60 protein-coding genes (1 of these 60 only partly in view) are annotated in these 54,717 nt (G+C 67.3%); 34 read left to right on the top strand and 26 right to left on the bottom strand.

The window, feature by feature from the left end; genetic code table 11:
- Both fumC and VF631_RS11620 read right to left on the bottom strand, forming a co-directional pair.
- On the bottom strand, positions 1–891 hold the 5' portion of the coding sequence (gene fumC / locus VF631_RS11625) for a class II fumarate hydratase (RefSeq protein ID WP_431850474.1). It extends 504 nt beyond the left edge of the window; only the first 891 of its 1,395 coding nucleotides appear in the window; its start codon is at positions 889–891; the stop codon falls past the left edge of the window.
- Between the two features lie 51 nt (positions 892–942).
- Positions 943–1,425, bottom strand: a complete 483-nt coding sequence (locus VF631_RS11620) for an SspB family protein (RefSeq protein ID WP_431850473.1) — start codon at positions 1,423–1,425, stop codon at positions 943–945.
- A gap of 89 nt (positions 1,426–1,514) precedes the next feature.
- Here VF631_RS11620 and VF631_RS11615 point away from each other — a divergent pair, with 89 nt between their 5' ends.
- The 3 genes from VF631_RS11615 to VF631_RS11605 all read left to right on the top strand — a co-directional run bounded on the left by VF631_RS11615 (position 1,515) and on the right by VF631_RS11605 (position 4,637).
- Positions 1,515–1,895, top strand: a complete 381-nt coding sequence (locus VF631_RS11615; RefSeq protein ID WP_431850472.1) for a histidine triad nucleotide-binding protein — start codon at positions 1,515–1,517, stop codon at positions 1,893–1,895.
- Between the two features lie 3 nt (positions 1,896–1,898).
- Positions 1,899–2,933 (top strand): alpha/beta hydrolase, encoded by a 1,035-nt coding sequence (locus VF631_RS11610; protein ID WP_431850471.1) that lies wholly within the window; start codon positions 1,899–1,901, stop codon positions 2,931–2,933.
- Between the two features lie 105 nt (positions 2,934–3,038).
- The gene (locus VF631_RS11605; protein WP_431850470.1) at positions 3,039–4,637 is read left to right on the top strand and encodes an amino acid permease; all 1,599 of its coding nucleotides are present in this window, start codon (positions 3,039–3,041) and stop codon (positions 4,635–4,637) included.
- Between the two features lie 36 nt (positions 4,638–4,673).
- Here VF631_RS11605 and VF631_RS11600 read toward each other — a convergent pair whose 3' ends face one another.
- Positions 4,674–5,675 carry an adenosine kinase gene (locus VF631_RS11600; RefSeq protein WP_431850469.1) on the bottom strand — a complete coding sequence of 334 codons (1,002 nt, stop codon included), beginning with the start codon at positions 5,673–5,675 and terminating at the stop codon, positions 4,674–4,676.
- Positions 5,676–5,826: 151 nt separating this feature from the next.
- On the opposite strand from VF631_RS11600, the gene VF631_RS11595 reads away from it, so the two are divergent.
- Positions 5,827–6,183, top strand: coding sequence for a hypothetical protein (locus VF631_RS11595; RefSeq protein WP_431850468.1), 357 nt, complete (start codon positions 5,827–5,829; stop codon positions 6,181–6,183).
- Positions 6,184–6,215: 32 nt separating this feature from the next.
- Here VF631_RS11595 and glpX read toward each other — a convergent pair whose 3' ends face one another.
- Positions 6,216–7,199, bottom strand: coding sequence for a class II fructose-bisphosphatase (gene glpX / locus VF631_RS11590; RefSeq protein WP_431850467.1), 984 nt, complete (start codon positions 7,197–7,199; stop codon positions 6,216–6,218).
- A 56-nt stretch (positions 7,200–7,255) separates the two neighbouring features.
- Here glpX and VF631_RS11585 point away from each other — a divergent pair, with 56 nt between their 5' ends.
- From VF631_RS11585 to VF631_RS11550, 8 genes are all read left to right on the top strand, one after another.
- Entirely contained in the window at positions 7,256–7,618 is a 363-nt protein-coding gene (locus VF631_RS11585) for a hypothetical protein (RefSeq protein WP_431850466.1), read from the top strand.
- A 72-nt stretch (positions 7,619–7,690) separates the two neighbouring features.
- A complete protein-coding gene (locus VF631_RS11580) occupies positions 7,691–9,496 on the top strand; it encodes a PHA/PHB synthase family protein (protein ID WP_431850465.1) in 1,806 nt (601 codons plus the stop codon).
- A 99-nt stretch (positions 9,497–9,595) separates the two neighbouring features.
- On the top strand, positions 9,596–10,345 hold the full coding sequence (locus VF631_RS11575; RefSeq protein ID WP_431850464.1) for a phasin family protein: 750 nt from the start codon (positions 9,596–9,598) through the stop codon (positions 10,343–10,345).
- A 126-nt stretch (positions 10,346–10,471) separates the two neighbouring features.
- On the top strand, positions 10,472–10,729 hold the full coding sequence (locus VF631_RS11570) for a hypothetical protein (protein WP_431850463.1): 258 nt from the start codon (positions 10,472–10,474) through the stop codon (positions 10,727–10,729).
- Positions 10,692–11,213 (top strand): DNA-deoxyinosine glycosylase, encoded by a 522-nt coding sequence (locus VF631_RS11565; protein WP_431850462.1) that lies wholly within the window; start codon positions 10,692–10,694, stop codon positions 11,211–11,213. Before VF631_RS11570 ends, VF631_RS11565 begins: the two co-directional genes overlap by 38 nt.
- Before the next feature lie 229 nt (positions 11,214–11,442).
- Positions 11,443–13,041: a DUF4153 domain-containing protein gene (locus VF631_RS11560; RefSeq protein ID WP_431850461.1), complete on the top strand. Its 1,599-nt coding sequence runs from the start codon at positions 11,443–11,445 to the stop codon at positions 13,039–13,041.
- A gap of 11 nt (positions 13,042–13,052) precedes the next feature.
- Positions 13,053–13,751: a response regulator transcription factor gene (locus tag VF631_RS11555; protein WP_431850460.1), complete on the top strand. Its 699-nt coding sequence runs from the start codon at positions 13,053–13,055 to the stop codon at positions 13,749–13,751.
- A complete protein-coding gene (locus VF631_RS11550; RefSeq protein WP_431850459.1) occupies positions 13,736–15,316 on the top strand; it encodes a HAMP domain-containing sensor histidine kinase in 1,581 nt (526 codons plus the stop codon). Before VF631_RS11555 ends, VF631_RS11550 begins: the two co-directional genes overlap by 16 nt.
- Here the strand turns inward: VF631_RS11550 and VF631_RS11545 are convergent.
- Positions 15,284–15,943, bottom strand: a complete 660-nt coding sequence (locus VF631_RS11545) for a TetR/AcrR family transcriptional regulator (RefSeq protein ID WP_431850458.1) — start codon at positions 15,941–15,943, stop codon at positions 15,284–15,286. The genes VF631_RS11550 and VF631_RS11545 overlap by 33 nt on opposite strands.
- Before the next feature lie 78 nt (positions 15,944–16,021).
- On the opposite strand from VF631_RS11545, the gene VF631_RS11540 reads away from it, so the two are divergent.
- The 4 genes from VF631_RS11540 to VF631_RS11525 are packed head-to-tail and all read left to right on the top strand — an operon-like array spanning position 16,022 to position 20,313.
- The gene (locus VF631_RS11540) at positions 16,022–17,185 is read left to right on the top strand and encodes an ABC transporter permease (RefSeq protein WP_431850457.1); all 1,164 of its coding nucleotides are present in this window, start codon (positions 16,022–16,024) and stop codon (positions 17,183–17,185) included.
- A 1-nt stretch (position 17,186) separates the two neighbouring features.
- Positions 17,187–17,906: an ABC transporter ATP-binding protein gene (locus VF631_RS11535; protein WP_431850456.1), complete on the top strand. Its 720-nt coding sequence runs from the start codon at positions 17,187–17,189 to the stop codon at positions 17,904–17,906.
- Entirely contained in the window at positions 17,906–18,907 is a 1,002-nt protein-coding gene (locus tag VF631_RS11530) for an efflux RND transporter periplasmic adaptor subunit (RefSeq protein ID WP_431850455.1), read from the top strand. The genes VF631_RS11535 and VF631_RS11530 overlap by 1 nt, the downstream gene beginning before the upstream one ends.
- Positions 18,904–20,313 carry an efflux transporter outer membrane subunit gene (locus tag VF631_RS11525; RefSeq protein WP_431850454.1) on the top strand — a complete coding sequence of 470 codons (1,410 nt, stop codon included), beginning with the start codon at positions 18,904–18,906 and terminating at the stop codon, positions 20,311–20,313. The genes VF631_RS11530 and VF631_RS11525 overlap by 4 nt, the downstream gene beginning before the upstream one ends.
- Positions 20,314–20,343: 30 nt before the next feature.
- Here the strand turns inward: VF631_RS11525 and trpA are convergent, their stop codons facing one another.
- From trpA to trpD, 4 genes are all read right to left on the bottom strand, one after another.
- The gene (gene trpA / locus VF631_RS11520) at positions 20,344–21,156 is read right to left on the bottom strand and encodes a tryptophan synthase subunit alpha (protein ID WP_431850453.1); all 813 of its coding nucleotides are present in this window, start codon (positions 21,154–21,156) and stop codon (positions 20,344–20,346) included.
- Positions 21,153–22,322, bottom strand: coding sequence for a tryptophan synthase subunit beta (gene trpB, locus VF631_RS11515; protein WP_431850452.1), 1,170 nt, complete (start codon positions 22,320–22,322; stop codon positions 21,153–21,155). The genes trpA and trpB overlap by 4 nt, the downstream gene beginning before the upstream one ends.
- 281 nt (positions 22,323–22,603) lie before the next feature.
- Positions 22,604–24,085, bottom strand: a complete 1,482-nt coding sequence (gene trpCF / locus VF631_RS11510; protein WP_431850451.1) for a bifunctional indole-3-glycerol-phosphate synthase TrpC/phosphoribosylanthranilate isomerase TrpF — start codon at positions 24,083–24,085, stop codon at positions 22,604–22,606.
- The gene (gene trpD / locus VF631_RS11505; RefSeq protein WP_431850450.1) at positions 24,078–25,145 is read right to left on the bottom strand and encodes an anthranilate phosphoribosyltransferase; all 1,068 of its coding nucleotides are present in this window, start codon (positions 25,143–25,145) and stop codon (positions 24,078–24,080) included. The genes trpCF and trpD overlap by 8 nt, the downstream gene beginning before the upstream one ends.
- 624 nt (positions 25,146–25,769) lie before the next feature.
- Here trpD and VF631_RS11500 point away from each other — a divergent pair.
- Both VF631_RS11500 and VF631_RS11495 read left to right on the top strand, forming a co-directional pair.
- Entirely contained in the window at positions 25,770–27,089 is a 1,320-nt protein-coding gene (locus VF631_RS11500; protein ID WP_431850449.1) for a DEAD/DEAH box helicase, read from the top strand.
- An 87-nt stretch (positions 27,090–27,176) separates the two neighbouring features.
- Complete coding sequence (locus tag VF631_RS11495; protein WP_431850448.1) at positions 27,177–27,890, top strand: TorF family putative porin; 714 nt, start codon at positions 27,177–27,179, stop codon at positions 27,888–27,890.
- On the opposite strand, the gene VF631_RS11490 is transcribed toward VF631_RS11495, so the two are convergent.
- A complete protein-coding gene (locus VF631_RS11490) occupies positions 27,887–28,444 on the bottom strand; it encodes a TlpA family protein disulfide reductase (RefSeq protein ID WP_431850447.1) in 558 nt (185 codons plus the stop codon). The two genes, VF631_RS11495 and VF631_RS11490, sit on opposite strands and share 4 nt — an antisense overlap.
- Before the next feature lie 76 nt (positions 28,445–28,520).
- Here VF631_RS11490 and VF631_RS11485 point away from each other — a divergent pair, with 76 nt between their 5' ends.
- From VF631_RS11485 to VF631_RS11470, 4 genes are all read left to right on the top strand, one after another.
- Positions 28,521–28,760: a hypothetical protein gene (locus tag VF631_RS11485; RefSeq protein ID WP_431850446.1), complete on the top strand. Its 240-nt coding sequence runs from the start codon at positions 28,521–28,523 to the stop codon at positions 28,758–28,760.
- A gap of 18 nt (positions 28,761–28,778) precedes the next feature.
- Positions 28,779–29,636, top strand: a complete 858-nt coding sequence (gene galU / locus VF631_RS11480; RefSeq protein WP_431850445.1) for a UTP--glucose-1-phosphate uridylyltransferase GalU — start codon at positions 28,779–28,781, stop codon at positions 29,634–29,636.
- Between the two features lie 121 nt (positions 29,637–29,757).
- On the top strand, positions 29,758–30,741 hold the full coding sequence (locus VF631_RS11475; RefSeq protein WP_431850444.1) for a zinc transporter ZntB: 984 nt from the start codon (positions 29,758–29,760) through the stop codon (positions 30,739–30,741).
- Positions 30,711–31,001 (top strand): HNH endonuclease, encoded by a 291-nt coding sequence (locus VF631_RS11470; RefSeq protein WP_431850443.1) that lies wholly within the window; start codon positions 30,711–30,713, stop codon positions 30,999–31,001. Before VF631_RS11475 ends, VF631_RS11470 begins: the two co-directional genes overlap by 31 nt.
- A 148-nt stretch (positions 31,002–31,149) precedes the next feature.
- Here the strand turns inward: VF631_RS11470 and VF631_RS11465 are convergent, their stop codons facing one another.
- Positions 31,150–31,716: an HNH endonuclease gene (locus VF631_RS11465; protein WP_431850442.1), complete on the bottom strand. Its 567-nt coding sequence runs from the start codon at positions 31,714–31,716 to the stop codon at positions 31,150–31,152.
- A 191-nt stretch (positions 31,717–31,907) separates the two neighbouring features.
- Between VF631_RS11465 and gluQRS the strand changes: the two genes are divergently transcribed.
- The 7 genes from gluQRS (at position 31,908) to VF631_RS11430 (ending at position 37,660) form a co-directional block, all read left to right on the top strand.
- Positions 31,908–32,795, top strand: coding sequence for a tRNA glutamyl-Q(34) synthetase GluQRS (gluQRS, locus tag VF631_RS11460; RefSeq protein WP_431850441.1), 888 nt, complete (start codon positions 31,908–31,910; stop codon positions 32,793–32,795).
- 9 nt (positions 32,796–32,804) lie between these two features.
- On the top strand, positions 32,805–33,011 hold the full coding sequence (locus VF631_RS11455; RefSeq protein ID WP_431850440.1) for an HIG1 domain-containing protein: 207 nt from the start codon (positions 32,805–32,807) through the stop codon (positions 33,009–33,011).
- Position 33,012: 1 nt separating this feature from the next.
- Positions 33,013–33,582, top strand: a complete 570-nt coding sequence (locus VF631_RS11450; protein ID WP_431850505.1) for a cob(I)yrinic acid a,c-diamide adenosyltransferase — start codon at positions 33,013–33,015, stop codon at positions 33,580–33,582.
- A 61-nt stretch (positions 33,583–33,643) separates the two neighbouring features.
- On the top strand, positions 33,644–34,906 hold the full coding sequence (gene egtB / locus VF631_RS11445; protein WP_431850439.1) for an ergothioneine biosynthesis protein EgtB: 1,263 nt from the start codon (positions 33,644–33,646) through the stop codon (positions 34,904–34,906).
- Positions 34,906–35,865 carry an L-histidine N(alpha)-methyltransferase gene (gene egtD / locus VF631_RS11440; protein ID WP_431850438.1) on the top strand — a complete coding sequence of 320 codons (960 nt, stop codon included), beginning with the start codon at positions 34,906–34,908 and terminating at the stop codon, positions 35,863–35,865. The genes egtB and egtD overlap by 1 nt, the downstream gene beginning before the upstream one ends.
- A 217-nt stretch (positions 35,866–36,082) precedes the next feature.
- Positions 36,083–36,802 carry a Crp/Fnr family transcriptional regulator gene (locus VF631_RS11435; protein WP_431850437.1) on the top strand — a complete coding sequence of 240 codons (720 nt, stop codon included), beginning with the start codon at positions 36,083–36,085 and terminating at the stop codon, positions 36,800–36,802.
- A 141-nt stretch (positions 36,803–36,943) separates the two neighbouring features.
- Complete coding sequence (locus VF631_RS11430; protein ID WP_431850436.1) at positions 36,944–37,660, top strand: CPBP family intramembrane glutamic endopeptidase, BDIM_20840 family; 717 nt, start codon at positions 36,944–36,946, stop codon at positions 37,658–37,660.
- Between the two features lie 20 nt (positions 37,661–37,680).
- On the opposite strand, the gene VF631_RS11425 is transcribed toward VF631_RS11430, so the two are convergent.
- From VF631_RS11425 to VF631_RS11405, 5 genes are read right to left on the bottom strand one after another with little or no spacing between them, the layout of a single operon-like run.
- Positions 37,681–38,655, bottom strand: coding sequence for a DUF1176 domain-containing protein (locus tag VF631_RS11425; RefSeq protein ID WP_431850435.1), 975 nt, complete (start codon positions 38,653–38,655; stop codon positions 37,681–37,683).
- The gene (locus VF631_RS11420; protein ID WP_431850434.1) at positions 38,652–39,923 is read right to left on the bottom strand and encodes an amidohydrolase family protein; all 1,272 of its coding nucleotides are present in this window, start codon (positions 39,921–39,923) and stop codon (positions 38,652–38,654) included. The genes VF631_RS11425 and VF631_RS11420 overlap by 4 nt, the downstream gene beginning before the upstream one ends.
- A gap of 20 nt (positions 39,924–39,943) precedes the next feature.
- The gene (gene lpdA / locus VF631_RS11415) at positions 39,944–41,314 is read right to left on the bottom strand and encodes a dihydrolipoyl dehydrogenase (protein ID WP_431850433.1); all 1,371 of its coding nucleotides are present in this window, start codon (positions 41,312–41,314) and stop codon (positions 39,944–39,946) included.
- Positions 41,307–41,768 (bottom strand): endonuclease domain-containing protein, encoded by a 462-nt coding sequence (locus VF631_RS11410; protein ID WP_431850432.1) that lies wholly within the window; start codon positions 41,766–41,768, stop codon positions 41,307–41,309. The genes lpdA and VF631_RS11410 overlap by 8 nt, the downstream gene beginning before the upstream one ends.
- Before the next feature lie 50 nt (positions 41,769–41,818).
- Positions 41,819–43,198, bottom strand: a complete 1,380-nt coding sequence (locus tag VF631_RS11405) for a pyruvate dehydrogenase complex dihydrolipoamide acetyltransferase (protein WP_431850431.1) — start codon at positions 43,196–43,198, stop codon at positions 41,819–41,821.
- A 156-nt stretch (positions 43,199–43,354) separates the two neighbouring features.
- On the opposite strand from VF631_RS11405, the gene VF631_RS11400 reads away from it, so the two are divergent.
- Positions 43,355–43,804, top strand: coding sequence for a universal stress protein (locus VF631_RS11400; RefSeq protein ID WP_431850430.1), 450 nt, complete (start codon positions 43,355–43,357; stop codon positions 43,802–43,804).
- Positions 43,805–43,846: 42 nt separating this feature from the next.
- On the opposite strand, the gene VF631_RS11395 is transcribed toward VF631_RS11400, so the two are convergent.
- The 4 genes from VF631_RS11395 to VF631_RS11380 all read right to left on the bottom strand — a co-directional run bounded on the left by VF631_RS11395 (position 43,847) and on the right by VF631_RS11380 (position 46,400).
- On the bottom strand, positions 43,847–44,725 hold the full coding sequence (locus tag VF631_RS11395; protein ID WP_431850429.1) for a hypothetical protein: 879 nt from the start codon (positions 44,723–44,725) through the stop codon (positions 43,847–43,849).
- A gap of 95 nt (positions 44,726–44,820) precedes the next feature.
- Positions 44,821–45,330: a GAF domain-containing protein gene (locus VF631_RS11390; protein ID WP_431850428.1), complete on the bottom strand. Its 510-nt coding sequence runs from the start codon at positions 45,328–45,330 to the stop codon at positions 44,821–44,823.
- A gap of 7 nt (positions 45,331–45,337) precedes the next feature.
- On the bottom strand, positions 45,338–45,739 hold the full coding sequence (gene arfB, locus VF631_RS11385; RefSeq protein ID WP_431850427.1) for an alternative ribosome rescue aminoacyl-tRNA hydrolase ArfB: 402 nt from the start codon (positions 45,737–45,739) through the stop codon (positions 45,338–45,340).
- On the bottom strand, positions 45,732–46,400 hold the full coding sequence (locus VF631_RS11380; RefSeq protein ID WP_431850426.1) for an RluA family pseudouridine synthase: 669 nt from the start codon (positions 46,398–46,400) through the stop codon (positions 45,732–45,734). The genes arfB and VF631_RS11380 overlap by 8 nt, the downstream gene beginning before the upstream one ends.
- A 173-nt stretch (positions 46,401–46,573) precedes the next feature.
- On the opposite strand from VF631_RS11380, the gene ctrA reads away from it, so the two are divergent.
- The 3 genes from ctrA to VF631_RS11365 are packed head-to-tail and all read left to right on the top strand — an operon-like array spanning position 46,574 to position 47,793.
- Entirely contained in the window at positions 46,574–47,275 is a 702-nt protein-coding gene (gene ctrA / locus VF631_RS11375; RefSeq protein ID WP_431850425.1) for a response regulator transcription factor CtrA, read from the top strand.
- Between the two features lie 52 nt (positions 47,276–47,327).
- Entirely contained in the window at positions 47,328–47,501 is a 174-nt protein-coding gene (locus VF631_RS11370; RefSeq protein WP_431850424.1) for a hypothetical protein, read from the top strand.
- 7 nt (positions 47,502–47,508) lie between these two features.
- Complete coding sequence (locus tag VF631_RS11365) at positions 47,509–47,793, top strand: MmcQ/YjbR family DNA-binding protein (protein WP_431850423.1); 285 nt, start codon at positions 47,509–47,511, stop codon at positions 47,791–47,793.
- Positions 47,794–47,899: 106 nt separating this feature from the next.
- Here VF631_RS11365 and dapD read toward each other — a convergent pair whose 3' ends face one another.
- Together dapD and VF631_RS11355 are read right to left on the bottom strand one after the other, a co-directional pair.
- Positions 47,900–48,724: a 2,3,4,5-tetrahydropyridine-2,6-dicarboxylate N-succinyltransferase gene (gene dapD / locus VF631_RS11360; RefSeq protein WP_431850422.1), complete on the bottom strand. Its 825-nt coding sequence runs from the start codon at positions 48,722–48,724 to the stop codon at positions 47,900–47,902.
- A complete protein-coding gene (locus tag VF631_RS11355) occupies positions 48,721–49,389 on the bottom strand; it encodes a pyrimidine 5'-nucleotidase (RefSeq protein WP_431850421.1) in 669 nt (222 codons plus the stop codon). The genes dapD and VF631_RS11355 overlap by 4 nt, the downstream gene beginning before the upstream one ends.
- Before the next feature lie 139 nt (positions 49,390–49,528).
- Between VF631_RS11355 and VF631_RS11350 the strand changes: the two genes are divergently transcribed.
- Positions 49,529–51,820 (top strand): S8 family peptidase, encoded by a 2,292-nt coding sequence (locus VF631_RS11350; RefSeq protein ID WP_431850420.1) that lies wholly within the window; start codon positions 49,529–49,531, stop codon positions 51,818–51,820.
- Between the two features lie 36 nt (positions 51,821–51,856).
- On the opposite strand, the gene VF631_RS11345 is transcribed toward VF631_RS11350, so the two are convergent.
- The 4 genes from VF631_RS11345 to VF631_RS11330 form a co-directional block, all read right to left on the bottom strand.
- Positions 51,857–52,408 (bottom strand): hypothetical protein, encoded by a 552-nt coding sequence (locus VF631_RS11345; protein ID WP_431850419.1) that lies wholly within the window; start codon positions 52,406–52,408, stop codon positions 51,857–51,859.
- A gap of 119 nt (positions 52,409–52,527) precedes the next feature.
- Positions 52,528–52,920: a HesB/IscA family protein gene (locus VF631_RS11340; RefSeq protein WP_431850418.1), complete on the bottom strand. Its 393-nt coding sequence runs from the start codon at positions 52,918–52,920 to the stop codon at positions 52,528–52,530.
- An 82-nt stretch (positions 52,921–53,002) separates the two neighbouring features.
- Positions 53,003–53,467 (bottom strand): SUF system Fe-S cluster assembly protein, encoded by a 465-nt coding sequence (locus VF631_RS11335; RefSeq protein ID WP_431850417.1) that lies wholly within the window; start codon positions 53,465–53,467, stop codon positions 53,003–53,005.
- On the bottom strand, positions 53,464–54,642 hold the full coding sequence (locus VF631_RS11330) for a cysteine desulfurase (protein ID WP_431850504.1): 1,179 nt from the start codon (positions 54,640–54,642) through the stop codon (positions 53,464–53,466). Before VF631_RS11330 ends, VF631_RS11335 begins: the two co-directional genes overlap by 4 nt.
- Between the last annotated feature and the right edge of the window lie 75 nt (positions 54,643–54,717).

Raw genomic sequence — 54,717 nt, 5'->3', positions numbered from 1 at the left:
GATGTCGTTGGCAATCTTGGTGAGCGAGACGGCGATCACGTTCAGCACGCCAGACAGTTCGACCAGGCTGTCATGGGCGGCGAGCGCCTCGAACTTGTTGGGCGCGGTTTCGAACGGAAGCTGGGTGAGGTTGGCGACTTCGGCAGCGAAAGCCTCGCCGAAGCCGGGCGGCGCGTTGAGGCCGGTGCCGACGGCCGTGCCGCCTTGGGCGAGCTGCAGGATGCGCGGCAGCACGGCTTCGACCCGGTCGATATTCGCGGCGATCTGGGCGGCGTAGCCGGAGAATTCCTGGCCAAGCGTCAGCGGCGTCGCATCCTGCAGGTGGGTGCGGCCGATCTTCACGATCCCGGCCCACTGCTCGGCCTGCGCCGCCAACCGCCCGTGGATGAGGCGGAGCGCCGGAAGCAGCCTGCGCTGGACGGCGCGCGCGGCTGCTATGTGCATCGCGCTCGGGAAGCTGTCGTTGGACGACTGGCCTTTGTTGACATGGTCGTTGGGGTGGACCGGATCCTTGCCGCCTCGATTGCCGGTCAGGATCTCGTTGGCGCGGGCCGCGACCACCTCGTTGGCGTTCATGTTGGACTGGGTTCCTGACCCGGTCTGCCAGATCACGAGCGGGAACTGATCGTCATGGCCGCCGGATGCGACCTCGCCGGCGGCCTGCTGGATGGCTTCGGCGAGCTCCGCGTCGAGTCCGCCGATGCGTGCGTTCACCCGCGCCGCCGCCTGCTTCACGAAGCCCAGCGCATGCACGATCTCGACCGGCATGATCTCACGCGGGCCGAACGGGAAATTGTCCATCGAACGCTGCGTCTGGGCTCCCCAGTAGGCGTCGGCGGGGACCTCGAGCGGGCCGAAGCTGTCGGTCTCGATGCGGGTGTCCGATGTCATGCCCTGCCCCCTGGTCCGCTCGCCCTGAGCAGGCTTACCTGCGTGTGACGATCACTTCTTGCGGCTGAAATCTACCGAAACGACGTTCGATCCATCCTCGACAGGCTCGGCGAGGGGAGCGTCGTTCTCAGCGGCCTCGTGCGCCTGCGGGCCGGCTTCGTCGATCTGGGCCTGGAACTGCAGCGCGAAATTGACGGCCGGATCCACGAAACCGGTGATGGCCGCGAACGGGATGACGAGCTTGGCCGGCATCTGATTGAAGCTAAGTCCCACCTCGAAACCGGTCTTCTGCACCTTCAGGTCCCAGAAGCGGTTCTGGATCACGATGGTCATCTCATCCGGAAAACGCTCGGACAGGTGCCGGGGAATGTCGACACCCGCGGCGCCGGTCTTGAACGTGATGTAGAAATGGTGATCGCCCGGCAGCTGCCCCGTGGCCTCGACTTCGCCCAGCACCCGCCCGACGACCGCGCGCAAGGCCTCCTGCACGATCTCGTCGTAGGGAATCAGGCTGTCGGGCGCGTTCTCGCTCATCACCCCAACTGGTAGCGCCCGCCAGTAACCGGTCAAGCGCGTTGCGCCCTTCCGCCCGCCTCTGTAGCGCGACGGCGGGAGACCCTTTCATGCCGATCGACGCGACCAAGCCCTACGACCCGAACAACGTCTTCGCCCGGATCCTGCGTGGCGAGATGCCGTTCAGCAAGGTTTATGAAGACGAGCATGCGCTCGCCTTCCACGACGTGAACCCGCAGGCGCCGGTGCACATCCTGGTCATTCCCAAGGGCGCCTACGTGTCCTGGGACGATTTTTCGGCGCGGGCTTCGGTGGAGGAGCTGGCTGGGTTCGTCCGTGCAGTTGGACACGTTTCACGCGACATGGGGCTGGTCCCGCGGGGCTATCGCGTGCTCGCCAATATCGGCCGGCTGGCGGGGCAAGAGGTGGGCCACCTCCACGTTCACATCTTCGGCGGTGAGCCGCTTGGGCCCATGCTCGCGCGGCAGTGAACCATGCTGAGGCTTCTCATTGCGGCGCTCGCCTTGTGTCTGTCCTTGCCGGTGTTCGCGCAGCCGAAACCGCAGCCGATCGTGATCGGCGAAGTGCATGTTCTTCAGTCCAGGGTGCTCGGGCAGGATCGGCGCATCACCATCCGGCTGCCGACCGGCTATGCGGATAAGCCCGACCGCCGCTACGACGTGGTCTATGTGATCGACGGCGGGCCGGAGCAGGATTTTCCGCACCTTGCCGGCCTCGTCCAGAGCGCGGACGTGAACGGCACGTTCGAACCCTTGATCCTGGTCGGGATCGAGACGGTGAAGCGGCGCGAGGAGATCACCCCGGCAGTCGCCGACCCCGCGCCCTATGTCGCCGAGCTGGGCGTCGCGCCGGGCGGGGCGGCCAGGTTCCGGCGCTTCCTTGCCGAAGAGGTCAAGCCCTGGGTGGAAGCGCGTTACCGCACCAGCGGCCGGGACGCAGTGATGGGCGAGTCCCTCGCTGGCCTGTTCGTGGTCGAGACCTTGTTCGAGATGCCGGTGCTGTTCGACGATTATATCGCGGTCTCGCCTTCGCTGTGGTGGGAAAGGATGAAGTACGGTCGGGAGGCGGCCGCTTACCTCCGCCGTCTGCCGCCGGGGCGGCGCCGCCTTTACCTGACGCTCGCGGACGAGGGTTACTGGCACGAGCAGGGTGTGGATGCGCTCGTCGCCGGCCTCAAGAAAGCCGCGCCCGCCGATCTCCAGTGGATGTATGTGCCGCAGGGTGGGACCGAGACTCACGCCAGCATCTATCATGGCGCGGCGCTGGACGCATTCCGTGCGTTTTACGGAACGCCCTCGCGCATCTACCTGCCCGGTGCCCTGCTGAGCGGGCGGCCGCTTCGCCAGCGTACGCCGCAGGAGGAAATACGGCGCGCCCGCGAGTGCACGCGCGAGGTCGCCCGGAAGACCAATCCGGGCGAAACCCGCACCGGCCATGAGAAGATCACCTATGAGTGCCTGCTCTATGACCTGGGCCCGCGCGCTGCGGAGGGCCGGTTCGACCGGTGATCGCCGGCTCGGCTCGCAACGCGGAGCCTCTAGGCGGACCCGTAATAAGCCGCTAGGCATCTACTCTGATACGATAGTCGCCGCCAAAGGCGAGGAGGAGAGTATATGGCCAGCGTTGCGCCGCCCGGAGGCTCCAAAGGCGTGTTCGAACGAATGTTCGCCCGCAAGTCGATTGCGCAGGTTCAGCGCGAGACGCAGACCAGCGAGCTTAAGCGAACGCTCGGCAAGTGGAACCTCCTGCTGCTCGGGGTCGGCTGCATCATCGGCGCGGGCATTTTCGTCCGCACCGGCAGCGCCGCGGCGCTCTATGCCGGGCCCGCTGTGCTGCTGTCCTTCGTCGTCGCCGGGATCGTCTGCGCATTCGCCGGCCTTTGCTATGCCGAGCTGTCGTCCACGCTTCCGGTCTCGGGATCGGCGTACACTTATGGCTACGCGACGCTTGGCGAGTTCGTGGCCTGGATCATGGGCGCACTGCTGCTGCTCGAATATGGGCTCGCCGCATCCGTGGTTGCGGTCGGATGGGCCGGCTATGTGGTGAGCTTGCTTGCCGATTTCGGCCTGCAGATCCCGCCGCAGCTGACCGGCCCCGCAGGTTACACGCTGATGCGTGACGGAGCGCCGGTGCTCGTCGACGGCCAGACCGTCACCACCTTGTTCAACCTGCCAGCCTTTCTGATCTGCCTCGCGCTCGCCGCCCTGCTGGTGGTCGGCGTGTCGGAATCGGCCAAGGTCAACAACATGATCGTGGCCATCAAGGTCAGCGTGCTGGTTGCCTTCATCGTCGTAGGCGGCCTCATCGTGCTCGCCAATTTCGGCGACCTCAGCACGCGCAACTGGACCCCGTTCATTCCGCCTAGCGAAGGCGAGGGCAAGTTTGGCGTCGATGGCATCATGCGCGCCGCCTCGATCGTCTTCTTCGCCTATATCGGCTTCGAGGCGGTCTCCACCGCCGGGCAGGAGGCGAAAGATCCCAAGCGGGACATGCCGTTCGGGATCATCGGGTCGTTGGTCGTCTGCACGGTCATCTACATGCTGGTAGCCGCGATCATGACGCTGCTGGTGCCGTACAACCAGCTGAACGTGCCCGATCCGGTCGCGGTGGTGGTCGACAATTTCGGCCCGACCTGGGGCTGGCTGGCCAAGATCATCAAGGTCGGCGCGATCATCGGCCTCACTTCGGTCGTGCTCGTCCTGATGTACGCGCAGACCCGCATCTTCTACACGATGGCGCGCGACGGGTTGCTGCCGAAGGTGTTCGCGCGCGTGCACCCGACGCTCAAGACTCCCTACGTCAACACGATCCTGGTCGGCCTGATCACGGCGGTGGCGGCTGGGTTCTTCGACATCAACGTGCTCGGCGACATGACCTCGCTCGGCACGTTGGCAGCATTCGCAATTGTCTGCCTGTCGGTGATCTACCTGCGCCGGTCGGCGCCTGAGCTGCCGCGCGGCTTCAAGGTGCCGTTCTATCCGGTGCTGCCGGTGCTGGGCATCCTATCCTGCCTCTACCTGATCACGACGATGCCGGGGGACGTGCTTCAGTTCTTCCTCTGGTACATGCTGGCCAGCATGGTCATCTATTTCATCTACGGCATGCGCAATTCCAACCTGCAGCATGGCGAAATGCAGGACGATCAGCCTGACCTTCCGGCCTATCCTGAAGATGCGGCTACGGTAGGCGGGGAGCCGGTGATCAAGCCTTGAATGAATAGGGGCGGCGCTCCAGCGCCGCCCCGATCGTCAGCCCAGCTTGGTGGCGACGAGCGCTTTCAGGTCCGCGTCGGGCCGCGCGCCATAATGTGAGATCACTTCCGCCGCGGCGATCGCGCCCATCCGCAGCGAATCCTCGATCGAGCGACCCTGGGCCTGGCCGGCGAGGAACCCGGCCGCGAACAGGTCGCCCGCGCCGGTCGTGTCGACCACCCGCTCAACCGGCTCCGCTGCGACCGTAAAGCGCTCGCCGCCGCGAACAGCCATGGCCCCGTCCGGGCCGAAGGTGACCACCAGCAGCGGAACCTTGGGCGCGACCATCGCCAGCGCGCGCTCGCGGTCAGTCTCCTGCGTCAGGCAGAGAAGCTCCTCTTCGTTGACGAACAGGATGTCGATCAGGCCCTGGTCGATCAGGCCCTGCAAATCGGCGCGATGAAGCTCGATGATGAAGTTGACCGACAACGTCATCGCCACCTTGCGCCCGGCGGCGCGGGCCACGTCGATCGCATGCCGCATTACCGCGCGGGGCTGCTCGGGATCCCACAGATAACCTTCGAGGTAGAGGATCGAGGCTTCACGGACGAGCGCCTCGTCCAGGCTTTCCATCGGCAGGTAGTGCGACGCGCCGAGCAGCGTGTTCATGGTCCGCTCGCCGCAGGGCGTTACGAGGATCAGGACTCGACCCGTCGGTGGATCACCAGCTCGCGCTGGAGTGTCGAAGCGAACCCCGTGGGCTCGCATATCGTGCGTGAAGACGGCGCCGAGCTGATCGTCCGCGACTTGGCCCACGAACGCGCAGCGTGCTCCCAGAGCGGCTGCACCGGCCAGCGTGTTGGCTGCGGACCCGCCGCTAATCTCCCGGCCCGGGCCCATCCGGCTGTAGAGCTGCTCCGCCCGCCCCGCATCGATCAGCTGCATGCCGCCCTTGGTAAGCCCCTCTCGTTCCAGAAATGCTTCGTCGGCGGTGGCAATCACGTCGACGATGGCGTTGCCGATGGCGAGGATGTCGAGGCGAGTTTGGGTCTCGGTCACGCTGGGATACACTCTTTCTGGCTTGGAAACGCGCCGCCCTAGCGAGCCCAGGCGGTATCGGCAACGTTCTCCCGGTTGACGGCGACGCGCGAGAGCGGAAGAGTGAGGCGGGGAGGGGCGTCGTTTGAAGTGGGGGCATCAAGCAGGGCTCGTGGGGCTCGCCTTGGCGGTTGGCGGCTGCGCGCCGACAGCCGTTCGTCAGAGTATTGCGAGCGCGAACCAAACTCCCGTCACGCTGCCCACGCAGACCGGGCTCGAGGCCGTGATGGGCCGAACGGCAAGCGTGATCACCGGCCAGCTTGGCGCCGCTGCGCTGGACGTCCGCGAGGGAGAAGCGCGCAAGCTCCAGTTCGCAGGACCGATTTGCGTTCTCGACGCCTATCTTTACCCGCCCTCCGGCCGCGGCGAGCCGATCGTCACCTATGTCGACGCGCGCCGGCTGGACGGCAGCGACTTCGATCGCGCCAGTTGCCTGGCCGCGCTGACCGCGCAGCGGCAGGTGCGGTGATCTGAAATCCTCCCGGTTTCGGGGGATTTCTCTCAGCAGCGCCCGCCGGGTTCACCGCGATGTTCGCCTTTCACCCAGCGTACCGTTCCGGTGGAGGCCCGCATCACGATGCTCTCGGTGGTGAGGCAGTTCTTGCGCCGCCGGACACCCGCCAGCAGCGAACCGTCGGTGACGCCGGTGGCGGCGAAGATGCAGTCGCCCTTGGCCAGATCGTGGAGGTGGTAGATACGGTTGAGATCCTCGACGCCCCATTTGGCCGCCCGCGCCCGCTCGTCGTCGTTGCGGAACAGGAGCTTGCCCTGAAATTGGCCGCCGACGCAGCGCAAAGCCGCCGCGGCCAAAACGCCTTCGGGAGCGCCGCCTGAACCCATATAGACGTCGATGCCGGTCTCGGGATTGGTGACGGCGATCACGCCGGCGACGTCCCCGTCCGGGATCAACTGGATACCGCAACCCAGGTTGCGCAGTTCCGCGATCAGCCGCTCGTGCCGCGGACGGTCGAGAACGCAGGCGATGATCTCGGACGGCTCCACGCCCTTGGCTCGGGCGATCGAGTGGATGTTGTCGGCAGGCGAGCGCGCGAGATCGATGACGCCGTCAGGGTAGCCCGGGCCGACCGCCAGCTTTTCCATGTAGACGTCGGGCGCATTCAGCAGCCCGCCTTCCTCGGCAATAGCGAGCACGGCGAGCGCGTTTGGGCCCGCCTTGGCGGTGATCGTCGTGCCTTCCAGCGGGTCGAGCGCGATGTCGATCTTGGGCCCGCTGCCTTGTGCCCGGCCGACCTTTTCGCCGATGAACAGCATCGGCGCTTCGTCGCGCTCGCCCTCTCCGATCACCACCGTGCCGTCCAGGTCGAGCCCGTTCAGCGCCTCGCGCATCGCCTCCACCGCCGCATGATCCGCCGCCTTTTCATCGCCGCGCCCGATCAGCTTCGACGCTGCGATCGCCGCCGCTTCGGTAACGCGCACCATTTCGAGAACGAGCACGCGGTCGAGCGCATGGCTTGCAGTCACCATCTAATCTGTCATCCTGTGAGTGGGGGTCAGGGCAGCGATAAGCGAGGGCCGTGACAATGTCGAGAATCGCCGTGCTGCTGCTCCTGAGCGCCTCGCCGGCGCTGGCGGAACCGGCGCCGGTGACCGCCGAAGAGGCGCTCCTGACCTACCGCGAAGCCTTCAAGCCCATCGCTGAGATCGACTGTCCGGCCGGGGAAGGGGAGGAGATTGTCGTCTGCGCTCGGCGCCAAAGGAGCGAGCGGCTGCAGGCGGCCGAGCGAGCCGAACTGGGTGCACGAGTCGCCGGAGAGGGTGGGAGCGGAAGCGGCGCACTGAATGCCGACGGGTGCCTGCGCCTGTGCCACCGACCCGTCACGATCGACATCTTCGCCATGCCGGCCTTCATCGGCAAGGTGATCGAGCGACTGAAGGACGACTGATCCGGCCGGACGTTCGGCACTTTCCGGCTGGCCTCTCGTTTCCTAGGGAGCGCGCGACCGAAAGGATTCCACATGGCCGACACAGACACCGCGCCGGCGCCGACCGCCGCGCCCGCCCTTCCGACCCTGGAGGACCTACAGCACTGGACCTCGGTGATGGGCCGGGCACAGCAGCTGATGATGGAATATATGTCCAGGCAGATGACTGAGGCGCAGGCCACCTCCATCTCAGCGCCGCAGCCCTCCGCTTTCAACATGCCAGCAATTTCCTGGCCCGCCGCGCCGATCTACGCCGATCCGACGAAGATAGCGCAGGCGCAGGTCGGCATGTGGACCCAGGGGCTGGACATCTGGCAGCGCGCGCTCCGCGGCCAGCCGCAGCACGGCGCGCTCGAGGAGCAGGCCAACAAGGACAAGCGCTTCAACGCGCCGCAATGGCGGGACAACCCGCTGTTCGATATGATTCGCCAGAGCTACCTGCTGATCGCCGACCGCATGCTCGGCAGCGTCGATGCGATCGAGGGCGTCGACGACAAGCAGCGCGAGAAGCTGCGCTTCGCCGCCCGCGCCTTTGTCGACGCGATGAGCCCGTCAAATTTCGCCCTCACCAACCCGCTGGTGCTGGAAAAGACCCTCGAAACGAGGGGCGAGAACCTACTCAAGGGGCTCGAGCATATGCTGCGCGATCTTGGCAAGGGGCAGCTCACCCACACGTCGAGCGAGGCGTTCGAGGTGGGGCGCAACATCGCGGTCACTCCCGGGCAGGTCGTCAAGCGCACGCCGCTCTACGAGCTCATCCAGTACAGCCCCACCACGGAGCAGGTGCTGGAGACCCCGCTCGTCATCTTCCCGCCCTGGATCAACCGCTTCTACATCCTCGATCTCAACCCCAAGAAGAGCTTCATCCGCTGGGCGGTGGAGCAGGGGCTGACCGTGTTCATGGTATCGTGGAAGTCGGCCGACGAGAGCCTGATCGATACGACCATGGACGATTACGTCCTGGCCCAGATCGAGGCGGTCGAAACCATCCGCGACCTGCTCGAGGTCGAGGCGGTGCACACGATTGGCTATTGCGTGGCCGGCACGAAGCTTGCCGCCACGCTGGCGCTGCTCGATGCGCGGGGCGAGGCCGACAAGGTCGCCAGCGCGACCTTCTTCACAGCTCAGGTGGATTTCTCCGAAGCCGGAGACCTCAGTCTTTTCCTGGGCGATGAGCAGATGCAGCTGATCGGCCAGGTTTCCGCCGAGAAGGGCTATATGGACGGGCGCTACATGGCCGCGACGTTCAACCTGCTGCGCGGGCGCGACCTCATCTGGAACTATGTCGTCAACAACTACCTGATGGGCGAGGATTATCCGCCGTTCGATCTGCTCCACTGGAACGGCGACACCACCAACCTGCCCGCCAAGTGGCACCAGATCTACCTCAAGCAGCTTTATCAGGAGAACAAGCTGGTCCAGCCGGGAGGGGTCACCATCGCGGGCACGCCGATCGACCTCACCCGAGTCAAGACGCCGACCTACGTCCAGGCCGGCCGCGAGGACCATATTGCGCCGCCGCAAAGCGTGTGGAAGATCACCCACCACTTCAAGGGGCCGCTGCGCTTCGTGCTGGCAGGCTCCGGTCATATCGCCGGCGTCGTGAACCCGCCCGAGGCGCAGAAATACCAATATTGGATCAACGAGGATCCAGTCGGCTCGCTCGACGAGTTCGTTGCGGGGGCGCGTGAGGTGAAGGGCAGCTGGTGGCCCGACTGGCTCGCCTGGATCACCTCCCAGAACGATGCAACTGTCTCCGCGAGCGGCGCGCGCGTCCCCGGCGCGGGTAAGCTGCCGGCGATCGAGCCCGCGCCAGGGAGTTACGTTAGGGCCCGCTGAGCGCATGAACGGGCGTTTTTGCTGCACTGCACAAAAAGCCCTTGCAAGTACAGTATGCCTCGCCTAAATGTTGCAGCGCAGCATTCAGGGAGTATCTGCATGACTGACCGCAAGGCCAGGAAGACCAAAGCCGCCGTTCAGCCGTCCGTGCTGGAGAATCCGGCCGCGGCCGTCCAGGCGCAATCCTTGGCCGAGTTCACGGTGCCGGAAACGCTCGTTGCGCCCTGCGCGATGGAGACGGCGCCGGTCGAGATCGCCGAGATCGTCGCGACCGCGCCGGTCGAACTCGATCCGGTCGAACTCGCCGAAATCGTCACGGTGGAGGCCGTTGCGGCCGAAGCCGCTCATAGTTTTGAACAAGAAGGACCGATCACCATGAACACCCAGATCAACGAAACCATCGAGAACACCACCGAAGCCGGCCGCGTCGCCGCCGACCGCTTCCAGGCCGCTTTTGGTGACGTCAACGAGCGCGCCAAGACCAGCATGGAGAAGAGCGCCAAGGTCATGGAAGAGATGACCGAGCTGACCCGCGGTAACGTGGAAGCGCTGGTCGCGTCGTCCAAGGTCGCTGCCCGCGGCGTCGAGACGATGACCCAGGAAGTCGCCGACTTCAACCGTCGCTCCTTCGAGCAGGCTTCGACCGCGCTCAAGAGCTTCACCGAAGTCAAGTCGGCCGCCGACTTCTTCCGCCTGCAGAGCGACTTCGCCCGTACCCAGTTCGACGCGATGGTCGCCGAGAGCTCGAAGATGAGCGAAGCCATGATCAAGCTGGCCGGCGAAGTCGCCCAGCCGATCACCAGCCGTTACACGGTTGCCGCCGAGCGCGCCAAGACGCTGGCCATGTAAATGGCATCGGGTCGAAGTGGTACTTCGACCCGGGTCTAGAGATTGGGGCGGCTCTCCTCCGGAGGGCCGCCCTTTTCATTTTCCACCCCGAGGCGTACATGCGGGGCTCGAGAGGGAGAGGGTTTCATGAAGTTTCTGATCGCCGCCGCTGCACTCATCATCGCCGCGCCCGCCGCCGCCCAGACTGCGCCGGCCCATGCCGAGCATTCCGAGCACAAGGGCGAAGAGCATAAGGGCGAGCACAAGGGCTGCTGCGACCACAAGAATGCCGACGGCTCCCCAATGGACTGCTGCAAGCCCGGCAAGGACGGCAAGCGCGCGGCATGCTGCGACAAGCATGCCAAGCATGGCTCCGGCGAAAAGCACGGCGCCGGCCACCACTGATCTGCTGAAGCGCTCCTTTCCACCCGTCGTCGACGGGCGGACGCGCCTGCTCGTGCTCGGCAGCCTGCCGGGTGAGCAGTCGCTGGCCGAGAGCCGCTATTACGCGCATCCGCGCAATCATTTCTGGGCGCTGATCGGCGCCGTCGTCGATCGCGACCTCGTCAGGCTCGACTACCAGGCGAGGCTCGCCGCTTTGCTTGGCGCGGGAGTCGGTCTTTGGGACGTGGTCGCTTCCGCGACGCGTCAGGGCAGCCTCGACACCGCGATTCGGGATATGCAGGCTAACCCGCTGGCCCAGCTCGCCGCCACCCTTCCGCAGCTTCGGGCCCTGGCCTTCAACGGAGCCAAGTCGGCGGAGGTCGGCCGCAAGGCGCTAACCGAAAGCGCGCTTGAGGTAATCGCGCTCCCTTCGAGCAGTCCGGCCTACACGCTTTCATTTGAAGCCAAGCTGGCCCGCTGGATGGAACTGAGGCACTTTCTATAGGACACCCCTGGCCCGGACTTGATCCGGGCCAGGGCTGCCTTTCATCCAGGCCGGTGCGGAACTATGCCCGCCGGATGGAAGCTCTGGCCCGGGTCAGGCGCAGGCCGACCCATGTGGTGTCAGCCTGCACAGGATCTGCACGGCATAAGCGCCGGCTCTCCCCGCCGGTCCCACCAGCGCTCCCCGCCGCTGCGGCACAACGGCCCGATCGCAACGGGAGTCATCGGACATGGAAGCCACCCTCGCCTCGCCGCGGGCCCGCCGGAGCACGTGGCGCTTCACCTTCCTCATCAAGCCGCTGGCGCTGGCCGCCCTGATCGCGCTCGCCGACCGGCTTTTCTACCCCGCCGACGCAGTCGGAGCGACGCTCGGGATATTCGTCCTCGCCTTGCTGCTCTCGGCGGTGGCGCTGCGGCCGGACCTGCGCCGCAGCCGGCCAGCGCTGGTCGCTGCCGCCGCCGCAGGTTGGTTCGGCTTCTGGCTGGTGGACGATCCGGGCCCGCTCGGGCTTGCCCTGGCTTGGGTCGCCCTCACCATGGCGGTGCTGCTGCCCAAGGCGGCGCAATTTGGCAACGGCCTGCGCTGGGCGCTGCGCCTGTTCCTGCACGGACTGGCCACCCCGCTTCGCCCGATCCAGGACCTTTCCCGGCTCGCGCGTGTCCGCCGGCGGCGGCCGGGCCGCATCAACATCTGGTCGCTTAGCTCCACCCTGGTGCTGCCGATCCTCGGCACCGGCCTGTTCCTGACCCTGTTCGCCGCCGCCAACCCGCTGATCGAAAGCACGCTGACCGGGCTGGACCCGTTGTCCTTCCTGCGCTTCTCGCCCCTTCGCACCATCTTCTGGGGTTTCATCGGCCTCGTGACCTGGCGTCTGCTCAGCCCGCGTCTGATGCTGCGAGGCCCCGCTTTCCAATCCGGGATCGACTGGCTCGACCTGCCGGGGATCAGCACCGCGTCGGTCACGATCTCGCTGGTCGCCTTTAACGCGCTGTTCGCGCTGCAGAACGGCCTCGATCTCGCCTTCCTGTGGAGCGGGGCGGCGCTGCCCGAGGGAATGACGCTCGCCCAATATGCGCATCGCGGCGCCTACCCGCTGATCGGCACCGCTTTGCTGGCGGCCGCCTTCGTGCTGGTGACCACCCGGCCCGGCACAGCGATGGGCGGGAACCGGCTGATTCGCCGACTGGTCTATTTCTGGATCGCGCAGAACCTCTTCCTGGTCGCCTCCACCATGTTGCGGACGATCGACTATATCGAAGCTTATCTCCTCACCGAGCTGCGCATCGAGGCGCTGATCTGGATGGCTTTGGTCGCGGTCGGGCTGGTGCTGATCTGCGTCCGCCTCGCGCGCGGCAGGAGCAGCATCTGGCTGATCAACGCCAACATGGCCGCTGCCGCCTTGGTCCTGGGCGCCTCGGCGGCGATCGACTATGATCGCATCGCGGCCGGCTGGAACGTCCGGCATGCTCGCGAGGTGGGCGGCCGCGGCTCCCCGATCGACCTTTGCTATCTCTCCCAGATGACAGATTCCGCGCTGCTGCCGCTGATCGAGCTGGAGAGCCGCCCACTGCCGCCCGAGCTTCGCGGGCGGGTCAGCTGGCTTCGCAACCTCGTTACCCAGCGCCTCGAGGCGCGGCAGGCCCATTGGCAGGGGTGGGATTGGCGCGGCGCGCGCCGGCTCGCTGCCGCCAGGGAACAGGTTGCAGCGCTTCGGTTGCCGCGCTTCCCGGCCGATCTCGATCGCCAATGCGATGGCTGGCCTCACCGGCGGATTGAAGTCGCACCGCCCGCGCCCGCTCAGCCTTTGACAGCTGCGAAGGGCCGGTGAAGATGTACGCGATGAGCCACAAGATCCTGATCGTCGACGATGATCCGCACATCCGCCAGGTGCTGAGCTTCGCGCTCGGCAAGGCGGGCATGGAGACCAGCGAGGCCGGCGACGGCGAGGCGGCGCTGGCTGCGGTCGGCGCGCGGCGGCCGGACCTCGTCGTGCTCGACATCAACATGCCGCGGCTGGATGGGCTCGAAGTGTGCCGTCGGCTGCGCGCTGCCGGCGACCTGCCGATCCTGTTCCTGTCCTCGCGAGATGACGAAGTCGACCGGGTCGTGGGGCTGGAACTGGGCGGCGACGATTATGTCGTGAAACCCTTCTCCCCGCGCGAAGTGGTGGCCCGCGTCAGCGCGATCCTGAAGCGCGGCGGGCGAGCGCTGGAGAGCGCGGGGTCGTCCAAGCCGGTCAGTCATGGCCGGCTCCGGCTCGATCCGGAAAGCTGGGAGGCGAGCTGGGAAGGCGCGCCCGTGCCGGTGACCGTAACCGAGTTCCAGCTGCTGCTTCTTCTCGCCAGCATGCCAAGCCGGGTCTTCACCCGCGACCTCATCATCGATCGACTTCACGGCCCCGGCTTCGCGATCACCGATCGCACCATCGACAGCCATATCCGCAACCTGCGCGCCAAGTTCGCAGCTCTTGGCGCGACCGACCTCATCGAGACGCGCCCGGGCATCGGCTACCGCATCGGGGCGTGCGTCGGGGGGTGATCCGCCCGTTCAAGAATCTGGTTAAACGCCACTGGCCGGCGCTGCGGCTGCGCGCGATCCTGTTCGCCACCCTGCTCTTCGTGGCGGCTTTACCGGGCGTCGCGGCGCTGTTCCTGCGCGTCTACGAGAACACGCTCGTTCAGCAGACCGAGGCGGAGCTGATCGCGCAAGGCGCGGTGCTGAGCAGCGCCTATCGCGAGCTCTACGCGGCGGGGCGTCCGCTCCCCCCCCAGATCGGCGAGCTCAAGCCCGAGCGGCCCACGATCGACCTTCGCACCATGCCGACACTGCCGGTGCAGCCCGATCCGATCCGCCCGGCAGCGCCGCTCGATCGGCAGGCGCTTCGAGCGGGGCAACGGCTGCAGCCGATCATCAACGACGCGGGCCGCGTTACGCTCGCCGCCATTCGCTTGCTCGACCGGCGCGGCTGCGTCGTTCTCGGTCGTGAAGATTTCGGCCTTTGTTACACGCAGCTGCCCGAGGTCCAGGGTGCGCTCCGCGGGACAACGCAGACCGTGCTTCGGCGCCGCGGCGACTACCAGCCGCGCTACGCGCTCGAATGGCTGAGCCGCGCGTCCGAGATTCGAGTGCACCATGCGCGGCCGGTTCTGATCGGGCCCGAGGTGACGGGCGTTGTGCTCCTCTCCCGCTCGCCCCGCGGGCTGTTCCTCGGCATCTATCAGGACCGCGGAAAGATCGCGCTGGGCACCGGCGTGATATTCCTGATCCTGCTGTTCCTGGCGGGGCTGCTTTCGCGAGGCGTGTCGCGGCCGATCGAGGCGCTGAGCGAAGCGACCGAGCATGTCGCGCGCGGCCGGGTCATCATCCCCGAGCCGCCCGTCACCGCCGCGATCGAGATCCGCGCCCTCTATGAGAATTTTGCCGAAATGGCCGAGCGGATCGAGCGACGCTCGCGCTATCTCAAGGACTTCGCGGCGGCGGTCAGCCACGAGTTCAAGACCCCGATCGCCGGCATCCGCGGCGCGCTCGAGCTGCTCGCCGATCATGGCGCGGAGATGAGCACGGACGAGCGGGCTCGCTTCATCGCCAACGCCATGGCGGATGCAGACCGGCTGTCGCACCTCCTCCAGCGGCTGCTTCAGCAGGCCCGTGCCGACATGAGCGTCGCCGCCGAGCATGCGCGGGCGGAGCTCGCCGGACCGGTGGCCGGGGTGGCGGACGCCCATCGCGGGCCGAGGCTCGGCATCGTCGTCGATCTCCCGCCCGACCTTCCGCCCGTCGCTGCTCCCGCCGAGCTGATCGAGGCGGTGCTCGACACGCTCGTCGAGAACAGCCAGCAGGCCGGGGCAGGCGAAGTGACCATCGTCGCGCGGCGGAGGGGAGCGCGCGTTCTGCTGGATGTCGCCGACGATGGTCCCGGCGTTCCTGCGGGCGATCACGAGCGCATCTTCGAGCCCTTCCACACCAGCCGCCGCGTGCAGGGCGGATCCGGCCTGGGGCTGTCCATCGCTCGTTCCTTGCTCGCTTCGGCTGGAGCCACCATCGAGAGCCGCTCGGCAGACCGTGGCGCCTTATTCCGGATCGGGCTGCCGATCGCCGCCTGATGTCCGGTCGGGGAGCAAGGCCCGCTCGATCAGCGCGATATGGACGTCCGCATAACGCTCGACATCGATCGGGTCGTGCGCGTCGAACAGGTGAGTGAAGATCGCGGCGATGATGGTGGGCGCCATCAGGATCTGGGGAAACTCATCCAGTCCTTCCGCCCGGAATTCACCGCGCGCCTGCCCACGGCGAAGCACGGCCCGGATCAGGTCCATGCCCTTGGACAGGATTTCGCGATGGTAGAACTCGGTCAGCCAGGGGAAGCGCGGCCCTTCCGCGATAATCATGTGGAGCAGCCGCTTGCGGTCGGTGCCAACCATGTCGCGGTACATGACTCGCGCGATCATCCGCAGTTGATCGAACGCGGGCGTGGTCTCGTCCGCCTCGATGGCGCGAATCACCTGCTCGATCACCGGCACGACGTTGGCGCGCGCGACCGCCTCGAACAGCGCCTCCTTGGTCGGGAAATAGAGGTAGACGGTGCCCTTGGCGACACCGGCGCGCGCGGCGACATCCTCGATCCGCGTCGCGGCGAAGCCGTTGTCGACAAAGCACAATCGCGCCGCCTCGACGATCTCGGCCGGCCGCGCTTCCTTGCGTCTGCGCCGTTTGGGGCAACCTCCTAACAATCCTCTGTCCCGTGCTCGCCCGATCTGCTAGTGACCCGCTGGTCAGTAATTGCGTAGCATAGCGGAGGAGGCCCGGCCATGGGCTGGATTGCACTGCGAATGCTGACGGGAGACAAGGTCAAATATTATTGCCTGATCTTCGGCATCGCCTTTTCGACGCTGCTGATCGCCCAGCAGTCGACCCTGTTCGTGAACCTGATGCTGCGCGCTTCCGCTGCCATCTGGGAGGTTAGCGACGCCGACATCTGGGTGATGGATCCCAAGGCGCAGCAGATCGAGGGCACCTTGCCGCGCCCGTCCACCGATCTGTACCGGGTGCGGGGCGTGCCCGGCGTCGCGTGGGCGGTGCCGATGCTGCGCCAGGGGGCTGCGGTGCGAACTCCCGCCGGGCGGCTGGAGCAGGTGACGGTGATCGGCCTGGACGATTCCACCCTGATCGGGCTGCCGCGCCGGATCGTGCGCGGCAATATCGCCGACTTGTCCGCGCCCGATTCGATCTTCATCGACGAGGTCGGCTCCCGCAAGCTGTTTCCGGAGCTCGGCGGCGAGCTAGGGCAGGGCGCGACCAACGTGGTCGGGCAGGAGATCGAACTCAACGACAGGCGCGCCGTGGTGCGCGGCGTCGTCGATGCCAATCCGAGCTTCACCTCGGGCGTGCTGCTCTACACGCGCTACAGCCAGGCGCTGAATTACGTCCCCGGCACCCGCAACCGGCTGTCCTTCATACTCGCCAAGGCGGCTCCCGGGCAGGATGTCACCGCAATCGCCCGCCGGATCGAGCAAGTGACCGGGCTCAAAGCCCGCACCCAGCGGGAATTCGCTCTCGATTCAATCGGTTACGTCGCCGCCAATACCGGCATCCCGATCAACTTCGGACTGACGGTGATCCTCGGATTCGTTGTCGGTATCGCTATCGTGGGTCTGACCTTCAGCCTCTTCATCCGCGACAACATCAAGCAGTTCGGCGCTCTCAAAGCGATCGGCGTCACCAACGGCAAGATCCGCGGCATGGTGGCGCTGCAAGCGGGCTGGATCGGCTTCATAGGCTACGGCATCGGGATCGGCTTGGCCGCCGCCTTCATCTTCTTCGGCGGCTCGGGTTCCGACACGTTCAAGGGCTTCTACACGCCCTGGCAGGTGCTGGTCGGCGTGGGCGCCGCCGTGCTGCTGATGGTGTTCGCGACCGGCTTCCTGGCGCTTCGCAAGGTGCTGAAGACCGAGCCCGCCGAGGTCTTTCGCTGACGTGGCGAGCCCGGCAATCACCGTGCGCGGCGTGGTCAAGGACTTCGGCTCCGGCCAGACCGCCGTGCGCGCGCTGCACGGCATCGATGCACAAATACAACCCGGCGAGCTCACTTTCCTGGTCGGCGAGTCCGGATCGGGCAAGACCACGCTCATCTCGATCATCGCCGGCATCATGTATCCGAGCGATGGCAGCGTCTGCGTTTTCGGCACCGAGATCTACGATCTGTCCGAGAACAATCTGGTCAAGTTCCGGCTCGCCAATATCGGCTTCATTTTCCAGCAGTATAATCTCATCCCGACGCTTACCTCGGCGGAGAATGCAAGCGTGCCGCTGGTAGCTGCCGGGGTCTCCCGGGGCGAGGCGGTGGAGCGGGCGCGAGCGACGCTTGAGCGGCTCGGCATCGGCACGCTCGGCGAGCGCCTCCCGCGTCAGCTTTCCGGCGGGCAGCAGCAGCGTGTCGCCATTGCCCGCGCGCTCGTCCACAATCCGCGCCTCGTCGTCTGCGACGAGCCGACGGCGGCGCTCGATGCCGCCTCCGGCCGCAAGGTCATGGACCTGCTGCGCGGAGTCGCGCTCGACCAGGACCGCGCCGTCATCATCGTCACCCACGACAACCGCGTGTTCGACCTCGCCGATCGCATCCTCGACATGGAGGACGGCCGGATCGTGAAGGACGAGCGCCCGACCAAGCAGCCCTCCGACGGAGCCCCGCACTAATGGCCCTGAAGCTTCCCCGCCACATCCTCCCCTTTGCCGCGCTTGCTGCGCTCGGCGGGGCGGTGTTCGTCGTCGCGACCACCCAGCCCGACCGCACCGGCACTGTCCCGGCAAAAGCGCCGCCGGCCGCGCCGGCCGCCCAGCGGGCCGGAACCGTGTCGGGTGCTGGCGTCATCGAGCCGTCGAGCGAGCTGATCGAGATAGGCGTGCAGCGGCCCGGCGTGGTGACGCAGGTGGCGGTGCAGGTCGGCGACCGGGTGAGTAAGGGGCAGCTCTTGTTCGCGATCGATGCGCGCGAGGCGGAGCGGTCAGTGGGCGAGGCGCGGACCTCCGTTCAACTGGCGCGGGAGCGTGTGGAGGCCGCGCGGGTGGAGCTGGCGTCCGCGCAGCGCCTGCTCGATTTGGTCACATCGGTCGATGATCCGCGCGCCGTCGCGCGTCAGGAGATCATCGACCGGCGCGCCCAGCGCGATGCGGCGCGGGCTCGGCTGGAGGTTGCACGTGCGGAGGTGGCGCAAGGCCAGGCTCAACTCGCTTCGGCCCAGACCGGCGCCGGCCTGCTCGCCGTCCGCGCACCGCGCAGCGCGACCGTGCTGCAGGTCAACACGCGCGAGGGGCAATATGCAACGGCCGGGCCTGGGCCGGGCAACCAGGACCCGCTGATGGTGCTGGGCGAGACTGTGCCGCTGCACGTGCGCGTCGACATCGATGAGAGCGAGATCGGCCGTGCCCGGATCGGCGCACCGGCGGTGGTGAGCCCACGCGGTCAGGCAACACGCCGCGTGCAGGCGCGATATGTCCGGACCGAGCCGCTGGTCGTGCCCAAGCGATCGCTGACCAATTCGGGCAACGAGCGGGTCGACGTGCGCGTGCTCCAGCTCGTCTTTGCGCTGCCGGACGAAGCCCGCGGCTTCTTCGTCGGCCAGCAGGTGGACGCCTTCATCCCCGCCGAACAGCCGCAGCAAAGGGCCGCTCAGGCGGCAGCGAGACCGAAGCAGTGAGGGCGGCGCTGGCCGGCTTCGCGTTGCTGCTCGCCGGCTGCTCCACGGTGCAGCCGCGATCCCCAGCGGTGCAGGCGCTGCCGCCGGCCTTCTACGCCGCGCCCGCCAGCGGGCTGCCAGCGGCCGACTGGTGGCAGCGGCGGCTGCAGGACCCGGCGCTGAAGCGGCTGGTCGACGCGGCGCTGACGGGCGCGCCGGACCTCCAGGCTGCGCTGGCGCGGGTGGAGCAGGCGCGGGCCGGGCTCAGGGGCAGCCAGGCCGAGCGTGCGCCGGCACTGGAGGGCTCATCCAGCGTCACCTACAACCGCACCGCGACCGAGCAGTTCGGCTTCGACACTAGCGGAACGCCCGGCGGCGGTCAGGGGCCGCGGATCGACCGCGAGCGCGTGCTCTACCGGCTCGGCCTCGACGCCAGCTATGATTTCGACCTGTTCGGGCGGCTGCGCGCGGACGAGCGCGCCGCTCGGGCGCGGCTCGATGCGGCAGGGTTCGAGGCGGCCTCGGTGCGGCTGACCCTGGTGTCCGACGTCGCCCGCAACTTCGTGGCCGCGCGGGCGGCAAGCGCGCGGGAGCGGATCGCGGAGGAGAATGTCCGGTCGGCCCGGGACACGGTGGCGGTGACCGCAAGCCGGGTGCGGGCGGGCCTCGTCAGCGGCGTCGACCAGGCGCGGGCGGAAGGGCTGCTGGCCGAGACGGTGGCGACCCTGCCGCCGATCCAAGCGGAGCGCTCGGCCCGGATCGCGGCGCTGGCGACGCTCACCGGACTGGCGCCGGTCGAGATTGCGGGCCTGGTCGCAGCCGGGCCGAACCCGCCGCGCTTCGGCCGGCCCGCGGCCGGGCTGCCTTCCGATCTGCTGCTGCGCCGGCCGGATATTGCGGGAGCGCTCGCGCAGCTCGCGGCCGCTGACGCGGAGACGGCCTCAGCAATCGCCGCGCGCTATCCGCGCCTGACGATCACGGCGAGCCTCGGCCTGGTCGCGAGCGCGCTGGAACGGCTGTTCACGGGCGACGCGCTGAGCATCGTCGCGGGGCCGGGCCTAGCCGGGCCGCTACTCGACTTCGGACGCAATCGGGCACGCGTCGAGCAGGCCCGGGCTCGGGCGCAGGAGGCTGTCGCGGCCTATCGGGGCGCGGTGTTGCGGGCGTTCGGCGAGGTCGAGACCAATCTCGCGACGGCGGACGCGCGCGAGCGGCAGCGGATCGCGGTGGAGCGGCTGGTGGCGGCGAATGCCGACACGGCGCGGCTGGCGCGGACGCGGTACCGCGCGGGCCTGACCGACTTCCTGCCGGTGCTCGATGCGGACCGCACGCTCCTGCGCAGCCGGGACCAGCTCGCGGCGGTGGAGGCGGAGGCGGCGGATGCCGAGCTGGCGCTGTTTCGGGCGATTGGGGGCGATTACCGCTGATCGTGCTCCTGCGAAAGCAGGAGCCTAGGCTCAGGGCTGGGCTCCTGCCTCCGCAGGAGCACAAGCTTGCTTCATTTCCGCCACGAAAGCCTTGATGGCCGGGATTGGATTGGGCCCGGTCTCGATCAGCTTCACGATGGCCGAGCCCGAGATCACGCCCGCCGCCCCCGCGGAGAGCGCCGCGCGGACGTGATCGGGACGGGAAATGCCGAAGCCGAGCACGGGCGGGGGTGCGCCATATTCGGCGAGGCGGGCGAACAAGGCGTCGTGGCCGAGCTGCATCTCGGTCTCGGCGCCGGTCACGCCCGCGCGGGCGACGCAGTAAGTGTAGCCGCCGCCGAGTTCGGCGACGCGCTGCAGTGTCTCGGGCGGAGTGTTGGTGGCCGCGATGAGCACGGACGCGATCCCGTGGGCGCGGGCGGCTTTGACGAAAGGCTCCGCTTCGCGCGCGGGGACGTCGGCGACGAGCACGCTGTCGACTTCGGCTTCGGCGCAGCGGGCGTAGAATGCCTCCATGCCGCGGGCGAGGACGATGTTGGCGTAGGTGAGGACGCCGACGGGCACGTCCGGGTGCCGCTCGCGAAAGGCGCGGAGCAGGGCGAAGCAGTCGGCGGGGGTGACGCCCTGCGCCAAGGCGCGGACGGCGGCGGCCTGGATGGTGGGGCCGTCGGCGACTGGATCGGAGAAGGGGATGCCGACCTCCAGCATGTCCGCGCCGGCATCGACGAGTGCGTCGATAATGGCCGCGGATGTCGCCAGATCTGGGTCGCCGAGCATCACGAAAGCGCCGAACGCGCCCTGATTGCCCAGCCGGGCGAACATGCGAGCGTAGCGGTCGGTCATGCGGACGGGTTCAGCAGGGTCTGGGCTTGCGACACGTCCTTGTCGCCGCGGCCGGAGAGGTTGACCAACAGGATGGTGTCGCGGTCCGCCGCTTCGGCCATCTTGAGCGCGTGGGCGAGTGCATGAGCGGACTCGAACGCGCATAAAATCCCCTCGGAGCGGGCGAGGAGGGTGAAGGCGTCGAGCGCGTCCTGGTCGGTGCAGCCGACATATTCGGCGCGGCCGCTGTCCTTGAGGTGGGCGTGCTCGGGGCCGACGGCGGGATAGTCGAGGCCGGCCGAGACCGACCAGCTGTCGGAAATCTGCCCGTCGGCGTCCTGGAGCAGGTAGGTCTCCGCGCCGTGCAGCACGCCAGGGCGGCCGCGCAGCAGGGTCGCGCCATGCTCGACGCCGTCAAGGCCGCGTCCGGCAGCTTCGACGCCGATCAGGCGCACGCTTTCGTCTTCAACAAAGTCGGTGAACGCGCCCATCGCGTTGGAGCCGCCGCCGACGCAGGCGATCACCGCGTCGGGCAAGCGGCCCTCCACGTCGAGCATCTGGGCGCGTGCCTCCTTGCCGATCACGCGCTGATATTCGCGGACCATCAAAGGAAAGGGGTGCGGGCCGGCAACGGTGCCGAGCAGGTAATGCGTGTCGGCGAAGCTTGCGGTCCAGTCGCGCAGCGCCTCGTTGACCGCATCCTTGAGTCCGCGGCCGCCACTCTCCACCGGCACGACTTCCGCGCCCATCAGCTGCATGCGAAAGACGTTGAGCTGCTGCCGCTCGACATCATGCGCGCCCATGTAGATGCGCGTCGGCAGCTTGAAGAGGGCGCCGACGATGGCGGTTGCGACGCCATGCTGGCCGGCGCCGGTCTCGGCGATCAGCCGCGTCTTGCCCATCCGTTCGGCCAGCAGGGCCTGGCCGAGCACCTGGTTGGTCTTGTGGGCGCCGCCGTGGAGCAGGTCCTCGCGCTTCAAGTAGATGCGGGCGCGGTCATTGCCGAGGTTGCGGCAGAGCGTCAGTGGCGTCGGGCGGCCCGCATAGTTGGCGAGCAGGGCGGCGAGCTCGGCCTGGAAGTTCTCGTCTTCCTGCGCCGCCAGGAAGGCGGCTTCGAGTTCGACGAGGGCCGGCATCAGGATTTCGGGCACGTAGGTGCCGCCATAAGCGCCGAAGCGGCCGGTCATCAGCATGGCGTGAGACTCAACATCTGGTGTGGACCGTCCCGGAAAGTTCGAAAGGTTCGGCTTCCCAAGAGTAGAAAGAGTCCCGGCACGTAATCAGCATCTTGTGGTGCTTGGAATGGTTGGCGCAAGGCAGCGTGAAACGTATCGGCTTGCATTTGGAAGGCTCTAAGCGATTGGAGCGGCTGTAGGACAGCGGCATCAATCTGAACGGGGGCCGCATCAGGATTTCGGGCACATAGGTGCCGCTGTAAGCGCCGCAGCAGCCGGTCATCAGCATGGCGTCATCCCTCTCCCGTCATTCCCGCGAAAGCGGGATTCCCGCTGCCATCCTCCGACCGCTGGTAAGGAGAAGCGGGATCCCCGCATTCGCGGGGATGACGGCCGACGGGGCGAAGAGCTTGGAAGAAGGCGGCGAGCTTACCCTCATCCTTGCGGCCCGGTGCCATCTCGACGCCCGAGCCGACATCGAGGCCATAGGCGCCGACCTGCGCCGCGGCGCGGGCGTTCAAGGGGGCGAGGCCCCCGGCGAGGAAGCCGTTGGCGAGGTCGGCCCGATCGCGCAGGCGGGACCAATCGAAAGCCAGCCCGGTGCCGCCGGACTGGCCGGCGAGCGCGGTGTCGAACAGGGTGCGATCCGCTCCGGCGCGAGCGGGGGCGATCTCTCCGTCGACGGCAGCGGCGGCCCAGATTTCGGTCGCGGGCGGCAGCATCGGGCGCAGCGCGGTGATGTAGGCGGCATCCTCGCGGCCGTGAAGCTGGACGGCGTGGAGCCCGAGACGGCGCGCGGCCCCGGCCACCAACTCTTGCGGCTGGTTGCGAAAGACGCCGACCAGCGGCGTCTCGCCCGCACCGGCGGTGACGTGTTCGGCCTCAGCCAGCGTCAACGCGCGCGGCGTATTCGGGACCATGACGAGGCCGAGGAAGGCAGCGCCGCGATTGGCGGCGAGCTCGGCGTCGTGCGCGTCGGTGATGCCACACACCTTGACGCGTCCGAACGCCAGCGCGCGGGCGGCTTCGGCGGGGCGCTCGGCGCGCATCAGGGAAGAGCCGACCAGGAACGCGTCGGCGTGAGGCGCGAGTCGCTCCACGTCGGCACGGCTGGCGATGCCGGATTCGGCGACCACGAGCCGGTCCGCGGGGACAAGATGGGCGAGCCGCTCGGTGACGGCGAGATCGACCCTGAGGGTCTTGAGATCGCGATTGTTGATGCCGATCAGTGGTGCACCGAGCGCAACAGCGCGGCGAACCTCAGCTTCGTCATGCGCTTCGACCAGCACGTCCATGTTGAGGCGGCGGGCTTCGGCAATCACCTCCGCGGCGTCAGCGTCGTCCAGGACGGAGAGCATGACCAGCACCGCGTCCGCGCCGTGCGCCCTCGCTTCGGGAACCTGGCGGGGATCGATCACGAAATCCTTGGCCAGGATCGGGCCCTGATACTCCGCGCGAACCGCCTCGAGGTCTGCGTAGGAGCCGCCGAAATAGGGCGTGTCGACCAGCACGCTGATCGCATCCGCCGCGCCGCGATAAGCGCGGGCGATCCAGGCGGGATCCGCTTGCGCCCGCAACGCGCCTTCCGATGGAGAGACACGCTTGACCTCCATGATGAAGCGCGCGCCGGGCCGGGCGAGCGCGGCGCGAAGGCTGCGCCGCGTTGGCGCAGCGGGGGCGCGCAGCTCCTCTATTGACACGTCCGCCAGGCGCGCGGCGACATCGACCCGCTTGCGCGCGACGATCTCGCCAAGCACGCCGCCGGGGTCAGTCATTTGTCGCCTCGACGAACAGACGCAGGCGGCGATACGGCTCGCCCGACGCGATCACGTCCCTGGCCTGTGCAACGCCTTCGCGCAGCTCCGGGGCGAGCCGCGCCGCGAACAGGAGCGCGCCCGCGTTGAGCGCCACCGAGTCGACCTCGGCCGCTTGCCCGTGTCCCATGAGCAGCGCCTTCATCCGCTCGGCATTTTCCTCCGGACCGCCTCCCTTGAGGCTCGCCAGCGGTCTGCGCTGCAGTCCGGCATCCTCGGGGGCGATGGTCAGCGTCTCGAAACGGTCGCCGGAAATGCGCACGGCCCGAGTTTCGCCATGCAGCGCCATCTCGTCGATGCCGGAGCCGTGGACGACCAGCGCGTTTCGGACGCCCAGCGAAGCCAAGGTCCTCGCCACCGGCTCGAGGTGGCGTGCTTCGGCGACGCCCAGCAACTGCACTTCGGGCTCAGCCGGATTGAGGCACGGCCCGAGCAGGTTCATGATCGTCCTGACCTTGAGCGCGCGGCGCACCGGGCCGGCGTGACGAAGGCCCGGATGGTAAAGCGGCGCGAGCAGGAAGCAGATCCCGGTCTCATCAAGGGCGCGGCGGGAGACTTCCGCGCTGCAGTCGAGCCGGACGCCGAGCCGTTCGAGCACGTCCGCGGACCCGCAGGGCGAGGTCACCGAGCGGTTGCCGTGCTTGGCGACCGGAAGCCCCGCCGCCGCGGCGACGAACGCGACCGCGGTTGAAACGTTGATCAGCGACGATCCGTCGCCGCCGGTCCCGCAGGTATCGGCAAACAGGTAATTGGGTCGGGGAAAAGGGGCGTCGGCGGCGCGCAGGGATTTGGCGGCGCCGATCATCTCGTCGCTGGTCTCGCCCTTGAGGCGGAGCGCAATCAGCATGCCGGCGATTTGCGGTTCGGACAGGCGGCCGGCGACGAGTTCGCCGAACAGGATTTCGGACTCTTCGCGGCCGAGATGCTCGCCGCAGAAGAGCCGGGCGATGGCAGCGGCCGCTTCGGCTTCGAAGCTCGGTTCAGGAAGGGGGAGGCGGGCGAGATTGTCAATTCTTGGCATCGGGGCAGACCTTGATGAGAGCGCAATAAAAAACCCGCCGGCTGGCGGGTTCTTGGGTCGAGGAGCGATCAGAAGATCAGCGTCACCATCGATGCAAGCATGCCGCCGCGGGGGAGGAAGGCCGCCACCAACGCCATGCCTGCACGAGAGCGCGCGAGGTCGGCTGGGGTTTGGGGCGAGCGTCCATGTGTGAGCCAAGTCCCTGATTTGTGATTGGAGGTCAATCGCTGAATTGCGAGGGAGTTCCTTTTCAGCCCCTCTCCCTTTGACGGGAGAGGGTACGTAGCCTTGGCGACGAAGGAGCCTAGGCGGAGTTGGAGAGGGTGACACCTTTGGCGGTTGTCCTCGACCGGGGTCACTCTCTCCCAGCTTCGCCTAAGCTCGCCGAAGAGGCTCGCCAAGGCTGCGCAACCCTCTCCCATCAAGGGAGAGGGGCTGATTCATTGACTTTCGTCCGTTCTTCTGCCACATGCCGTCTAGCGAAGCGCCACTGCAGCGTGATCGAGCCTCATCGGCTCCGGCTCTGCTTCGTTGAACAAGGTTTCCCTTATCACGCGGGTCACCAGAACCCGCCGCGTTCGCCGCTATCATTGCGTGCGTTCGCCGCACATTTGTGAGTTACACATGTCATTCGAACAACTCGGGCTATCGCAGCCCATCCTGCAGGCGCTTGCTCTGAAGGAATATTCGACCGCGACCCCCATCCAGACGCAGGCGATCCCGCTCGTGCTGCAGGGCCGCGATCTGCTCGGTATCGCGCAGACCGGCACCGGCAAGACGGCGGCGTTCATGCTGCCATCGATCGACCGGCTGACCAAATCGGACAAGCGTCCAAGCCCACGCACCTGCCGGATGCTGGTGCTGGCGCCGACGCGCGAGCTGGCCAGCCAGATCGCGGAAAGCGCGCGCGGCTACAGCCGGTTCAGCCACCTGTCGGTGGCGACCGTGTTCGGCGGTACCTCGCTGCACAAGAACAAGCAGGACGTGCAGCGCGGCGTCGACGTGCTGGTGGCGACGCCGGGGCGCCTGATCGACCTGATCGAGCAGGGTGCGCTTAGCCTCCGCGCGGTCGAGATCCTGGTGCTGGACGAGGCCGACCAGATGATGGACCTGGGCTTCATCCATGCGCTCAAGGCGATCGTGAAGATGCTTCCGGCCAAGCGCCAGACCCTGTTCTTCTCGGCGACCATGCCCAAGGCGATCCGCGAGCTGGCCGACAAGTTCCTGACCGATCCGGTCCAGGTGTCGGTGGCGCCGTCCTCGACCACCGTCGAGCGGGTGGATCAATATGTCACCTTCGTCCAGCAGGCTGAAAAGCAGGCTCTTCTCACCATGATGCTGCGCGCCGGTTTCTCCGAAAAGGGCAACATGGACCGGGTGCTGATCTTCACCCGGACCAAGCATGGCGCGGACCGGGTGGTGAAGCTGCTCGCCGGCAATGCGATTCCGGCGAACGCCATCCACGGCAACAAGAGCCAGCCGCAGCGCGAGCGCGCGCTGGCTGAGTTCAAGGCGGGCAAGGTCAAGATCCTGATCGCGACCGACATCGCCGCGCGCGGGATCGACGTGTCGGGTGTTTCCCACGTGGTGAACTTCGAGCTGCCGAACGTGCCGGAGCAATATGTCCACCGGATCGGCCGCACCGCGCGCGCCGGAGCGGCGGGCGTGGCGATCGCCTATTGCGCGGAGGATGAGCGCGCGTACCTCAAGGGAATCGAGAAGGTCACCAAGCAGAAGATCGAGGTGGTGCCGCTGCCGGAGAATTTCATCAGCGAGGCCAACCGGATCAAGTCGACCCGGACCGGGCCGGCTGTGGTGGAGCGGGCCGAGCGCTCGCCCGAGGATCGCAACCGGGTCAGCCGGCCGCGCAGCCGCAAGCCGAATTTCGGCGCGGCCGGCGCGCCCAAGACCAACCGGGCGCGGCGGCGGGCAAGCGGGCGGTAACGCGCCGTTGCTGGGAGCAGGCCGCTGCGCGTCCGCGGATTGAGCCGGCTTACTTCATCTTAATTGCGATCCGTTACCGGGGATCGCATGCTTTCCCGGCCCCTGTCCGTCCTGATCGGGATGCTTGTCGCCGGCCCGGCCTTCGCCGCCGAGCCGGTGACCCTGTCGCTCGATCTGGGCGTGGTCAGCGACTACAGGTTCCGGGGCGTCAGCTACTCGGGCAAGGATCCCGCCGTGCAAGGCGAGATTTCCGCCGAGCATAGCTCCGGCGCCCACGCCGGGCTGTGGGCTTCGACCATCAGCGAGACGGCGGGCGGCGCCCATCTGGAGCTGGACCTGGAGGCCGGCTGGTTGTTCGAGGCCAGCGAGGCTCTCTCGCTCGATCTCGGGGCAACCTACTATCTGTATCCCGGCGACAGCGCGGCCAATTACGCGGAGCCGGCGCTCACCGCCTTTCACAAGTTCGGCTCCGCGACCGCCCGGTTGGGGCTGACCTACATCCCCAAGCAGGGCGCGACCCGCGATGCAACTGGGCGCAAGCGTGACAATCACTACGCGTTTCTCGGGCTGGAGCTGCCGCTGAAAGGAACGCCCGTCACGCTCGCCGGGCAGATCGGCTATGAGCGGGGCGCGTTCGATCTTTCGCCGCGCGGCGGCAAGTGGGACTGGCAACTGGGCGGCGCCGTTGAGGTGAAGGGGATCAGTCTCGGCCTCTCTTACGTCGACGCTGCGGTGCGCGGGGAGGGCGAGGAGAATGCGACCGATCCGACGGTGGTCGGCTCGCTGCTGTTCGGCTTCTAGCGGGCCTTCGTCCGGGCCTCCCGAAGCAAACCGGCGGCCCGCTCCCCCGTCCAATCCGCCATGCCCGTCATACGCCACACCTCCCGGCCCTCGGCATCGTAGAGGATGGTGGTCGGCAGCGTGTCGACCTTGAGTTCGGTCATCAGCGACAGTCCTGGATCGATATAGGGCTGGAGCTTGGCGAAACGGCGCTGCGCGAAGAACGCGTCGACCTTGTCGTGCCCGTTCAGGTCTTCGCTGACGGCAAGCACCTGCAACTCCTTGTCGCGCGCCGCGAGGGCATCCAGCGTCGGCATCTCCGCGATGCAGGGCGGGCACCATGTCGCCCACAGATTGACCAGCAGGGGGCGGCCACGCAGGTCGGCCAGCGTGATCGCCTCGCCCGCCGGATCCTCGAAGATGCTGCGGGGCGCCGGCGTGCCCGCGAAGGAACGGTCGAGGCGTCCGGTCTCGGCTTTGGCGCCTTCTGCTGCCGGCGGCCCTGGCGCCGGCGTCCCGCCGTTGTCGCAACCCGGGAGAACAAGCCCCAGCAGCAGGATCAGGAAGGGCCGCACTTCTCACTCCGGCTGTGGATGCGGTGCGATACTGACGCGGCTTTCCGTTCACAAGCGGCCTCGCTAAGGAGAGGGGATGATCCGGCTCCTGCCCACAGCGGCCCTGCTCCTCGCCCTCGCCGCTTGCGGGGGCCGCGAGCCTCTGCGCCCGGCCGCTGGCGAGCAGATGCCGCTCGCGCCGCAGCAAGCCGCGCGCGCGCCCACCACCGACGAGTTGCTGACGCCGCCGCCCACGCTTCGGCCCGATCGTGTCGATGAAGTGCTGCGCCGCTCGGAGGAACGGCAGGACGATCGTTTCGACCTGCCGCCGCCCTAACCCGTTTTCGGAGTTCGAATGAAACCCGTTCGCAAGGCAGTCTTTCCCGTTGCCGGCCTCGGCACGCGCTTCCTTCCCGCTACCAAGGCGATCCCGAAGGAGATGCTGACCGTCGTTGATCGTCCGCTCATCCAATATGCGGTGGACGAGGCGCGCGAGGCCGGGATCGAGCAGATGATCTTCGTGACAGGCCGCGGCAAAGGCGCGCTCGAGGATCATTTCGACATCTCCTACGAGCTCGAGGCGACCATGCGCGGTCGCGGCAAATCGCTCGAGCCGCTTGAGCCTACCCGTTTCCCGCCGGGCGCGATCGTCTCCGTCAGGCAGCAGGAGCCGCTCGGCCTCGGCCACGCCGTCTGGTGCGCGCGCGACATCGTCGGCGACGAGCCGTTCGCGGTGCTGCTTCCCGACGAGGTCATGGTGGGCCAGCCGAACTGCCTCAGGCAGCTTGTTGACGTTTACGAGCGGATCGGCGGCAACGTGGTTGCGACGCTGGAGGTGCCTCCGGAAGAGACGCACCGCTACGGCGTCGTCGATCCCGGCAAGCGCGATGGTAATCTCACCGAGATTCGCGGGTTGGTCGAAAAGCCGGCCCAAGGCACCGCCCCGTCCAACCTGATGCTGCCGGGCCGCTACATCTTGCAGCCCGAAGTGATGCAGGTGCTGGACCGCAAGGAAAAAGGCGCGGGCGGGGAAATCCAGCTCACTGATGCGATGGCGCAGCTGATCGGCACCCAACCTTTCCACGGCGTCACCTTCGACGGGGCCCGGCACGATTGCGGTGAGAAGGTCGGCTTCGTCATCGCCAACCTTGCCCTGTCGCTGCAGCGGGAAGACATGGCGCCCGCCATTCGCGCTTATCTGGCCAATTTATAATGACCAGACCCGCTCATCCTGAGGAGCCGCTGAGCTTGTCGAAGCGGCGTCTCGAAGGACCGTCGGCGTGCTTCGAGACGGGTCTTCGGCAAGCTCAGCCCCTCCTCAGCATGAGCGGCTGGTGGCGGACGGATCAAGCCTGATGGAGTGCGGCCTTCTCGTCGGGGATGGTCCGTTTCGACAGCTTACCGTGCCGGAAGCGGAAGTTTACCGCGGGCCCGGCTTCCTGTGGCTTCACCTCCACGGCCGCGACGAGGACGACATCACTGTTCTGAAGCGGCAGGATCACATCCCCGACGTCGCCGCGCATGCTCTGCTCGCGACGGAAACACGGCCCCGCTGCGACCGCATCGACTTCGGCGCGATCGTCAATCTGCGCGGGCCGGGCGAACTCGACCCCGACGATTCCGACCGGCTCGTCTCGATCCGCCTGTGGGTGCACGAGAACCGCGTCACCTCCGTCAGCCGCCGGCGGATGAACGCGACCAAAGTCGTGATGGGGCAGGCGCGAGCGGGCAAGATCACCGATCCGGGCGACCTCGTCTCCGCCTATGCGCGCGCGATCAGCCTTGAGCTGGATCCGCAGGTCGCCGCGCTCGGGGACAGCCTCGACGACGTCGAGAGCGGTCTTGAGGACCTGAAAAGCATTTACAGGTACCGAACCTCGATCACGAAAGTGCGCAGCGAGGCGATCGCCTTCCGCCGGTTCGTCGCCCCCGATCGCGACGCATTGCTGACGCTGGCCGACTACGATTTCGAGTGGCTGAGCCAGGATGACCGTCTTCACATCCGCGAGGCCGCCGACAAGTTCGCCCGCATGGCCGAGGAGCTGGAAGCGGTGCGCGAACGCGCCGGTCTGCTCCACGAGCAGATCACCGATCTTCGCGCCGAGCAGCTCGATCAGCGCGGCCTCGAAATCTCGGTGATCGCCTTCATCTTCCTGCCGCTGACCTTCATCACCGGCCTGCTCGGCATGAACGTCGAGGGGATACCCTTCGCCAAGGAGCCCTGGGCGTTCTGGGGTGTGGTGGCCATCTGCATTGTGATCGGGGCGGCGGTCGCCATCTACTTCCTATGGCGACACTGGCTGCGCGACCCGAACTGAGTTGCTTCCTGTGCGAGCGTCCGCTCGGCCGCCGCGTCGAATGGCACCACCCGATCCCGAAGAGCCGCGGCGGACGCGAGACGGTGCCGGTGCACCCGATCTGCCACAGGGCGATCCACGCCGCGCTCGACAACAAGGCGCTGGAGCGCGGCTATCACACGCCGGAGGCGCTGAGGGCGCATCCCGAAGTGGGCAAGTTCGTCGCCTGGGTGAGCTCGAAGGAGCCGGACTTCCACGCGCCGACACGGCGGAAGCGATGATGGACGACGAACCCGCTCATCCTGAGGAGCCGCTGAGCGAAGTCGAAGCGGTGTCTCGAAGGACCGCACGGCACCCGTCCTTCGAGACGGGCCTTCGCCAAGCTCAGTCCCTCCTCAGGATGAGCGGCAAGGTGGACGTGGTCGCGAGCTAAGCGTCCAATTCCACATCCCAATACAGGTAATCCCGCCAGCTCTCGTGCAGGAAGTTGGGCGGGAAGCTGCGCCCATGTTCCTGCAACTGCCAGCTGGTCGGGCGATGCGGCCAACGCTGAAGGTGCATGTGCGCCCCCGCCGGCGTACGTCCGCCCTTCCTGAGGTTGCAGGGCGCGCAGGCGGTGGTCACATTCTCCCAGGTCGTCCGCCCGCCATGGGCGCGCGGGATGACGTGGTCGAAGGTGAGTTCGCGCGGGTCTCCGCAATATTGGCACTGGAAGCGGTCGCGCAGGAACAGGTTGAAGCGGGTGAAGGCCGGGTGTTCGGACGGCTTCACATATTGGCGCAGCGCGATCACGCTCGGGATCTGCATTGTCCGGGTCGGGCTGTGCACCTCGCGCGTATAATTGGCGATGATGTCGACGCGCTCCAGGAACACCGCCTTGACCGCCGTCTGCCAGGACCACAGGCTCAGCGGGTAATAGCTGAGCGGCGTATAATCCGCGTTCAAAACGAGAGCGGGGCAGCTGTCGGGATGTCGGATAAGGTCAGGATGGTACATGAACCGGCAAAGGCCTCCCGTTTCGCTGGAGAAAATCTCCCGAAACGCCGTTCCCGGACCTCTGTCGCACTCAGACTTCGCGGGAGAGGGACGTTTCCGGCCGCATCTCCTGTTCGCATCACGCTTGTTGCTGCCATGCGTGACAAGGCCATGACACCACAACCCCAGACCTGCGGTCAAGGGCGGTGTGCGTGAAAATTGTCACACGTTTCGCACCCTCGCCGACGGGCCGGCTGCATCTCGGACATGCTTATTCCGCCTTGCGCGCCCACCGCTTGGCGCGGGGGAGCGGCGGCGCCTTCCTGCTCCGGATCGAGGATATCGATCCGGGCCGCACGCGCGAAGAGCATGCCGCCGGGATCGAGGAGGACCTCGCCTGGCTCGGCATCGACTGGGACGGCCCGGTCGTCCGCCAGTCCGAACGCCTCCACCTCTATCGCGCTGCGCTCGAGCGGCTGAGGGAACGTGGTCTCGTCTATCCCTGCTTCTGCACCCGCTCCGGGATCGCGGCCGAGATCGCCCGCAGCGCCGCCGCCCCGCACGGCCCGGAGGGAGCTGTGTATCCCGGCACGTGCCGCCCGGCGCCTTCCGCTCCTAGTCATCCGGGCTTTCCCCGGCCTGACCCGGATTTGGTCCGGCCGCACGCATGGCGTCTCGATGTGCGGCGCGCGGTCGAGCTCGCCGGCACCCTCGCCTGGACCGACGCCACAGCCGGCGAAATCATCGCCCACCCCGAGCGTTTCGGCGACGTCGTGCTCGCCCGCAAGGACGCGCCGACCAGTTATCATCTCGCGGTCACGATCGACGACGCTGCCCAGGGCGTGACTGATGTGGTGCGCGGCCGTGACCTGTTCGCCGCGACCGACGTGCATCGCCTGCTCCAGGCGCTGCTCGGCCTCCCGGTGCCGCGCTACCACCATCACGAACTGCTCACCGCCCCGGACGGACGTCGCCTCGCCAAGCGCAGCGGCGCTCCGAGCCTGCTCGATCTTCGCCTCGCCGGTGCCGACCCTGAAAAGTTGCGCGATGAGCTGCTCGGGGAGCGGCTTCCGGCTGGTTATCTGACGGCCGCTTCCTAGATAGTCTCCATGCAGACAATCCTCATCATCCTGATCGCCGCAGCCGCGGCCGCGACCCTGTTCGTGCTGGTCAAGGGCGTGATCGGCATGGCGCAGGGCAAGGACGTCACTGGCGTGCGCAGCCAAGACCTGATGCGCAAGCGCGTCATGTTCCAGGCGCTGGCGATCGTACTGGTCGTCTTGCTGCTGGTCGTCGCCGGCGGCGGCGGAGCCTGACCTGGTCCGTCTGACCAAGATCTACACGCGCACCGGCGACGGCGGCGATACCGGCCTCGTCGATGGATCGCGCCTGTCCAAGGCGCACGCCCGGATGGCGGCGATTGGCGATGTCGACGAGGCGAACAGCGCGATCGGCCTGGCACTACTGCACGTCCAGGCGGACGAACCGCGCGCGATGCTGTCGCGCATCCAGAACGAGATGTTCGATCTCGGCGCCGATCTCGCCACGCCGGGCGAGGATTTCGCGCCGAGCGAGATGACGCTCCGCATCACCGGGCCCCAGGTCGAGCGGCTGGAGCGCGAGATCGACGCGATTAACGAGCATCTCGAGCCGCTGCGCAGCTTCATCCTGCCGGGCGGCAGTGGCGGCGCCGCGCACCTCCACCTTGCCCGCACCGTCGTGCGCCGCGCCGAGCGCATGGCCGTCGCCGCCGCGGCCGAGGTCCCGCTCAACCCGCAGGCGCTGGCTTACATCAACCGACTTTCGGATCACCTGTTCGTTCTCGCGAGGCTGGTGGCGAGGAGCGCGAATGGCGACATCCTTTGGCAGCCCGGCGCGACCCGCTAATCCTCCCCGTCCCGGGGGAGGATTTCTTTGCCCCTCGCCCCCGCTCCTGTAAGCTGAACCCATGGCGACCCTGATTAAGCAGAGGCACGACCGGCTCGGCGGTCGCTTCCGCGCCGTACGCGCGCTCAGCCGGGCGATCGCCGCTCCGCTCTCGGACGCGGACGCGACCATCCAGCCGCACCCTGACGCCTCGCCGGCCAAATGGCACCTCGCCCACACCAGCTGGTTCTTCGAAACCTTCGTTTTGCGCGATCACCTGCCCGGCTACCGCGCCTTCGATCCGGCTTACGCCTACCTCTTCAACAGCTATTACGATGGCGAGGGCGCGCGTCAGCCGCGCGACCGGCGCGGCATGCTGAGCCGCCCGGCTCTTACTGACATCTACGCCTATCGCGACCATGTCGACCGCGCGCTCGAGGACGCCCTCGCCGTGCTGCCCCAGGCCGCGCGCGAACTGGTCGAACTCGGCCTCCAGCACGAGCAGCAGCATCAGGAGTTGATGCTGATGGATCTGCTCGCCGCCTTTGCCGAGAATCCGCTCGCGCCGGTGCTGTGGTCGGGAGCGCCCGAAACAGCCGGCGCGCCCGCCACCACGATCGGCGGCATCGCCGGCCGCGCCGGCATCGTGGAGATCGGGCATGATGGCGACGGCTTCGCCTTCGATTGCGAGGGCCCGCGCCATCCCGTCCTGATCCGCGCCCACGAGCTTGCCGACCGGCTGGTGACCAATGGCGAATGGCTGCGCTTCATCGAAGAAGGCGGCTACACTCGCCCCGAGCATTGGCTGGCTGACGGCTGGACCTGGGTGCGGGCCGAGCGCATCGAAGCGCCGCTCTACTGGCGCAGGGACGGCGATGCCTGGTTTCGCTTCGGGCTGGACGGCCTCCACCCGGTCGCGCTCGCCGAGCCGGTCTGCCACATCAGCTATTACGAGGCGGACGCGTTCGCACGCTGGGCCGGCGCGCGGCTGCCGGCCGAAGCCGAATGGGAAGTCGCGGCTGCCGGGCTCGATCCCGACACGGGCAACCAGCTCGACGGGGCCGGCCCGGTTCGCCCGAAGCCCGCGATCGAGGCGGACCGAGCGCGCCAGATGTTTGGGGACGTCTGGGAATGGACGGCGAGCCCGTTCACCGCTTACCCCGGCTACAAACCCGTCGAGGGCACGGTCGGCGAGTATAACGGCAAGTTCATGTGCGGGCAGTTCGTGCTGAAGGGCGGCTCCTGCGCCACGCCGCGGGGGCACGTCCGCGCGAGCTACCGCAACTTCTTCTACCCCCACCAGCGCTGGATGTTCGCCGGCCTGCGCCTGGCGCGCGATCTTTGATGCATGCGCCTCGCCAAAGCGCGGACCCGGCCTTCCGCGGCGACGTGCTGGCCGGGCTGAAAGCCCCGATCCCCGCCATTCCCGCCCGCTGGCTCTACGATCGGCGCGGGTCCGAGCTGTTCGAAGAGATCACACGGCTGCCGGAATATTACCCGACCCGCACTGAACGCGCGCTCCTGGAGGAGCATTCGGCCGATGTGGCGCGCATCGCCGGCATCGGGGATGCGGTGATCGAGTTCGGCTCGGGCTCCTCGACGAAGACTCCGCTTCTGCTCCGCGCGGTCGCTCCCTCGGCCTATGTGCCGATCGACATCTCGGGCGACTTCCTGCGCGACAGCGCAGCGGGCCTCCAAGCCGAGTTCCCCGATCTCTCCATCCACCCTGTCGAAGCCGATTTCATGCGGCCGATACGATTGCCCGCGGCGGTCGAAGGCCTCACCAAGCTCGGCTTCTTCCCCGGCTCCACGATCGGCAACCTGGTCCCGCGCACCGCGACCGACCTGTTGCGCGCGATGAAGGACACGCTCGGCGAGGGCTCCTGGCTGCTCATCGGCATGGACCGGACCAAGCCGGTGGACGTGCTGCTCGCCGCCTATGACGATGCGGCCGGCGTCACCGCAGCGTTCAACCTGAACCTTCTCCATCGCATCAACGCCGAGCTTGAGGCGGAGGTGCCGGTCGACGCCTTTCGCCACCGCGCGATCTGGAATGACCGCATGAGCCGGATGGAGATGCACCTCGAGGCCGTTCGCGATGTCGCCTTCCGGATCGAGGGCGAAAGCTTCACCTTCCGCGCCGGTCAGACGATCCACACGGAAAACAGCCACAAATACGGCTTGCGCGACTCCCGTCTCCTCCTGCGCGCCGCCGGTTGGGCGGTCTGCAAGGAATGGACCGACCCCGACGACTGGTTCGCACTCATCCTCGCCGAAGCCGAACCCCCGAGGTTCGCGCCCTGATCGGGCGTTCAGCCGCCGAAGCCCGGTTGTGTTGGAGGATGGCGGGGGACATCATAGGTTGGTGCCGATGCCGCAAAGCCGGGTTAGCTGACTGAGAAAGATCGTGCTATCCTCTCCCATCGTTGGCCTCACGCGGCGCTCCAGCGACTGGCTACTCCGTGCTCCCGCCGCCGCGGAGCTCGATATGCAAGGCCAGTCTCAGTCATCTCTGCAGCCGATGGTTCGCAAACTCGCCTATTGGGTCGAGCTCGACGCTGCCGACGAGGAGGCGCTTCTCAATCTCCCGCATCGAACGAAGAACCTTGAGCGGCACGGCTATATCGTCCGGGAAAGGGAGCAGACGACTCATTCGTGCGTGTTGCTTTCCGGCTTTGCGATCCGGCACAAGATCGTTGCGGGCGGGGCGCGGCAGATCGTCGCCGTGCACATGAAAGGCGACATCGTAGACCTTCAGAACTCCTTCCTGGGGGTCGCCGATCACAGCGTGCAGGTGCTCACAGATAGCGAGGTCGCGTTCATCCCTCGCGAAGCCGTCAAGACGCTGGCGTTCGAGCGCCCGAACGTCGGGGTGGCGATGTGGTACGACACGCTTGTCGACGGTTCGGTGTTTCGGGAATGGATCGCCAATATCGGTCGGCGGGATGCGCATGCCCGGATAGCGCATCTGCTTTGCGAATTCTCGCTGAGGTTGAAGGTTGCCGGGTTAGGGGAGGCGACCGAGTACGAGCTGCCGATGACGCAGGAGCAGATTGCCGACTGCACGGGCCTGACGCCGGTGCACGTCAATCGAACCCTGAAAGCGCTTGAAGCCGAAAACCTGATCACGCGTCGAACCAGCCGCTCGATCACCATCGGGGACTGGCGCAAGCTGGCGGAGGCGGGTGACTTCGACAGCAATTATCTGCACCTGCGCGCGCAAGAGCCCGCGCTGGGCTGACGTCCGCTCCTCACCAGAAGCTGAAATTCCTCCCGTGTTCCTTTATCGCTAGTTCGAGCGCCACTGCCGTTGTCGCCGTGTTGCCTGGTAAGGTGTGGACGACGGCCGACCAGCTTCGGCCCGGTAAGGTGAGAGGACCGCGTGAACGCCCTGATCGGACTGTTTGGGACCCTCTCGCTCCTGCTGCTTGCAGGTGGCTTGATCGGCATCCTCGATCGCCGGCGCTTCGCGCCGCGCTGGCTTCTGCTCGCCGCCCTGCTTGTCGCGATCAACGACGCGCTGCTCACCCGCTTCTACGGCACGATGCCCAACCTGCTGGCGGGCAGCGACTGGAACTGGCAAGGCAAGCTGCTCGCCCTGGCCGGGAGCCTAGCGATTGCGGCGCTACCTATCTTCGGATGGCGGCGCGTCGGCCTGACGCTCGCCCAGGCCCCGGGCAGCCTCAGGTCCGCTGTCCCCGTCCTCGTCCTTTACTGCGCATTCTTCCTTGCGATCGCGCTGGCATTCCCGAGTGAGCCTGCGAGCGGCGACGACATCGCCTTCCAGCTCACCATGCCGGGGCTGGAGGAGGAGATATTCTACCGCGGGATCCTGCTGTTCGCGCTCGATCGCGCCTTTGCCGGCCGGGTTCGCTTCCTCGGGGTCGAATGGGGCTGGGGCGCCGTCCTGTCCTGCCTCCTGTTCGGCATGACGCATGCGTTCGGCTTCTCGGACGGCCATTTCTCGCTCGACCCGCTCGTCATGGCGCTGACGGCGCTGCCCGCGTTTATCGCCGTCTGGCTGAGGCTGCGGACCGGCAGCCTCCTGCTCCCGATCGTGATGCACAATTTCGGGAATGCCGTATCGATGGTGGTTTGAGCCTGCTTGTCGGCCGCCTGCTACCGGACCTCGGCTCGCCAGGTGGTAATATAGTCGATGCTGCCCCGGCACTCGCCCATCGCTTCGGCGTGCACGAGTCGGAAGCGCGTGCCGTCCCAGGCGAAATGATCGCCACTGCCGCAGTCGCCGAGCCCGCGACCCTTGAAAAAGGTCGACAGCCGGCGCGCCTTCGCATCCCAGCCGGCGTTGGCCAGGGGATCGGCCGCGCCGCCGCCTGTCGGGTCGAAGGTGGCCGGTCGCGCGCGGCCGGCTTCGTCGACGATCCAGGCGGAGTACATGAAATTGTAGGCGCCGTTGCCGCAGGGGTGCGAGGCGAGCACCAGGCTGTGCCGCGCGTCGAGCCGGCCGCCTTCGATGCTGAGTTCGTTCGCATATTCGCACACCGTTGCCTCGCGCCCGAGCAGCTGGCGCACCCGCGCCTTGCCGAGCGTTCGGGCCGGCCTGGATGAAAGTGCAGGCTGGCGGACGACGGGAAGCGCCGGCGAGCGCGGGACGGCCGTGGCGGGCTTGGACCCGGGCCGGGCGAGCGCCGTCACGGTGCCGAGCCGCCCCTGTTGCTCGTCCATGTAGAGCAAGGCCGCGCTTGCCCCTGCCGGTGAGAGCGCGGCGAGCCGCTTGCCCTGCCGGTCCACCAGTGCCGCCTCGCCCGCGTCGAGCAGGGCCTTAATGAAGCCCGCGGCGTCGCGCGGGCGGAGCGAGGCGTCAGGCCCTTCCTCCAGCTCGAACAAGCGGCCGCCGACACTCACGGCGTGAGCCTTGGCTTCCGGAGGATCGATCGACAGTTGCGGCGCCGCGCCTGGCTCCGCGCCGCGGCGGATCGACATGGTGGTCGCCTCCGCATCGGTCTCGGGCATCAGCCCCACGGCCTGGCACGCGCGTCCGTTGTCGCAGCCGACCGTCCAGTCCCTGAAGGTCTTGAGTTCGCCCGGCTTCGGCGCCGCCGCCGCGGCGAGCAGGGCCAGCAACAGGCTCACCGCTCGCTCTTCTCGATCTTGCCGCCCTTGATAACGACGTCGACATCTTCGAGCTGGCGGATGTCGGCGATCGGATCGCCATCGACCGCGATCATGTCGCCGAACCGGCCCACCGCGATCGCGCCGACATCCTTTTCGCGCCCCAGCGCCTGCGCCGCGTTGCTGGTCGCGGCCTGGATCGCCTGCATCGGCGTCATGCCGAACCGCACCATCACTGGGAACTGCCGACCACCTAGCCCCGCCGGATAGACGCCGACGTCGGACCCGAACACGTGCCGCGCGCCGAGCTGGACGGATCGCCGGAACGCCTCGCGCTGCCGGGTGCCGACGATGCGTTCCTTGGCGAGATTCTCCTCGAGCACGCCGTTCTTGGCGCCTTCGGTAAGCGTGTAATCCGTGTTGTAGATGTCCATCGACAGCCAGGTGCCGCGCTCCTTGGCCATCCGGATCGCCTCGTCGTCCAGGAAGCTGGCATGCTCGATCGTGTCGATGCCGGCGCGGATCGCGGCCTTGATCCCGTCCGTCCCGTGCGCGTGTGCGGCGACCTTCATGCCGAGCATGTGCGCCTCGTCGGCCGCCATCTTGAGCTCTTCATAGGTCATCTGCTGGGCGCCGGGATCGGTGTTGCGCGAAAAGACGCCGCCCGTCGCGCACACCTTGATCACCTGCGCACCGAGCTTGCGCAGCTCGCGCACCTTCTTGCGCACCTCGTCCGGGCCGTCGGCGACGCCGGGCGCGGTCCGCGCGCGCGAGGGCTGGTTGGTGTTCTCGTCGCAATGCCCGCCGGTCGCGCCGATCGGAGACGTGGCGGCGATGATCCGCGGCCCGCGCAGCTCGCCAAGCTCGATCCCCTGCCGCAGCGCCACGTCGAGATAGCCGCCCGCGCCGACGCTGCGCACCGTCGTGAAGCCCGCATCCAGCAGCTTCCCGGCATTCGGCACGCCCATCACCAGGAAGAAATTGTCGGTAAATTCGAGCGTCCGGTAGCCTTTGACCTTCTCGGACCCGCCAAGATGGACGTGCATGTCGATCAGGCCCGGCAGCAGGGTTTTGCCCGGCAGCTCGATCCGCTTCGCCCCTTGCGGCGCCGCGTCGCCCTGACGCCCGACGGCGGCGATCCGCCCGTCGGTGATCACGACCTGAGGCCGATCAACCGCTCGCCCGGCGAGCACGTCGATCATCCTGTCGGCGGTGACGACGACAGTCTCGGCCCGGGCCGCGCTCGCGCCTAGCAGCAGCGCGACCGCCGCAAGTAAATGCCTCTTCATGTCAGCCCCTCGCCGAAAGCTCAGTAATGGACCGCCCGCCCGTAAGCGTCGAGCACGCTTTCGTGCATCATCTCGGACAAGGTCGGGTGCGGGAAGATGGTGTGCATCAGGTCCGCCTCGGTGGTCTCGAGCTGGCGCGCGACGACATAGCCCTGGATGAGCTCGGTCACTTCCGCGCCGACCATATGCGCGCCGAGCAGCTCCCCCGTGGTCTCGTCGAACACGGTCTTCACGAAGCCCTCCGCTTCGCCGAGCGCGATCGCCTTGCCGTTGCCGATAAACGGGAACTTGCCGACCTTGACCTTGTAGCCGACCTCCTTCGCCTTGGCCTCCGTGAAGCCGACCGAGGCCACCTGCGGCCGGGAGTAGGTGCAGCCCGGGATGTTGCCGGTCTCCATCGGATGCGGGTTCTTGCCGGCAATGGCCTCGACGCAGATCACCCCCTCGTGGCTCGCCTTGTGGGCAAGCCAGGGCGGGCCGGTGACGTCGCCGATCGCGTAGATGCCCTCGACGTTGGTGCGGCCATAACCGTCAGTGACGATGTGCCCGCGGTTGGTCTCGATGCCGAGCGCCTCCAGGCCGATATTCTCGCTGTTCGGCACGATCCCGATCGCGATGATCGCGTGGCTGAAGACCTGCGGTCCGCGCTCCTTGATGGTTGCGGTGACGCCGCTCGAGGTGACTTCCAGCTTTTCCACTCCCGACGAGGTGTGGATGGTCATGCCCTGCTTGGTCAGCGCCTTGTGCATGAAGGCGGAAACGTCGGCATCCTCGACCGGCAGGATGCGGTCGAGCATTTCGACGATCGTCACCTTGGCGCCCATGTCCGAATAGAAGCTGGCGAACTCGACCCCGATCGCGCCCGATCCGATCACCAGCAATTCGGTCGGCATCACCTTCGGCACCATCGCGTGCCGATACGTCCAGATCCGCTCCCCGTCCGCCTTGGCGAACGGCAGGTCGCGCGCGCGGGCGCCGGTGGCGATGATGATGTGCTTGGCTTCCAGCACTCGCTCGCCCACCTGCAGCTTGCCCGCGCCGGCGAGCTTTCCCTCGCCTTCGACGACGGTGATCTTGTTCTTCTTCATCAAGCCTTTGACGCCGCCGTTGAGCTGGCCGGCGACCTTGCGGCTGCGATCGACGATCTTGGCGAGATCGAAGCTCGGTTTTTCCGCCACGAGGCCATAGGCGGAGGCGTGGGTCAGATAATGGTTGATCTCGGACGTCCGCAGCAGCGCCTTGGTCGGGATGCACCCCCAGTTGAGGCAGATTCCGCCGAGCTTCTCCCGCTCGACGATGGCGACTTTCATCTTGAGCTGCGCCGCGCGGATAGCGGCAACGTATCCCCCGGGCCCGGAGCCGAGGACGATGAGGTCGTAAGTATCAGGCATGGGATGCTCCGCTAAGCCCCTCTCCCCTTGTGGGAGAGGGGTTGGGGAGAGGGGTGCGAGCGTCGCGGCTCGACGCCGCGGCGCTCGCCTCCAGCGCTGACACGATCGTCGTCAGCACGCCCTCTTCATTGGTGAGGATGTCGTTGTTCCAGAAGCGCAATATGCGAAAGCCCTGGCTACATAGCCACTCGTCACGCCCGCCGTCGCGCTCTGGTCCATGCTGTCCGCCGTCAGCTTCGACGATCAGCTTCGCCGAATAGCAGACGAAATCCGGCCGGTACGGGCCGATCGGCGGCTCACGCCTGAATTTCCAGCCGCCTAGCCGCTTGGCCCGCAGGATCAGCCAGAGCCGATGCTCCGCGTCAGTCGGGTGACTTCGACTGTGCTTGGCTGCGCCAAGCGCGCTCGCCCGCTGCGCAGCCGAGCGCCCCCCTCTCCCCAACCCCTCCCCCACCAGGGGGGAGGGGCTAGGATGCACCACTCCCTTCAAGGGAGAGGGGCTTGTCACGCAATCATCCCCAGCGGGCTCTCGACCAGCTCCTTGAACCGCTTCATCAGCGCAGCCCCGTCGGCGCCGTCGATCGCGCGGTGGTCGAAGCTGCCGGTGGCGCTCATCACGGTCGCGACGGAAAGCGCCCCGTCCACCACATAAGGCCGCTTCTCGCCCGCGCCGATTGCCATGATCATGCCCTGGGGCGGGTTGATGACGGCCTCGAACTGTTTGATGCCGTACATGCCCATGTTCGACAGGCTGGCGGTGCCGCCTTGATATTCATGCGGCTGCAGCTTGCCGTCGCGGGCGCGGGCGGCGAGGTCCTTCATCTCGGTCGAGATCGCGCTGAGGCTCTTGCCGTCCGCGTTCGGGATGATCGGCGTGATGAGCCCGGTCGGCGTCGACACCGCGACCGAGACATCCGCGCGCTTGAAGGTGACCAGCTCGGTGGGCGTGTACATGACGTTGCACTTGGGCTCGTCCATCAGCGCGACGGCGAGAGCCTTGATCATGAAGTCGTTGACCGAGAGCTTGACGCCGCGCGCGTCCAGGCTGGCGTTGAGCTCGGTCCGGAGCTTCAGCAAAGCGTCGAGCTGGATGTCGACCGTGAGATAGATGTGCGGAACCTGCTGCTTCGACTCGGTGAGCCGGCGTGCGATCGTCTTGCGGATGTTGGAGAGCTTGGCGACCTCGTGCGGGATGTCCGGGATCGTCTGAGCCGCCGCGGGTGCGGGCGTCGGGGTGGGCGCGGCGGCAGGAGCGGGAGCAGCAGCCGGCGCTGCGGCGGTGACGGGTGCGGCGGCGGGCCGCCCCTGCGCTCCGTCGATGTCGGCTTTGACGATCCGCCCGCCCGGCCCGGAGCCCGTCAGCGCGGAAAGGTCGATCCCTTTCTGCTCGGCCAGGCGGCGGGCGAGCGGGCTCGCCTTGACCCGCTCGCCCGAATCGGCGCGCGGCTGCGCTGCCTGAGGCTGGGCGGCTGCGGGAGCCTGGTTCGTTGCCTGCGCGATCTGCTGGTCTTCGGCCGGATTGGCGCCATAGCCCTTGACGTCGGGCTGCGGCGTCGGCGTAGCGGGCTGGCCCGCGCCGGTTTCGCCCGCGCTCGTGTCGACGGGTTTGCTCGCGGCCGGTGCCGCCACGGAGGCATCCTCGCCCTCGCCTGCGATGATCGCGATCACGGTCCCGACCTTTACCTCGTCCGTGCCTTCCGCGACCAGGATATTGGTGATCGTGCCTTCGTCGACCGCTTCGAACTCCATCGTCGCCTTGTCGGTCTCGATTTCGGCCAGCAGGTCGCCGGACGAGACGGTGTCGCCCTCCTTCACGAGCCATTTGGCGAGCGTGCCTTCCTCCATGGTTGGCGAGAGGGCGGGCATCTTGAGTTCGATCGGCATGGGTCGCGTTTCCTCCGGCCGGGGCGGCTCGTCCAAAGCGCGTTGAGGGAGGCGGGTCAAGCCTGAGCCGCGACCCGCGCGGCCGGCCAAGGCGGGCGCACTTGCGCCCGCGCCGCTTCTGACGCAGCTTCCGGGGCCAAAGCCGAAGAGGAGCGGATGCGCGTCTACCTGGTCGTGATGGATGAAAGCGCCGAGGCAGGCGCCGCGTTGCGCTATGCGGCCCGCCGAGCCGCGCGAACGGGCGGCCGCGTCGAGATCGTGACGGTGATCGAGCCCACCGAGTTCGTGCAATGGGGCGGGGTTCAGGCCGCCATGGAGGAGGAAGCGCGGCTGCGAGCCGAAGCCATGGTGCTGAATGCGTCCAGCGCGGTCGCGGAGGAGACCGGGATCGAACCGAGCGTGACGGTGCGTCAGGGCGATCCTGTCGAGGAAGTCACGCGGTTGCTGCGGGAGCGCGAGGAAGTGGCCGCCCTGGTGCTCGGCGCCGCCCCCGAGGGCGGACCGGGGCCGATGGTCAGCCACTTCGCGGGCTCGGTCGCAGGTACGCTGCCCTGCCCGCTGATCATCGTGCCCGGCGGAATAGCTTCGGATATCGGACCGGGCTGAACGGTCTTTGTCATTCCCGCAAGAGCGGGACCCCAGACGAACTTACCGCCCCCGCAGCTTGCGCTTGTACAGGCGCCGCGGCGGATGCGAGCGGGTTTCGTGGTGCACGACCCGCTCCTCCACGGTCGGCGGGTAGGTCGTCGTGGTCGTGATCGTCTCGGTGATCATCCCGCCCGAGCAACAGGGGCCAGAAGCATAGCCATGCCCGCCACCGGGATGGCCGACCGGATAGGTGACATCGCGATCATCCCAGCCATGCTCTCCCTCATCGCCACGATGATCCTCGTACATGGGTCCGTCCACATCCTCCCGATCCCACTCGCCAGGGTGATCGCGCAGATCCCCCATCCGTCGCCGAACGATCACGCGGTCTGGTCCGTGCACCATCGGCCCCTCCCGATGACGGCGCACGATCACGCGGGCCGGGCCGTCCGCCATATGCTCGTCCATCTCACTCCGAATCTCGAATTGCGCCGGCCCTTCGCCCGTTGACCCACCCTGACGGCGAATCACGAAGCTGCGGGGAGGCGGCGGGAGTTGGCTCGCGCGGGGCGGTATTGGCAGAGGAGGCGGAACGGCTTCGGCGCGCCTTGCGGGCGAAACCATCATCGGCGGGGGCGGCGTCACAGTGCGCTGCGTCACGATCGGTTGCGGAGCGGCGCTCGGCCCCACCGGCGCCATGCTCGGCGCAGGCGCGGCCTGGTTGCGCCAGGTGATCCCGGCGGGCGGCGTCGGCGCGGCCGGCGCCGTGGGCTGCGCGATCGGCGCGGGAGCTTTGCCGGCCTGCGCGGCGGTGGCCGGCTTCTTCAGCGGAACCTCCGGCGTCCCTTCGTACCGATCGGCCGGCGAGACGGTCTGCGCCAACGCCCCGGAGGAAAGCGCGCTCGCCGCCGCCAATGTCAGAATCGCCAGCTTGTGCATGCCCATCGTCCCCTTTTTCGCCGCGCAGCCGCTGCGGCTGGGCTCCCGCCAAAGTAGAGTTTGGCGGGTGCCCCGGGCCGGGCCGCGCTTCGGTCTTACCGCTGGGGCGGAGCCGTTTCCACTCCGGCAAGACGCGGCGCAATCCGCTGTGCCAGTCTGATACAGAAGTCGCGGTCGACGGCGTCGAACCGCGCGACGCGAGGACTGTCGAGGTCGAGCACGGCGATCAGCCGCGCGTCATGCTCGATCGGCACGACAAGTTCGGAGGCGGAAGCGCTGTCGCAGGCGATGTGGCCCGGAAAGGCGTGCACGTCCTCGACCAGCTGAGGCTCCCGCGTCGCCGCGGCCGTCCCGCACACACCCTTCCCGAACGGGATGCGGATGCACGCCGCCCGCCCCTGGAACGGCCCGAGCACCAGCTCGCCCTCCACGTTGCGGTAGAAGCCAGCCCAGTTCAGGTCGGGCAGACTTTCCCAGATCAAGGCCGCCAAGTTCGCCATGTTCGCGATCGCGTCCGGCTCCCCGGCCGTCAGCGCATCCGCCGCCTCGATCAGCTGCCGATACAGCTCCGTCTTGTCCGCCGCTTCGATCTTGAACTCGTACATCGCTTCCTCAGTCCAGCCGGACCTTGCCGCGCCCTTGCTTGACCGCAGCCCGGCCCTTCTTCTCGTCCACCCGCTTCGCCTTGGCGGCCCGGCTCGGCCGCGTCTTCACTCGCTTCGCCTGCACCACATGGGCATCGGCGATCAGCTTGGCCAGCCGCTCGCGCGCATCCTGCCGGTTCGCTTCCTGCGTCCGGTAGGTGCGCGCCGTGATCACGATCTCGCCGGCGCCCGTCATCCGGCTGCCGGCCAGGCTCTTCAGCTTGGCAAAGGCATGGGGAGACAGGCCCAGCTTGAACACGTCGCACCGCAGCTGGCATGCGGTCGCGACCTTGTTGACGTTCTGCCCGCCCGGGCCGCTCGACGCGATGAAGCTTTCGCTCAGCGCGTCCTCTGGCACCAGTTCAGGCATCGACGTCGCCAAATCCCGCGTAACCGAACGAGGGCGGCAAAGGGGCGCGCGCCTCGATCGGTGGCTTCGCGCCGCGCTCCAGCCTCAGCCCAAGCGCATGAAGCAGCATCGGACCTCCTGAACGGGTCGAAGGACGCCCGTAAACCGGATCGCCGACGATCGGCAGCCCGAGCCCGGATGCCGCGTGCACCCGCACCTGGTGCGTTCGCCCGGTCTCCGGCTCGAACAGCAAAGCCGAACGGCCATTCCGCTCGGCCACTATCCGCCAACGCGTGGCCGCCATCTTGCCGCCGGCGTCCGGCACCATCCGCCAGCCCTCTTCCTTGGACGATATCTTGGCCAGCGCCATGTCGATCCGGCCGTCCTGGGCGTCCGGCACGCCCTCGACGATCGCGAGATACCGCTTCTCGACCGCACCGGCCTCGAACGCCTGTTGGAAGCGCTTGGCAGCCTTGGGGTTGCGGGCCAGCAGCAGGCAGCCGCTCGTATCACGGTCGAGCCGGTGCACCGGCTGCGGCTCGCGTAGAAAGCCGAGCCGGAAATGCACGAGATAATCCTCCAGGCTCTCGCGGGTGCGCGGCCCCGGATGCATGGCGAGCCCGGCCGGCTTGTCGATCACCAGCGCCTCGCCATCCTCGAACAAAATCCGGTCCTGCCACATGATGCTGCTCTGCCTCGGCTGTTGCAGCGGCGCAACGTCCGTCGGCCGACTCGCATTGTCTACCGCTTTACGAGTAATTAACCTTTTAAGTTCACTTATGGCGTGATTAATAAAGGTTACCGGGCAGCGTTCAGACCAACAGGTCGGACCTTCCCTAACAAGGGGCGAACGATATGCGTGTGCTGCTTATTGAGGATGAACCGACCACCGCCAAGAGCATCGAGCTGATGCTGACCAGCGAAGGCTTCAACGTCTACACCACCGATCTGGGCGAAGAGGGCTTGGACCTCGGCAAGCTCTACGATTACGACATCATCTGCCTGGACCTCAACCTGCCCGACATGCACGGTTATGACGTGCTCAAGAAGCTGCGGGTCGCCAAGGTCGGCACGCCGGTGCTGATCCTGTCCGGCATCAACGAGATGGACTCAAAGGTCCGCGCACTCGGCTTCGGCGCCGACGATTATGTGACCAAGCCGTTCCACCGCGACGAACTCGTCGCCCGCATCCACGCGGTCGTGCGCCGCTCGAAGGGCCACTCCCAGTCCGTGATCAAGACCGGCAAGCTCGCGGTCAATCTCGATGCCAAGACCGTCGAAGTCGACGGCAGCCGCGTCCATTTGACCGGCAAGGAATATGCGATGCTGGAGCTGCTCTCGCTCCGCAAGGGCACCACGCTGACCAAGGAAATGTTCCTGAACCACCTCTACGGCGGCATGGACGAGCCCGAGCTCAAGATCATCGACGTATTCATCTGCAAGCTGCGCAAGAAGCTCAGCCTGGCTTGCCAGGGCGACAATTACATCGAAACCGTCTGGGGCCGCGGCTACGTGCTGCGCGATCCCGAAGACATGGAACAGTCCAAGGTCGCTTGAGACCAAGCGGGGCCGGCTGGCGAAAACGCCGCCGGCCCGCTATATTGAGAACGTGGCTGAGCCCACGAACCTCGTTCTAGAACATCTGCGCGCGATCCGCGTCGACCTTGCAGCCGTGCGCGAAGTTCAAGGAGAGCATGGCTTACGCCTGACGGAGTTGGCGGTCGGGATCGCAGGGTTGCGCCGCGATCAGGCGCACGACGCCGAAATCGGCGGCTCGAGCTGAGCGACGGGTGACGATCGCCCAAAGCTTCGAAACATCACGTCGGCACGGCCTCGCCTTTCCGGAAGCCAGCGAAGACTTCCCGTGGGGCCACACCGCGCTGAAAGTGCGGGGCAAGACCTTCGTCTGGCTCAACGCCGGCGAGGCCGCCTTGAGCATGACGGTCAAGCTGCCGGTCAGCCGCGATTCGCCGAGAGCTTCGACTGGGCCGAGCCCGCCGGCTACGGCCTTGGCCGCTCCGGCTGGATCACCGCCAGGTTCGGGCCGGATGACGAGCTCGAGCTCGACCTTCTGAAACGCTGGATCGCCGAGAGCTACCGCGCCGTCGCGCCGAAAAAGCTGGGCAAGCTGCTCCCGGAATAACCTCTTCCTTCGCGTCCCGCCGCTTGCGCTGAACGGGATCAGTCCCGCAGCAGCTCGTTGATGCTGGTCTTGGAGCGGGTGCGCGCATCGACGCGCTTGACGATGACGGCGCAGGCGAGGTGCGGCGCGCCGGGCTTGCCCGGGAGAGTGCCGGGAACCACCACCGAATAAGCGGGCACGCGGCCCATGAAGGTCTCTCCGGTATCGCGGTCGACGACCTTGGTGGAGGCGCCGATGAAGACGCCCATCGAGAGCACCGCGCCTTCCTCCACGATCACCCCTTCGGCGACTTCCGAGCGGGCGCCGATGAAGGCGCCATCCTCGATGATCACCGGGCCGGCCTGGAGCGGCTCCAGCACGCCGCCGATCCCGGCGCCGCCCGAAATGTGGACGTTCCGGCCGATCTGGGCGCAGCTGCCGATGGTCGCCCAGGTATCCACCATCGCGCCTTCGCCAACCCGGGCGCCGATGTTGACGAAGCTCGGCATCAGGACGGCGCCAGGGGCGATGTAGGCGCCGCGGCGTACGATTGCGCCCGGCACCGCGCGAAAGCCCGCCTCGCCGAAGCGGGCGGCGTCCCAGCCGAGGAACTTGGACGGCACCTTGTCCCACCACAGGGCGCCACCGGGGCCGCCGCCGATCGGCTCCATCGGATTGAGCCGGAAGCTCAGCAGCACGGCCTTTTTCAGCCACTGGTTGACGGTCCAGCCGTCCGGAGCTTTTTCGGCAACGCGCGCCGTACCCGCATCGAGCGCCTCGAGCGCCGTTTCCACCGCGTCCCGGACCTCGCCCTCGGTGCCCGGCCCGACCCCGTCCCGCTCCTCCCAGGCCCGATCGATGATCGTCTGCAGCGCGTCGCTCATTGGTCCCCCGTAGCTTCGGCGAGCCAGGCGCCGATGTCGTGCGTGTGGAAATCGATATGGTCGGGATCGGCCTGGTTGCTGGCCTGTTCCGAGCCGTTGTCGACCCAGACGGTGACCATGCCGAGCGCCTTGGCGGGCTTGAGGTTGCGGGCCATGTCCTCGGCGAACAACGCGTGCGTCGGATCGATGCCGTGGCGATCGCAGAGCAGTTGGTAGGCGCGCGGATCGGGCTTGGGCACGTAGCTCATCGCGTGGATGTCGTGGAGGCCGTCCCACAGATTGGCGAGGCCCAGCTTGTCCAGCACGCGCCGCGCGTAGGTCTCGTCGCCGTTGGTGAACACGAACTTACGCCCCGGCAGCCGGTCGATCAGCGCGACCAGGTCGGGATCGGCCGAGATCCGAGCGAGATCGATATCGTGCACGAAATCCAGGAATTCGTGCGGATCGATCTCATTGGCCGTCATCAGGCCCGACAAGGTCGTGCCATGTTCGTGAAAATAGCGCTTCTGCAGCGCGCGGGCCGCTTGCCGGTCGAGCCCGAAGCGCTGCTCGACATAGTCCGTCATGCGGTGGTCGATGAGCTCGAACAGGTTCGCCGAGGCCGGATAAAGGCAATTGTCGAGGTCGAATATCCAGTTCTCGACATGGCGAAGGGCGGGGAGCATGCTGGCCGTCCTTTAGAAAGGAATTCACCTTCAGCAAATTGTAAGTATTTGGCCGCTATTCTTATTGTGCAAAATAGCTGAGAAATCCGCGACTTAGAGGACGCGCATGAACCGTCGGCACGCCAGAAAAGCACTTTTGTTGACGACTTGCGTCCTTGCCTTGACGCTGGCCGGCTGCGGCGGCGGAGGCACGTCGACCCCGCCCGCGCCGGTGTCGAGCCTGCCGCCGCCTGCACCGCCGCCGCCCTCGCCTCCACCGCCTCCACCGCCTCCCCCACCTGCTCCCGCGCCGACGCCGAGCCCCACGCCGACCAGCGTCAACTTCAACGATTCCGAATACCAGCGGTCGAACGGCGCGGTCGCGGCCGGCGCGATCAGCGCCTACAATGCAGGCGGCACCGGGCAGGGCGTGAAGATCGCCGTGCTGGACGGCGGCATCAACCCGAATCTGGCCGAGTTTGCGGGCCGCATCGATCCGGCCAGTGTCGATCTCGTCATGAACCGTCCCATCTCCGACACGGAAGGGCATGGCACCGCCGTTGCCGCGATCGCGGCCGCCGGCCGGAACGGCGGCCAGATCCAGGGAGTCGCTTTCGCGTCGACCATCCTTGCGCTGAACTCGGCCGACCCGAACAATTGCGACAAGGACGATGGCTGCCAGCATAGCGGGAGCGCGATTGCTCAGGGCATCGATCTCGCCCGCACGAACGGCGCGCGTGTCATCAACATCTCGCTCGGCGGGGAGGGCGCAAGTTCCGCAGTCCTCCAGGCGGTGAGCCGTGCGACTCAGGCGGGGATCGTGATCGTCGTCTCGGCCGGCAACGACGGCACCAAGGCCATCGGCAGCAATCCAGATGATTTCGCCGCCGGTCTTGCCGGTGCGGGCAACGGGCTGGTGATCATCGCCGGCGCCCATGACAGTGCGCGCAACATCGCGGGATTCTCAAACCGCGCGGGCACGGGCCAGCAGGTTTATCTGGCCGCCCTCGGCGACCGCATCCGCTCGTTCGACCATACCGGACAGCCTTTTCTATTCTCCGGCACGTCCTTTTCGGCGCCGGTGATCAGCGGCGCTGCGGCGCTGCTCGCCAGCGCCTTTCCGAACCTCACCGGGCGCCAGATTGCCGAGATCTTGCTCAACAGCGCCGACGACGCCGGGACGCCCGGCACGGACGGCACGTTCGGGCGCGGCATTCTCAACATCGGGCGCGCTTTCCAGCCGCAGGGCCAGACTTCGCTCGCGGGCAGCCAGGTCGCGATCTCGACCGGCAGCAACGGCCAGGCCTCCGGGCCGATGGGCGACGCCACGGGCGCGTCGGTCGGCGCGATCGTGCTCGACGGCTATTCGCGCGCTTACCGGCTGGAGGTCGGCTCGACCCTGAGCCGCGCGCAGCAGGAGCAGCCGCTCGCCCAGTCACTTGGCGGCGACTTGCGCACCGCTTCGGCGGCGGCCGGCAAGACGGCGGTGACGATCACGGTCAACCGCACGCTGACCAACCAGCCCCGCATCAACTACGCCTATCTGGGCTTGAGCTGGGAGGATGCGCGGCAGGCGAGGGCGGTGGCGGGCATGGCGCTGAGCGAGCTCAGCCCCAGCACTGCCGTGGCGTTCGGCTTCTCGGAGACTGGCCGGACTCTCCAGCAGCGGCTGACCGGGCACGATCAGAATGCCTTCCTGGTCGCGCGCGATCCGCTCACCCGCAACGGCTTCTTCGCCGATGCGAGCAGCAGCGCGGGTATCCGCCACTTGCTCGGCCCGGTCGGCGTGACCGCCACCAGCGAGCGCGGGCGCGTCCACAATCCCGGCTTGGTGCGCCAGGTGCAGGACCCCGCCTACACCATCAACACGGTCGCTTTCGACCGGCGGTTCGGACCGGCCCTGGTGTCGGTCGGGGCGTCACGGCTCGACGAGCAGGAGACCATGCTCGGCAGCCGGTTCAGCTCCGCCTTCTCGAGCCGCGGCGCGTCGAGCGATTTCTTGGACGCGAGCCTGTCCTACGATCTCGGGCGCGGCTGGGGCGCCTTTGGCAGCTATAGCCGCGGCTGGACGCGGATGGCGGGCACCGGCGCGCTGGTCAGCGAGGGCCGGCTTTCGACCGACGCGTGGGCGTTCGACCTGGCCAGGGCCGGCGCATTCTCGCCAGGCGACAAGCTCGCCTTGCGGGTGATGCAGCCGCTTCGCGTCAGCTCCGGCGGGTTCGATCTGTCGGTGCCGACTTCCTATGATTACGCTACCGGCGCGGTGGGTTATGAGAACCGCCAGTTCAGCCTCGCCCCGACCGGGCGGGAGATCGACTACGAGCTGGCCTACAACGCCCGCGCGTTCGGCGGTCGGCTCGGCGCCAACCTGTTCCTGCGCACGGAGCCGGGACACATCGAGGCGATGGACAGCGACCTGGGCGGGGCAATCCGGTTCACGCTGGGGTTCTGATCACCCCAGGCTGACGCCGACTCGCGCCGAGCCCGCTCAAATCTTGACCGCTCGGCCGCCGCCGAAGCCGGCTTCGGTGACGTTGGGAGACTCACCAGACCAGACCTTGCTGAGGCACTGGGCGAGCGCGGTCATCGCGCTCTGGCCGCTGCCGAGCGGCACGTTGCTGATGCTGCGCCCGTCGCGGCTGAACTGCATGCCCTTGGCGGCGACAAATTGGTTGATGAAGGCCTTGCCGCTCTCCTCGCCGATGGGGACGGCGAAGACGAGGCCGGGTCCGTCGCTGTCGATGTTGGTGCGCGACATCGCCGGGAGCTGCCAGGGACCGCTGCCGTCGAAAGCGACCGCAATGGTGGTCTTCTCGCCGTCGCGGAGCGACCAGGCAGCATTCTGGACGAGGAACATGAGATTGTTCTGGCCGGTGCCGGCGACGATCGACACCACCGTGCCGCCCGGCGAGGATGCGTGGACGGCGCAGCCACGATCGCCGCCGGCCAGCTTCCATTGCGCGACGGGGGTGGGAGCGGGCGCAGCCGCGGCGGTCGTGGAAGCGGCAAGAAAAGCAAAAGCTGCAAATGGCTTCAACATTGTGGCTCTCCAACAGCCCGCCGCCCGACCTTGTGGCTGCTGAACCCCCTTGACTTCCCTTTGTTGCGCGTTCGACTCATCCGTTCGTCGATTCGACGGACCGCTGTCCCGGCGTGGAACTAAACCGTGAAACTCTCGCCGCAGCCGCACATGCCCTTGGCGTTCGGGTTTTCAAAGACGAACCCGGCGGTGAAATCGTCCTCGCGCCAGTCCATCCGGCTGCCGATCAGGTACAGGATCGACCCCGCATCGACGAAGAAAGTGCCGCCCGGCGTTTCGATCTTCTCGTCGAACGGCTTGGCTTCGGCGACATAGTCGACCGAATAAGCCAAGCCCGAGCAGCCGCGCCGCGGCGTCGAAAGCTTGACGCCGACCGTGCCTTCCGGCGCCCGCGACATGAGCTCGGCGATGCGAGCCTCGGCTGCCTGCGTGAGGTTGAGCGCGGCGCGTGCTTCGAGACGCCGCTTCGACGGGCTCAGCGGCTCCTTAGCATGAGCGGTGTCTGTGTTCATGATATCTCCCATCGCCGCTCATCCTGAGGAGGGACTGAGCGCAGCCCGGAGGGCGGAGCCGAAGGCCCGTCTCGAAGGACCATCACAGCATCCCCAGCTCTAGCTTGGCCTCGTCGCTCATCTTCTGTGGGTCCCAGGGCGGATCCCAGACCAGTTCGACTTCCGCGTGACCCACGCCGGGAACGGCGCCGACGCGAAGCTCGATCTCGCCCGGCATCGACTCCGCCACCGGGCAATTGGGCGTGGTCAGCGTCATCAGCACCTTGGCGTGGTTCTCGGGGCTGATCTGGACGTCGTAGATGAGCCCGAGATCGTAGATGTTGACCGGGATTTCCGGGTCGTAAATCTCCTTGAGCGCCTCGATCACCGCTTCGTAAAGATCGCCGCCCGGCTCCACGGGCGCGGGCTCTGCGGGCTTCTGAGCAAGGAACCCGGCGAGATAATCCTTCTTGCGCTCGAACGTCTCCGCCACATCCGAGACGCGCGCCTTGGGCGGCGGCGCGACCTCCGTGACTTCCTCGACTTCGATCTTGCGTTGCTCGTTCATCCGAAAATCCTGGTCACCCGCTCGATGCCGCGGACAAAGGCCTCGACATCCTGCCGGCCGTTATACACGCCGAAGCTCGCCCGCGCAGTGGCGTCAACGCCGAGGTGGGACATCAGCGGCTGCGCGCAATGATGACCCGCGCGGATCGCGACCCGGCTTTCGTCCAATATGGTGCCGACGTCGTGCGGATGCACGCCTTCGATCGCGAAGCTGACGATGCCGGCCGAGTCTTCCGGCCCGAACAGCCTGAGGCTGTTCAACGTTTGCAGGGCTTCGCGGGTCTCGCGCACCAATGCGGTTTCGTGAGCGTGAATCGCGTCGAGACCGATGCCGTCGACATAATCGATCGCCGCATGGAGGCCGAGCACGCCGACGACATGAGGGGTGCCGGCCTCGAACCGCGCGGGCGGAGGTGCATAGGTCGTGCCCTCGAAGCTCACCTTGTCGATCATCGCCCCGCCGCCGTGCATCGGCGGCATCGCATCGAGCAGATCGCCACGGCCCCACAGCACGCCGATGCCGGTCGGGCCGTAGAGCTTGTGCGCGGAGAAGACGTAAAAGTCGCAGCCGAGCGCCTGGACGTCCACCGGCATCCGCGGCACCGACTGGCAGCCGTCGAGCAGGATGTTGGCGCCGACGCGGTGAGCCAGATCGACCGCCCGTCGCGCGTCGAGCACCGAGCCGAGCACGTTCGAGACGTGGGCCAGCGCGACGATCTTGTGCCGCTCGGTCAGCATCGCCTCGACCGCGTCGAGATCGATGCGGCCGTCCGCCGTCAGCGGCGCGACGTCGATCACCGCGCCGACCCTGTCCGCGGCCATCTGCCACGGCACGATATTGCTGTGATGCTCCAGCATCGACAGCAGGATGCGGTCGCCTGCCTTGAGGAAGGTGCCGCCCCAACTCTGCGCAACCAGGTTGATCGCCTCGGTCGCGCCGCGGAGGAAGACAATTTCCTCGGCCGAGCGCGCGTTGATGAAGGCGGCCGTCCGCCGCCGCGCGGCCTCAAAGGCGAGCGTCATGTCGGCCGAGCGCTGGTAAACGCCGCGGTGCACAGTCGCGTAGGTCTCGCCATAGCCACGCGCAATCGCGTCGATCACCGCCCGCGGCTTCTGCGCGGTCGCGGCGGTGTCGAGATAGGCCCAGCCCTCCGGGATCGCCGGGAAGTCGGACACGAGGTCGAGCGGCTTAGTCCCTCTCCCTGCAGGGGTGAGGGGGGGACCCGCCGCGTCAGCGGTGGGGGGGTGAGG

It is taken from the genome of Allosphingosinicella sp., assembly GCF_036387615.1.
Taxonomy (GTDB): domain Bacteria; phylum Pseudomonadota; class Alphaproteobacteria; order Sphingomonadales; family Sphingomonadaceae; genus Allosphingosinicella.
This window is presented reverse-complemented; position numbering and strand designations above follow the sequence as displayed.

Bases quoted from the DNA above. Each gene is read 5' to 3' on its own strand.
- VF631_RS11620 (WP_431850473.1), bottom strand. From the start codon at position 1,425: ATGAGCGAGAACGCGCCCGACAGCCTGATTCCCTACGACGAGATCGTG.
- VF631_RS11615 (WP_431850472.1), top strand. From the start codon at position 1,515: ATGCCGATCGACGCGACCAAGCCCTACGACCCGAACAACGTCTTCGCC.
- VF631_RS11610 (WP_431850471.1), top strand. From the start codon at position 1,899: ATGCTGAGGCTTCTCATTGCGGCGCTCGCCTTGTGTCTGTCCTTGCCG.
- VF631_RS11605 (WP_431850470.1), top strand. From the start codon at position 3,039: ATGGCCAGCGTTGCGCCGCCCGGAGGCTCCAAAGGCGTGTTCGAACGA.
- glpX (WP_431850467.1), bottom strand. From the start codon at position 7,199: ATGGTGACTGCAAGCCATGCGCTCGACCGCGTGCTCGTTCTCGAAATG.
- VF631_RS11585 (WP_431850466.1), top strand. From the start codon at position 7,256: ATGTCGAGAATCGCCGTGCTGCTGCTCCTGAGCGCCTCGCCGGCGCTG.
- VF631_RS11580 (WP_431850465.1), top strand. From the start codon at position 7,691: ATGGCCGACACAGACACCGCGCCGGCGCCGACCGCCGCGCCCGCCCTT.
- VF631_RS11575 (WP_431850464.1), top strand. From the start codon at position 9,596: ATGACTGACCGCAAGGCCAGGAAGACCAAAGCCGCCGTTCAGCCGTCC.
- VF631_RS11570 (WP_431850463.1), top strand. From the start codon at position 10,472: ATGAAGTTTCTGATCGCCGCCGCTGCACTCATCATCGCCGCGCCCGCC.
- VF631_RS11565 (WP_431850462.1), top strand. From the start codon at position 10,692: ATGGCTCCGGCGAAAAGCACGGCGCCGGCCACCACTGATCTGCTGAAG.
- VF631_RS11560 (WP_431850461.1), top strand. From the start codon at position 11,443: ATGGAAGCCACCCTCGCCTCGCCGCGGGCCCGCCGGAGCACGTGGCGC.
- VF631_RS11555 (WP_431850460.1), top strand. From the start codon at position 13,053: ATGAGCCACAAGATCCTGATCGTCGACGATGATCCGCACATCCGCCAG.
- VF631_RS11540 (WP_431850457.1), top strand. From the start codon at position 16,022: ATGGGCTGGATTGCACTGCGAATGCTGACGGGAGACAAGGTCAAATAT.
- VF631_RS11530 (WP_431850455.1), top strand. From the start codon at position 17,906: ATGGCCCTGAAGCTTCCCCGCCACATCCTCCCCTTTGCCGCGCTTGCT.
- trpA (WP_431850453.1), bottom strand. From the start codon at position 21,156: ATGACCGACCGCTACGCTCGCATGTTCGCCCGGCTGGGCAATCAGGGC.
- trpB (WP_431850452.1), bottom strand. From the start codon at position 22,322: ATGACCGGCCGCTTCGGCGCTTATGGCGGCACCTACGTGCCCGAAATC.
- trpCF (WP_431850451.1), bottom strand. From the start codon at position 24,085: ATGACTGACCCCGGCGGCGTGCTTGGCGAGATCGTCGCGCGCAAGCGG.
- trpD (WP_431850450.1), bottom strand. From the start codon at position 25,145: ATGCCAAGAATTGACAATCTCGCCCGCCTCCCCCTTCCTGAACCGAGC.
- VF631_RS11500 (WP_431850449.1), top strand. From the start codon at position 25,770: ATGTCATTCGAACAACTCGGGCTATCGCAGCCCATCCTGCAGGCGCTT.
- VF631_RS11495 (WP_431850448.1), top strand. From the start codon at position 27,177: ATGCTTTCCCGGCCCCTGTCCGTCCTGATCGGGATGCTTGTCGCCGGC.
- VF631_RS11485 (WP_431850446.1), top strand. From the start codon at position 28,521: ATGATCCGGCTCCTGCCCACAGCGGCCCTGCTCCTCGCCCTCGCCGCT.
- galU (WP_431850445.1), top strand. From the start codon at position 28,779: ATGAAACCCGTTCGCAAGGCAGTCTTTCCCGTTGCCGGCCTCGGCACG.
- VF631_RS11470 (WP_431850443.1), top strand. From the start codon at position 30,711: ATGGCGACACTGGCTGCGCGACCCGAACTGAGTTGCTTCCTGTGCGAG.
- VF631_RS11465 (WP_431850442.1), bottom strand. From the start codon at position 31,716: ATGTACCATCCTGACCTTATCCGACATCCCGACAGCTGCCCCGCTCTC.
- VF631_RS11455 (WP_431850440.1), top strand. From the start codon at position 32,805: ATGCAGACAATCCTCATCATCCTGATCGCCGCAGCCGCGGCCGCGACC.
- egtB (WP_431850439.1), top strand. From the start codon at position 33,644: ATGGCGACCCTGATTAAGCAGAGGCACGACCGGCTCGGCGGTCGCTTC.
- egtD (WP_431850438.1), top strand. From the start codon at position 34,906: ATGCATGCGCCTCGCCAAAGCGCGGACCCGGCCTTCCGCGGCGACGTG.
- VF631_RS11435 (WP_431850437.1), top strand. From the start codon at position 36,083: ATGGTTCGCAAACTCGCCTATTGGGTCGAGCTCGACGCTGCCGACGAG.
- VF631_RS11420 (WP_431850434.1), bottom strand. From the start codon at position 39,923: ATGAAGAGGCATTTACTTGCGGCGGTCGCGCTGCTGCTAGGCGCGAGC.
- lpdA (WP_431850433.1), bottom strand. From the start codon at position 41,314: ATGCCTGATACTTACGACCTCATCGTCCTCGGCTCCGGGCCCGGGGGA.
- VF631_RS11405 (WP_431850431.1), bottom strand. From the start codon at position 43,198: ATGCCGATCGAACTCAAGATGCCCGCCCTCTCGCCAACCATGGAGGAA.
- VF631_RS11400 (WP_431850430.1), top strand. From the start codon at position 43,355: ATGCGCGTCTACCTGGTCGTGATGGATGAAAGCGCCGAGGCAGGCGCC.
- VF631_RS11395 (WP_431850429.1), bottom strand. From the start codon at position 44,725: ATGCACAAGCTGGCGATTCTGACATTGGCGGCGGCGAGCGCGCTTTCC.
- VF631_RS11390 (WP_431850428.1), bottom strand. From the start codon at position 45,330: ATGTACGAGTTCAAGATCGAAGCGGCGGACAAGACGGAGCTGTATCGG.
- arfB (WP_431850427.1), bottom strand. From the start codon at position 45,739: ATGCCTGAACTGGTGCCAGAGGACGCGCTGAGCGAAAGCTTCATCGCG.
- VF631_RS11380 (WP_431850426.1), bottom strand. From the start codon at position 46,400: ATGTGGCAGGACCGGATTTTGTTCGAGGATGGCGAGGCGCTGGTGATC.
- ctrA (WP_431850425.1), top strand. From the start codon at position 46,574: ATGCGTGTGCTGCTTATTGAGGATGAACCGACCACCGCCAAGAGCATC.
- dapD (WP_431850422.1), bottom strand. From the start codon at position 48,724: ATGAGCGACGCGCTGCAGACGATCATCGATCGGGCCTGGGAGGAGCGG.
- VF631_RS11355 (WP_431850421.1), bottom strand. From the start codon at position 49,389: ATGCTCCCCGCCCTTCGCCATGTCGAGAACTGGATATTCGACCTCGAC.
- VF631_RS11345 (WP_431850419.1), bottom strand. From the start codon at position 52,408: ATGTTGAAGCCATTTGCAGCTTTTGCTTTTCTTGCCGCTTCCACGACC.
- VF631_RS11340 (WP_431850418.1), bottom strand. From the start codon at position 52,920: ATGAACACAGACACCGCTCATGCTAAGGAGCCGCTGAGCCCGTCGAAG.
- VF631_RS11335 (WP_431850417.1), bottom strand. From the start codon at position 53,467: ATGAACGAGCAACGCAAGATCGAAGTCGAGGAAGTCACGGAGGTCGCG.